The 57,671-nt window shown below is 54.0% G+C and carries 47 protein-coding genes and 1 pseudogene (1 of these 48 running past the window's edge); 19 read left to right on the forward strand and 29 right to left on the reverse strand.

Features of this window, described 5'->3' with window-relative positions; translation table 11 throughout:
- Together R3C20_12665 and R3C20_12670 are read left to right on the forward strand one after the other, a co-directional pair.
- Positions 1–531, forward strand: the 3' portion of a protein-coding gene (locus R3C20_12665; protein ID MEZ6041352.1) for a hypothetical protein. 132 nt of this gene lie to the left of the window's left edge; the window shows 531 of its 663 coding nt (coding positions 133–663); its start codon lies beyond the left edge, outside the window; it ends in the stop codon at positions 529–531.
- 20 nt (positions 532–551) lie between these two features.
- Positions 552–1,028, forward strand: a complete 477-nt coding sequence (locus R3C20_12670) for a hypothetical protein (protein ID MEZ6041353.1) — start codon at positions 552–554, stop codon at positions 1,026–1,028.
- Here R3C20_12670 and R3C20_12675 read toward each other — a convergent pair.
- Positions 1,025–1,462 (reverse strand): hypothetical protein, encoded by a 438-nt coding sequence (locus tag R3C20_12675; protein MEZ6041354.1) that lies wholly within the window; start codon positions 1,460–1,462, stop codon positions 1,025–1,027. The two genes, R3C20_12670 and R3C20_12675, sit on opposite strands and share 4 nt — an antisense overlap.
- 116 nt (positions 1,463–1,578) lie before the next feature.
- Between R3C20_12675 and R3C20_12680 the strand changes: the two genes are divergently transcribed.
- Positions 1,579–2,583, forward strand: a complete 1,005-nt coding sequence (locus tag R3C20_12680; GenBank protein MEZ6041355.1) for a hypothetical protein — start codon at positions 1,579–1,581, stop codon at positions 2,581–2,583.
- Between the two features lie 184 nt (positions 2,584–2,767).
- Here the strand turns inward: R3C20_12680 and R3C20_12685 are convergent, their stop codons facing one another.
- Positions 2,768–4,129, reverse strand: a complete 1,362-nt coding sequence (locus R3C20_12685) for an HD domain-containing protein (GenBank protein MEZ6041356.1) — start codon at positions 4,127–4,129, stop codon at positions 2,768–2,770.
- Positions 4,130–4,388: 259 nt separating this feature from the next.
- Between R3C20_12685 and R3C20_12690 the strand changes: the two genes are divergently transcribed.
- The 4 genes from R3C20_12690 (at position 4,389) to R3C20_12705 (ending at position 7,468) form a co-directional block, all read left to right on the forward strand.
- The gene (locus R3C20_12690; GenBank protein ID MEZ6041357.1) at positions 4,389–5,369 is read left to right on the forward strand and encodes a DUF1559 domain-containing protein; all 981 of its coding nucleotides are present in this window, start codon (positions 4,389–4,391) and stop codon (positions 5,367–5,369) included.
- Between the two features lie 37 nt (positions 5,370–5,406).
- Positions 5,407–5,688 carry a hypothetical protein gene (locus R3C20_12695; protein ID MEZ6041358.1) on the forward strand — a complete coding sequence of 94 codons (282 nt, stop codon included), beginning with the start codon at positions 5,407–5,409 and terminating at the stop codon, positions 5,686–5,688.
- Between the two features lie 169 nt (positions 5,689–5,857).
- A complete protein-coding gene (locus R3C20_12700; GenBank protein ID MEZ6041359.1) occupies positions 5,858–6,094 on the forward strand; it encodes a hypothetical protein in 237 nt (78 codons plus the stop codon).
- A gap of 909 nt (positions 6,095–7,003) precedes the next feature.
- Positions 7,004–7,468, forward strand: a complete 465-nt coding sequence (locus tag R3C20_12705; protein MEZ6041360.1) for an RDD family protein — start codon at positions 7,004–7,006, stop codon at positions 7,466–7,468.
- A 91-nt stretch (positions 7,469–7,559) separates the two neighbouring features.
- Here R3C20_12705 and R3C20_12710 read toward each other — a convergent pair whose 3' ends face one another.
- Complete coding sequence (locus tag R3C20_12710; GenBank protein MEZ6041361.1) at positions 7,560–7,814, reverse strand: hypothetical protein; 255 nt, start codon at positions 7,812–7,814, stop codon at positions 7,560–7,562.
- 79 nt (positions 7,815–7,893) lie between these two features.
- Between R3C20_12710 and R3C20_12715 the strand changes: the two genes are divergently transcribed.
- From R3C20_12715 to R3C20_12725, 3 genes are all read left to right on the forward strand, one after another.
- On the forward strand, positions 7,894–8,061 hold the full coding sequence (locus R3C20_12715) for a hypothetical protein (protein MEZ6041362.1): 168 nt from the start codon (positions 7,894–7,896) through the stop codon (positions 8,059–8,061).
- Positions 8,062–8,726: 665 nt separating this feature from the next.
- On the forward strand, positions 8,727–10,298 hold the full coding sequence (locus R3C20_12720; GenBank protein MEZ6041363.1) for an arylsulfatase: 1,572 nt from the start codon (positions 8,727–8,729) through the stop codon (positions 10,296–10,298).
- A gap of 169 nt (positions 10,299–10,467) precedes the next feature.
- Positions 10,468–11,196, forward strand: a complete 729-nt coding sequence (locus tag R3C20_12725) for a flavin prenyltransferase UbiX (GenBank protein MEZ6041364.1) — start codon at positions 10,468–10,470, stop codon at positions 11,194–11,196.
- Positions 11,197–11,265: 69 nt separating this feature from the next.
- Here the strand turns inward: R3C20_12725 and R3C20_12730 are convergent, their stop codons facing one another.
- The 12 genes and pseudogenes from R3C20_12730 to R3C20_12785 form a co-directional block, all read right to left on the reverse strand.
- Complete coding sequence (locus tag R3C20_12730; protein ID MEZ6041365.1) at positions 11,266–13,728, reverse strand: aminoglycoside phosphotransferase family protein; 2,463 nt, start codon at positions 13,726–13,728, stop codon at positions 11,266–11,268.
- 7 nt (positions 13,729–13,735) lie between these two features.
- On the reverse strand, positions 13,736–15,538 hold the full coding sequence (locus tag R3C20_12735) for an ABC transporter ATP-binding protein (protein MEZ6041366.1): 1,803 nt from the start codon (positions 15,536–15,538) through the stop codon (positions 13,736–13,738).
- Between the two features lie 55 nt (positions 15,539–15,593).
- Positions 15,594–16,766, reverse strand: coding sequence for a glycosyltransferase family 4 protein (locus R3C20_12740; GenBank protein MEZ6041367.1), 1,173 nt, complete (start codon positions 16,764–16,766; stop codon positions 15,594–15,596).
- 53 nt (positions 16,767–16,819) lie between these two features.
- Positions 16,820–18,079: a glycosyltransferase family 4 protein gene (locus tag R3C20_12745; GenBank protein ID MEZ6041368.1), complete on the reverse strand. Its 1,260-nt coding sequence runs from the start codon at positions 18,077–18,079 to the stop codon at positions 16,820–16,822.
- A 37-nt stretch (positions 18,080–18,116) separates the two neighbouring features.
- On the reverse strand, positions 18,117–19,373 hold the full coding sequence (locus R3C20_12750) for a hypothetical protein (GenBank protein ID MEZ6041369.1): 1,257 nt from the start codon (positions 19,371–19,373) through the stop codon (positions 18,117–18,119).
- Between the two features lie 7 nt (positions 19,374–19,380).
- Entirely contained in the window at positions 19,381–19,968 is a 588-nt protein-coding gene (locus tag R3C20_12755) for a HEAT repeat domain-containing protein (protein MEZ6041370.1), read from the reverse strand.
- A gap of 197 nt (positions 19,969–20,165) precedes the next feature.
- Positions 20,166–20,699 (reverse strand): DUF1559 domain-containing protein, encoded by a 534-nt coding sequence (locus R3C20_12760; protein MEZ6041371.1) that lies wholly within the window; start codon positions 20,697–20,699, stop codon positions 20,166–20,168.
- 125 nt (positions 20,700–20,824) lie between these two features.
- Positions 20,825–21,022: pseudogene (locus R3C20_12765) on the reverse strand (DUF1559 domain-containing protein).
- A 264-nt stretch (positions 21,023–21,286) separates the two neighbouring features.
- The gene (locus R3C20_12770) at positions 21,287–21,775 is read right to left on the reverse strand and encodes a hypothetical protein (GenBank protein ID MEZ6041372.1); all 489 of its coding nucleotides are present in this window, start codon (positions 21,773–21,775) and stop codon (positions 21,287–21,289) included.
- Positions 21,684–24,548 carry a protein kinase gene (locus R3C20_12775; protein ID MEZ6041373.1) on the reverse strand — a complete coding sequence of 955 codons (2,865 nt, stop codon included), beginning with the start codon at positions 24,546–24,548 and terminating at the stop codon, positions 21,684–21,686. Before R3C20_12775 ends, R3C20_12770 begins: the two co-directional genes overlap by 92 nt.
- Positions 24,538–25,161: a sigma-70 family RNA polymerase sigma factor gene (locus R3C20_12780; GenBank protein ID MEZ6041374.1), complete on the reverse strand. Its 624-nt coding sequence runs from the start codon at positions 25,159–25,161 to the stop codon at positions 24,538–24,540. Before R3C20_12780 ends, R3C20_12775 begins: the two co-directional genes overlap by 11 nt.
- A gap of 366 nt (positions 25,162–25,527) precedes the next feature.
- Positions 25,528–27,681 (reverse strand): matrixin family metalloprotease, encoded by a 2,154-nt coding sequence (locus R3C20_12785; GenBank protein ID MEZ6041375.1) that lies wholly within the window; start codon positions 27,679–27,681, stop codon positions 25,528–25,530.
- A gap of 712 nt (positions 27,682–28,393) precedes the next feature.
- Here R3C20_12785 and R3C20_12790 point away from each other — a divergent pair.
- Complete coding sequence (locus R3C20_12790) at positions 28,394–29,398, forward strand: sugar phosphate isomerase/epimerase family protein (GenBank protein ID MEZ6041376.1); 1,005 nt, start codon at positions 28,394–28,396, stop codon at positions 29,396–29,398.
- Between the two features lie 31 nt (positions 29,399–29,429).
- Here the strand turns inward: R3C20_12790 and R3C20_12795 are convergent, their stop codons facing one another.
- On the reverse strand, positions 29,430–30,218 hold the full coding sequence (locus R3C20_12795; protein ID MEZ6041377.1) for a phytanoyl-CoA dioxygenase family protein: 789 nt from the start codon (positions 30,216–30,218) through the stop codon (positions 29,430–29,432).
- A gap of 233 nt (positions 30,219–30,451) precedes the next feature.
- Positions 30,452–31,363, reverse strand: coding sequence for an imidazole glycerol phosphate synthase subunit HisF (hisF, locus tag R3C20_12800; protein MEZ6041378.1), 912 nt, complete (start codon positions 31,361–31,363; stop codon positions 30,452–30,454).
- Between the two features lie 42 nt (positions 31,364–31,405).
- Here hisF and R3C20_12805 point away from each other — a divergent pair, with 42 nt between their 5' ends.
- Positions 31,406–32,218, forward strand: coding sequence for a class I SAM-dependent methyltransferase (locus R3C20_12805; GenBank protein MEZ6041379.1), 813 nt, complete (start codon positions 31,406–31,408; stop codon positions 32,216–32,218).
- A 5-nt stretch (positions 32,219–32,223) separates the two neighbouring features.
- On the opposite strand, the gene R3C20_12810 is transcribed toward R3C20_12805, so the two are convergent.
- The 4 genes from R3C20_12810 to efp form a co-directional block, all read right to left on the reverse strand.
- On the reverse strand, positions 32,224–32,430 hold the full coding sequence (locus tag R3C20_12810) for an RNA polymerase subunit sigma (protein MEZ6041380.1): 207 nt from the start codon (positions 32,428–32,430) through the stop codon (positions 32,224–32,226).
- A 142-nt stretch (positions 32,431–32,572) separates the two neighbouring features.
- The gene (locus R3C20_12815; GenBank protein MEZ6041381.1) at positions 32,573–33,352 is read right to left on the reverse strand and encodes an SDR family oxidoreductase; all 780 of its coding nucleotides are present in this window, start codon (positions 33,350–33,352) and stop codon (positions 32,573–32,575) included.
- Between the two features lie 107 nt (positions 33,353–33,459).
- The gene (gene miaB, locus R3C20_12820) at positions 33,460–35,004 is read right to left on the reverse strand and encodes a tRNA (N6-isopentenyl adenosine(37)-C2)-methylthiotransferase MiaB (GenBank protein ID MEZ6041382.1); all 1,545 of its coding nucleotides are present in this window, start codon (positions 35,002–35,004) and stop codon (positions 33,460–33,462) included.
- Positions 35,001–35,570 (reverse strand): elongation factor P, encoded by a 570-nt coding sequence (efp, locus tag R3C20_12825; protein ID MEZ6041383.1) that lies wholly within the window; start codon positions 35,568–35,570, stop codon positions 35,001–35,003. The genes miaB and efp overlap by 4 nt, the downstream gene beginning before the upstream one ends.
- Before the next feature lie 135 nt (positions 35,571–35,705).
- Here efp and epmB point away from each other — a divergent pair, with 135 nt between their 5' ends.
- Both epmB and R3C20_12835 read left to right on the forward strand, forming a co-directional pair.
- The gene (epmB, locus tag R3C20_12830) at positions 35,706–36,785 is read left to right on the forward strand and encodes an EF-P beta-lysylation protein EpmB (GenBank protein ID MEZ6041384.1); all 1,080 of its coding nucleotides are present in this window, start codon (positions 35,706–35,708) and stop codon (positions 36,783–36,785) included.
- A 387-nt stretch (positions 36,786–37,172) separates the two neighbouring features.
- A complete protein-coding gene (locus R3C20_12835; GenBank protein MEZ6041385.1) occupies positions 37,173–38,186 on the forward strand; it encodes a glutamine synthetase beta-grasp domain-containing protein in 1,014 nt (337 codons plus the stop codon).
- A gap of 305 nt (positions 38,187–38,491) precedes the next feature.
- Here the strand turns inward: R3C20_12835 and R3C20_12840 are convergent, their stop codons facing one another.
- From R3C20_12840 to R3C20_12855, 4 genes are all read right to left on the reverse strand, one after another.
- Entirely contained in the window at positions 38,492–39,499 is a 1,008-nt protein-coding gene (locus R3C20_12840; GenBank protein ID MEZ6041386.1) for an NAD-dependent epimerase/dehydratase family protein, read from the reverse strand.
- 83 nt (positions 39,500–39,582) lie between these two features.
- On the reverse strand, positions 39,583–40,626 hold the full coding sequence (locus R3C20_12845) for a tRNA-dihydrouridine synthase (protein ID MEZ6041387.1): 1,044 nt from the start codon (positions 40,624–40,626) through the stop codon (positions 39,583–39,585).
- Entirely contained in the window at positions 40,623–41,147 is a 525-nt protein-coding gene (locus R3C20_12850) for an asparaginase domain-containing protein (GenBank protein ID MEZ6041388.1), read from the reverse strand. The genes R3C20_12845 and R3C20_12850 overlap by 4 nt, the downstream gene beginning before the upstream one ends.
- Entirely contained in the window at positions 41,147–42,103 is a 957-nt protein-coding gene (locus R3C20_12855) for a GNAT family N-acetyltransferase (GenBank protein ID MEZ6041389.1), read from the reverse strand. The genes R3C20_12850 and R3C20_12855 overlap by 1 nt, the downstream gene beginning before the upstream one ends.
- A gap of 188 nt (positions 42,104–42,291) precedes the next feature.
- Here R3C20_12855 and R3C20_12860 point away from each other — a divergent pair, with 188 nt between their 5' ends.
- The 4 genes from R3C20_12860 to R3C20_12875 all read left to right on the forward strand — a co-directional run bounded on the left by R3C20_12860 (position 42,292) and on the right by R3C20_12875 (position 49,390).
- On the forward strand, positions 42,292–42,717 hold the full coding sequence (locus R3C20_12860; protein ID MEZ6041390.1) for a hypothetical protein: 426 nt from the start codon (positions 42,292–42,294) through the stop codon (positions 42,715–42,717).
- 180 nt (positions 42,718–42,897) lie between these two features.
- Positions 42,898–46,551 carry a PSD1 and planctomycete cytochrome C domain-containing protein gene (locus R3C20_12865; GenBank protein MEZ6041391.1) on the forward strand — a complete coding sequence of 1,218 codons (3,654 nt, stop codon included), beginning with the start codon at positions 42,898–42,900 and terminating at the stop codon, positions 46,549–46,551.
- Between the two features lie 66 nt (positions 46,552–46,617).
- Positions 46,618–48,561 (forward strand): plastocyanin/azurin family copper-binding protein, encoded by a 1,944-nt coding sequence (locus tag R3C20_12870; protein ID MEZ6041392.1) that lies wholly within the window; start codon positions 46,618–46,620, stop codon positions 48,559–48,561.
- The gene (locus R3C20_12875; GenBank protein ID MEZ6041393.1) at positions 48,551–49,390 is read left to right on the forward strand and encodes an amidohydrolase family protein; all 840 of its coding nucleotides are present in this window, start codon (positions 48,551–48,553) and stop codon (positions 49,388–49,390) included. Before R3C20_12870 ends, R3C20_12875 begins: the two co-directional genes overlap by 11 nt.
- A 32-nt stretch (positions 49,391–49,422) precedes the next feature.
- Here the strand turns inward: R3C20_12875 and R3C20_12880 are convergent, their stop codons facing one another.
- Together R3C20_12880 and R3C20_12885 are read right to left on the reverse strand one after the other, a co-directional pair.
- Entirely contained in the window at positions 49,423–52,527 is a 3,105-nt protein-coding gene (locus R3C20_12880; GenBank protein ID MEZ6041394.1) for a hypothetical protein, read from the reverse strand.
- Positions 52,528–52,547: 20 nt separating this feature from the next.
- Positions 52,548–53,633 carry a KpsF/GutQ family sugar-phosphate isomerase gene (locus R3C20_12885; GenBank protein ID MEZ6041395.1) on the reverse strand — a complete coding sequence of 362 codons (1,086 nt, stop codon included), beginning with the start codon at positions 53,631–53,633 and terminating at the stop codon, positions 52,548–52,550.
- A gap of 205 nt (positions 53,634–53,838) precedes the next feature.
- Between R3C20_12885 and R3C20_12890 the strand changes: the two genes are divergently transcribed.
- Positions 53,839–54,354, forward strand: a complete 516-nt coding sequence (locus R3C20_12890; protein MEZ6041396.1) for a hypothetical protein — start codon at positions 53,839–53,841, stop codon at positions 54,352–54,354.
- A gap of 53 nt (positions 54,355–54,407) precedes the next feature.
- On the opposite strand, the gene R3C20_12895 is transcribed toward R3C20_12890, so the two are convergent.
- Positions 54,408–54,869 (reverse strand): phosphoribosyltransferase family protein, encoded by a 462-nt coding sequence (locus R3C20_12895; protein ID MEZ6041397.1) that lies wholly within the window; start codon positions 54,867–54,869, stop codon positions 54,408–54,410.
- 354 nt (positions 54,870–55,223) lie between these two features.
- Positions 55,224–57,104 (reverse strand): thiamine phosphate synthase, encoded by a 1,881-nt coding sequence (locus R3C20_12900; GenBank protein ID MEZ6041398.1) that lies wholly within the window; start codon positions 57,102–57,104, stop codon positions 55,224–55,226.
- Positions 57,105–57,671: the final 567 nt, after the last annotated feature.

Here is a 57,671-nt window from a genome sequence, read left to right on the forward strand (position 1 = left end):
CACAAATGGTTCGGGAAAGTTAAGTCACTTGGCCATCTACTTGGAACTGCTGCGAGGCCGTGGCGAGAATTACTTACGACGGATCCCGACCTAAACACCCTTACATTCACAAAACGGATACTCGGAACGCTTCAAGCGATTCAGCACGAATTGGAACACGATCACCTGAAGAATTTTACCCAACTTGTGAAGGCAGAGACTCTTGCAGACCTATTGGACCAAGCACAACAACTCTTGAATGCCGGTTACTATCTTGCTGCTGGAGTAATTGGAAGGGCAGTCTTAGAGGAACACCTGCGTTCGACGTGTGACTTGGTTGGATGCTTTCCTTCGAAGCAACGTCCTACCGTTCACGATTACAATCAGGCGTTGTACGGAAAGGAACATTATTCTAAGACGAAAATGAAGCTCATCGAAGGTCTAACATCCATTGGTAACGACGCGGCACACAACAAACCAGAACTTGACGCACGTGACGTAAAGAAGTTGATCCAAGACTTGCCTGGTGTGATTGAGTCGACAGGCATTTGAGTTGAACGAAAGGGTTGGTTATGACGCCTGAACAGCGAAGTCAGTGGAATCTCTACTCATGTGTCCCGCGTTGTATAATCGCACTCGCTGAACTTCGAGGTAAGCCCATCCTAGATGACGAATTTGTGAACATGTTTGAAGGAGCTCTCCCTGAGTGGAAAAACCGATTTGGTCTTACCAGTATTGGCGACGCAATTAGGATAATTGCCACGCTCGAGATAGGAAGTAAACCGGTGCACATTCACTCCGTCGGTGAGTTCCAAGACTTTATTAACGCAGGTGGCAAGGTTGCCCACGCCCTTGTCTTAACCCACAAAGCTTGGTCACAAGAACATAAGCAACTAGTTGAGGTCCATCATTGTCGACTCTTGCTTGGCTTTGAATCGGATACGCCAAATCTCATATTGATGAGTCCAGCTCAAGACGGAAAGTGCTACGAGGAAAGGATGTCGACCTCGGAATTGAGTGAAGTACAGGCAGAATTCTTCGTCGTCTAGGGCGGAAGGGTGCCGTAAACCATCAAATCGAGTTCGAGATAGCGATAGATATTTGTTTTGGGGATATCCCAGGCGTGCGACATCATGGTCGGCGTCCAGCCACGAACGGCCAGACTTTTGCAAGCGAGAGCCATCCATCGACGCCGATCGGTTCCGCAAACCTGCGCGGCCAGGCTGGCTTTGTGCGTCAGTTCGTCCAACAAATTGAAGTTGCTTTCGTGGTGCAACAACAACACCCAATGAAACGGGACCGGTGCCAGACAATGAAGCAACATTCCGACCGTCCACCCGCTCGAGCGTAGTGAACGAATCAATTGGCTTTGCCAGTCCTGAAGGTTCAGGCATTCGCGGCGAATCGACTTCACGTCGTCGCTGTCTTCGGTGTAGGTTAGCCCCCCCATGCGAATATTGCCGGGAAAAAAGGGAAGCTGCAAGGCGGTATCCGCTCGGATCAGCGCCCAGGAAAACGATCCCCCATGGGTGACTTTGCATAACACGCAATGTATGCTCTGTTCCGGAGTGGTACCATTGTTCGAAATAGGTGGATGTGATGACTGCGGAACGGCTGAAGCAGATTGAAACGACAAAGGATAAACTTAGAGCATTGGCTGCGGTTGATCCGGACAAACTCGCCCGAAGAGAATTGTCGACTGAAATCAACTTCGCGGACATTGTTGAACCAGCGAGGGTCTTATTAACGCTTTTCACCCAATTGGAGCAGAGAGATATCTCGAGGCTCACGCTTGACAGTCTGAAACAGATTGAAGCTCAAGCCGAACGTGTCACTCATATGGTGAATCAGATTCAGAGTTTTAGCCTGAAAGAGGGGACACCGGCAGCAAACAAAGATGCAATCGTGAACGAATGGATGACTCTGTACGATCCAATAATGAAGCATTTGATGTTGCCGCTTGCGTTTACGGCATCTCAGTCATCCGACTATCTAAGGCTTGAACGCGAAGCACAGGGTTTCCATCAGAGATTAAAGTCTGAACTCGACGGGGGCATGAAGACACTTGCCAAGGGGCAATCAGAAGCAGCTGCGGCAATTGCCGCTATTAAAGATCAAGCCGGAAAGATGGGTGTAACATCTCAGGCGCAGATTTATGAAGAAGCTGCCAAAGAACACCTCATTGCATCAGATTTGTGGCATACTTGGACCCTCACAATGTCAGCCATAACTTTGGTTACAGCAGTGGTTCTCTTAGTGGTTTCATATGGAATCGAGATCTCAAGCGTCGCTGCGTCGGTTCAAGTGGTCGTCTCAAAGTTGATTGTGTTATCGACGCTATCACTGTTCACAGTTTGGTGTGCAGCTAATTATCGGGCTGAAAAGCACAATGAGACCGTGAATAAACATCGTTCGAATGCGCTTCGTACGTTTCAGACTTTCATAGAGGGAGCTGCTGACCAAAGAATCAAAGACGCGATTCTTCTCCATGCTGCACAGTCTGCATTCTCACCACGGCCAACGGGGTTCGAAACCTCTGAGCAAGAGCCTCAGCATATTAATCCGGTGGTTGAAATCCTCGGAAAATCAATTCCAGCTGGTTAATTCGTGTTCGCACAGCAATCTCGAGACTAACCCGTTCTGAATTTTCAGAGCGGGTTTTTTGTTGCCCTCGGTCTTCGGAACCGAAGGCTCCAGGTTCGAGCCCTGGCGGGTGTATTAACTTAAAGCTTTGCAAGCAAAGACTCTTGTGAACAAAGCTCCTCAGCGGATAGCTGGGGAGCTTTTTTCATTCCCCCCCGGCCACGACGTGTCGCAATACGTCTTCGTCACTCTTTCCGATGTCGATCCGGTCGAGAAGATTCAGCGAAAGCATTTCGTGACGGAAGTTCGTGGGAAGCGTGTTCGCGGCGTTGAAACCGGGCACGCCTGACTTCGCCCACAACTTCGACTGCATGAAGGCAATGTTGAGCGGTTTGTACAGCAGCATCGCCTGAAACCGGGGATCAGCTTTGCCCAGATCGTGACAGCGAGCAGCGGTTTCGAGTGTTTCTTTCAGCGACTCGGAAACGCGGAGATTGTTCGTAAGTCGTGTGACTTCATGAGAGACGTCAGCCAGGTGCTGCGCCAGCGAAAAACGGACGGTCTCGTTGAGCGAACTGTCGTCACCAAATGAACCCAGCGGCAGCGGAGGAATGCTGCCCTGAATTGGTTGTTGCGGATCAGAATGCAGTTGTTTACCGCAGTCCCAGATGTGTTCGGTAGCATGATACCAGTCCAGAATACCAATGGAGTCTACGAAGTACTGGTCCTGAATGCCCCAACACCACTCGCCACCATCGGCCACGAAAATCTTTTCCTCTGCTTCGCGATAACCGCATTCGCACGCCAGTCGATACAACGATGCTGAGAAAGTCGGCAGGTCTTCCTGACCCCAGATCACCTGCTTGTGCCAATGCTCTTCTTCTTCATCCTGCCAGTACACGCAACCGACTCGCATTTGACGCCAGATCATGCGATGTCGATCGGGATCATTGGGGCATATTTCCCGCTGATTTGTGCAGTACATGATGCCGTCGCAGCTGACATAAACCTGCTTTGGCCGGACCCGGGTTGTGATTGCAGATGGACGCTCGATCGCTCGAACGGCTTCCATCTGCCGCTGAGCATCGACAGTTCCTCCGACATCATGAACCAGTTGCAGCATTTCATCGTGGCCGATGTGAACAGCGTGCTGGTCGGCCATGAGTTGTTCCAGCCGCGTGAAATGTTCGATCGTTGCAAGTTGGGAAATCTGCTTCGCCAGATGTCGTGTCACGCGGTGTCGACCACAACAGATCACGCGATCAGCAGGAGTCTGATAATGGCCACATTCGGTGCAGCAATACCGAGTCCGTTTGAAAGAGATCTCGCCGCTTTGACTCATGATGGTGACGGTCCGCTGACCTTTGTTCTGCATCGACTTCCCACAGCAACACGGGTGTCTGAGGGTTGCGGCTAACTGCAAGAAGCCTTCCGCCAGAACCACCTGTCCGACCCGATCCTTCAAAGCTTCTGTCTGCTGCTCGACCTCAATCGCCGGTCCGGCAATGCATTCTTCCACGGTTGCCACTTCCCGGCCATCAATCCTTACATTAACTTCTACTTTCATGGGGGTACCCTCCCTGGGTCTGCGAGGCTCCAAGCCTCTTGTTGCAGGAAATATTCACCCATCAGGGTACCCCTCTTTTCAATTCCTGCAACAACGACCTCCATTCAGCGGATGCACCCCGCGCGACCGAGGGACAATGATGGTCAGTCAGTTTCAATTCAGGATCTCTCGAACTGCCGACATGAATTGCCAACTTCAAAAAAACACGATACGAACCACGCGTGAGGCTACCAGGGCGGCACGAAAGGGAGTGATGGTGATGAATAGTAACCGCTACCCACGACAGTACAGCGAATATGCCCTCTCGTGCGAATTGGTAATTCTTAGGCGAGGGTTCTCAATTCAGGAATTGCTTGTTTCGATAGCAATCATTGCGATTTTACTGGCCCTGATTCTGCCCGCCGTCCAGCAGGCGAGACAAGCGGCCCACCGGGCACATTGTGCGTCAAATCTTCGGCAGCTCGGCGTCGCCCTCCACAATTACCACGATCGCTATAACTTGTTCCCGCCAGGGAACATCAATGGCATATCGATGTTCGCCAGGATTCTACCAGACATAGAACAAACAGCTATTTTTTCGAGAATTGATTTTCAGGACTACGATTCGCCGGTCAATTCCGATGTCCGAAACACTCCAATTCCTCTGCTGCACTGCCCCATGGATGGCGTGTCCGTAAATACAAATAAGACAAATTATGTTGGGAATTGTGGGACGGGAGTTCAATCCAACGGGCAATTTCTGGGCATGTTCGGCCCAATTGACGGATTCGGTGGCCAGCCAATTGCCGCCGCCGAGATCGTGGACGGACTTTCAAACACAGTCGCCTATTCTGAATCTCTTGTCAGTACAGACGCCAGCCCAGATGAGCAACGAGAGGCACCGTTTCGCGTTGTCTGGCGATTTGGTGGCGCAAAGGATGCTGACCTAGAAGATTTTCTTTCCGCCTGCGACGCCCTGCCAACCACAGCAGACTTAAGCAGCATCGATCGTGGCAGAGACTGGCTCAGCGGAAATGGGGCCTATACGCTGTATAACCACTCGCAAACGCCTAATCGAAAGTCGTGTTCGTTTCAGGACAGCATACTCTTTGGATCCTATGTCGCCAACAGCCTGCATACCGGAGGTGTGAACATTGGACTGGCAGATGGGTCTGTTCGCTTTGTCGGCAACGATATTGATAAGGATATTTGGAGAGCATCTGCCACACGAAGCGGCAGAGAGGGTACGGAGGGATTCTAAGGAAGTAACGTTCAAAATTCATGAGGGAGAAGAAGTTATGAGTCGGAAAACTCTGGACAATGCAATTCGACATGCTGTGGTGGTCGCGTGTCTGCTTCAGACACCTGTTGCCAGCGCCGCCTGGACAATCGACAATCCCGTCGCCAATGACGACTACAGCACTTCGTCAAACATCGACAGTACCGGCGTAGGTGTTGCCGATGCCGACATTCGCATTCGAATCAAGAATGGTTCGACAGTTCTTGGAGAACGGATCTCCAAAGTGGGACCAGATGATAACTGGACAGAGAATTTGGTACCCCAATCCTCGGGAAGCTAAAAGGTGTCAGGAACCGTTTGTTGGCAACTGCGAGTGAGTTGATTATCGTTTTGTGATGGGAAGACCAAAGCGAGCGGCTCCGGGTGGTTGGGTTTATCATGCGCTGAACCGTGCGAACGCGCGGATGCCGATCTTTACGTAGAATGAAGACTTCATCGCGTTCCAGACCGTGCTTCAGGAAGCGGTGGCCAGTACAGGAACACGGCTGCTTTCCTATTGCCTGATGGGAAATCACTGGTACCTGGTGGTGTGGCCACGGGAAGAGGGTGAGCTGTCTCGATTTGTTGGCTGGCTGACCCTGACTCACACGCAGCGATGGCACGCGGATCGCCATCGACCGGTTCAGGGCACGTCTATCAGGGACGATTCAAATCATCTCCAGTGCAGGAAGATCACCACTTCCTGACGGTATGTGGAACGAAATGCTTTGCGTGCGAATCTGGTGACACGGGCGGAAGAATGACGTTGGAGCAGCCTCGATCGCTGGCACTCAGGCACAGCGGCCGAGAAGGAAATTCTGTCGGCATGGCCCTTTCGCCGAAGTCCCGGATGGCTGGAACATGTCATTTCGCCTCAGTTCGAAGCGGAACTCACCGCACTCCGCCGGAGCGTCAACCGAGGTTCTCCGTTCGGTGACGAAGCCTGGTCCACCACTGCGACACAGAAACCAGGCCTGGAAATCATCACTCTGCCTCAAGGGCGGCCCAAGTCTAAATAATCGGTTTCTGACACCATTTGAGTTTGCCTGGAGGGTAACGAAGCGTACGAAGGATGCCCACGCTCCGCGCGCGCATGGCTCCCGTGCTCTTCGCCGTCATGCGAAACTACTCGTTACTCTCTACGCCATGATCAAAAATCAACAATCGTGGAAGGAGACCGCCTTCCAATCTTGAAACAAATTAAGACAGCCGATGGCCCCGACAGTGCCTCACAAGTTTGTTTCATTGTCCACTCACGCAAGCCCCGACGCTCGTGACAGCGCATCCTGCCGTCAGTAGACTGCCGTGCATCGCATTCATCGCCGTGATGAATCATGCAAGCAAACAGAATCTCCAGAGCAACGATGACTTCAGCATTTTGCAACAAGTGCGGCGTTACTTATGCCTTAACTGCCGACAACCGATGCCCCAACTGCAATACCTTAATTGATATTCCCAGTGCCCCGGCAGTACACGATGCACAATTCCCGCCTGATTCACCTGTCGCACAGAAGGCTATTTACACTTCACGCCCTGTCGTAGGCGCGCCTATATTGCGAGAGATTGCCGGGCCAGCGAATCCGTATCACCCGCCAGGCAGTTTCCACGAGCCCGAAATGGACGCATTCACTAGACCATTGGCAGGATTTGGTGCTCGTCTGCTTGCGTACCTGATCGATGTTGTACCGATCACTCTGGCCGTCGCTTCCATTTTTTACTTCTTCCTGGGCTTTGACGAAGCGGTTCGGCAGTATGTAGCTGCAAGGGACGACATCGACAATCGGATAGATTTCTTAGCGCGGCGAAATCAAATCAGGGATTTTTCCTTCGTCGTTTACATCATCTACTGTGGATTACTCGAAGGCTCTGCGATGCAGGGGACTTTGGGAAAGCGATTGGTAGGCGTTCGAGTCACGGATGAGAACGGCGACCGATTGAGCATAGCGCGATCGTTTGGACGCAATTTTACAAAGATCGTGTCTTATCTCCCCCTTGGCCTCGGATTTATCTGGGCCATATGGTCCAGAAGGAAGCAAGGGTGGCACGACATGATCGCCAGGACACTAGTAATCAAGCGATGATACCCAAGGCGAGCGGCCAATAAGTGGTCATTAACACCGACAAACATTCCGCGTGGGGCATAGTGCGTGGGAGGCTATATCCGCGACCGCTTTACGCACTGTGCGAATGGTGTAACGCCAGCCTGGCACAATGGCATTCTTCCATCGTTCGCTCGTTCTGAAACGGCGGGGCTTCGAATTCATTTTGCGTGAGTTCCGGTTTGTGTTGTTGTGAGAAGGGGGATGCGACGGGCGTGATTTTGGATTGGGGTGAGACTGTTCGAAAATCGATAGGGACCAGTGATGAACGTTCGCCGTCTTCGCCGATGTGTTCTTCGTTCAGTTTTGAACCGGGATCGTTCTGCATTTCGAACAGGAATCGGCTGCAGTTGCTCTCGCGTCGCTTGCCCCCATTTCATTCGTGATGCCGCGCCAGTCAGTGTCAGATGATCCATCGCGCGAGTGATGCCGACATGAGCGAGCCGGCGTTCTTCGGCAATGTCTTTCTCGGATGGGAAAATGTGTCAGCGACGGTCTTTGGGTTTGCCAGGAATGACGTTGAAGAAAGATCTTCGAGCGTGATTCTTGTTGAGTTGATTGCTGTTGGTTCGTGAGGGCGTGTTGGATTTTTTTAGGCATGGGTTCGGTGTTCGATGTAGGGGCCAGAAGGCTTGTTTTTGGTCGGTGTTTCATTGGAAAGAAAAAGGTGTCAGGAATCGTTTCTTTCGGAGTGCTGAAAGAACGGAAACGGCGGGGTGGCACCGTCGAATGTTTGTCGGAATCCGATTGCAGCGAACTGAAGTGTGCCGCTGGCTTAGCCAGTGTGGGTTTCAATGGAAGCGTATTCCGAATTGGTGAAACCATTCCGGATCAGGGTCGGCAGGTCCGGCAAAGGTTTCCTGATGAACGCGGCCCTGGTCGTTTCGGTTCTGCGAACGATGGGAAGACAAAAGACTTCAGGTCTGTTTGATTGCGTCTGGTTTCCTGCATCCAGGTTTTCTCCCCACCGATCAAACTACCGACCCGGCGATAAACGTAACCGTCCGGTTGTGTCCGGTTGCTGCCGGACGATAAAATGGCGTGCGGACTGGACACTCCTGTTCCTGCCTTCCCCAGTGCCACATCAATTGCCGCCCGGGCTGTGTGGCCTTTTTCGCAGAACAGACTTGAAAGTTACACGAAAGCCATAAGTTTTCGGGTCACAATCTACTCATTCCAGTATTTGCCGCACGAAGTGAGACTTTGGCCCTTCCACCACTACACGTTCGAGACAACCAGAATGTTGCTAATCCCTGCGAACTTCAGGCAGTCTGTCAGCGCCATTGCGTTCAGCCTGCTCCTCACACACCTGACCCCAGCGACATGCCTGGCCGCTCAAGCCCGCGAATCCCAGCCACATCCTAATATTGTCGTCATCATGGCCGACGACCTGGGCTATGGCGACGTATCCTGTTACGGCGCGCGGTCGGTACAGACGCCAAATATTGACAAGCTTGCGGCGGAAGGGCGCCGATTCACCAATGGATATTGTTCTGCATCGACATGCACACCGACTCGATATTCGTTCCTGACAGGCAGGTACGCGTTTCGCGGCGAACGAACCGGCATTGCTCCTCCGAATGCTCCGGCGATCATCAAGCCAGGCACTGAAACCATTGCATCCATCCTGCACGCAGCGGGATACGCGACGGCTGTTATCGGAAAGTGGCATCTGGGGCTTGGGGGCCCCGAAGGCCCGGACTGGAACGGAGAATTGAAACCCGGGCCTTTGGAAATTGGGTTTGACACCTGTTTCCTGCTGCCGACAACCAATGATCGAGTACCGCAGGTCTATGTTCATAACCATCGAGTCCCCAATCTGGACCCTGCAGACCCACTTTGGGTTGGTAATTCGCAACCATCGGCGGACCATCCCACAGGAATCACGCATCGGGGTTCGCTGAAAATGGATTGGTCGCATGGCCACAATTCCACGATTCACAATGGGATCAGTCGGATTGGGTTTTACACCGGAGGTCATTCGGCGCGATTTCGGGATGAGGATCTGGCTGATAAATGGGTCGAGCAGTCAGTGAAGTTTATGAAAGAGAACAAGAACCGCCCCTTCTTTCTCTTCTTCGCGTCACATGACATTCATGTCCCCCGCATCCCTCATGAACGATTTCAGGGTGCGACATCTCTTGGTTTTCGTGGCGACGCTATCGTGGAGTTCGACTGGTGCGTAGGTGAAATCTCGAATGCGCTGGATCAATTGGGCATCGCCGAAAACACCTTAATCGTTGTGTGTTCAGACAACGGCCCCGTGCTTGATGACGGATACAAAGACGGCGCGATAGAAAAAATTGGTACGCACAAGGCGGCAGGCCCGTTTCGAGGAGGCAAGTACAGCGTTTTCGAAGGGGGAACTCGCACACCATTTATTTCCCGATGGAAAGGCAGGATTCAGCCAGGTGTCTCCGAGGAAATCGTCTGCACGATCGATTTGGCAAGGAGCTGCGCGGCGCTGACGAATCAGCCTGTTCCGGAGAATGCTTTCAGCGACAGCCAGGATGTGATGGATTGCCTGTTGGGGAAAGATGGGGCTCGCGGCCGCGAACATCTGGTGCAACAGGATAATGGCAGCAGTGGGACATTCGGATTCCGATCAGGTCAGTGGAAACTGCATCGTTATGATCGCAAAACAGCCCGGAATGTTGTGGTCGAGAAGGAACTGACAAACACAAAGGTTCAACAGTTTCAGCTGTACGATCTGAAAGCAGACCCGGGCGAAACAACGAACATCATAGACAAGCATCCGGATCTGGCCGAGCAGTTGAAGAAGAAGCTGGCACAGCTAATCGAGGCCCCATAATCATCTGTGCGGACCGTGGAGCATTGGACCGTAGAGCCGTGAATGGTGCGAAGCGGGATATAAAGTGTGGGGCCTGAATGCCGTCTGTTAATGCGGCAAGCTGGCTGCGGTATCGCCATCGCAGCAACTCTGCTGATTTGATGGCGATAGGCAATTCCTGGAACAATTGATGTCTTTCAGGCAGATGAATCAACACAAACCGGTGTCCGATGTGATTGTGCTTGCGATCACGGGAGCAAGCGGTACCGCATACGCCATTCGGCTGGCACAGGTTCTGCTTCAGTCCGACATTCAGCTGCATCTGGTGATGAGCGGTGCTGCACGGCAGGTTGCCCATCGTGAGATTGCCTCAACGCCACCGGGGGACAACTCCAATCTCGACGAATGGCGACAGTTCTTTGCTACTGCTCTGACGACGGGCCATTGCGGTCGGTGGGGATTTCGTTCCGTCGAAGGGATTTCCTGCGGCAGCTCTCCCGGAGGTTCTCCCGGAGGTTCTCTCGTCGTTCACGAACCGAATGATTATAGCGCGGGAATTGCAAGCGGTTCTTTTCGTACCCGGGGAATGGTGATCTGTCCGTGTTCGATGGGCACGTTATCGTCCATTGCCTGTGGAGCCTCAACAAATCTGATTCAGCGTGCCGCAGACGTTCATCTGAAAGAGCGGCGGCCGCTGCTGCTGGCGCCTCGGGAAACACCGTTAAGCACAATTGCCATCGATAACATGCACCGCCTTTCTCAGGCTGGCGCGACAATTCTGCCGATGATGCCAGGGTTTTATCATCAACCCTCATCGATCGGCGATCTGATCGACTTTATTGTCGCAAGAATTTGTGATCAGCTTGGTGTCGACCACACGCTGTCTCATCGTTGGGGGCTTGACAGTCAGGATGCTTGATGTCGGCTGCGACGTTCAGCTGCCAGTTGATCGGTGATCGGAATTTCGGGTCGACGATGGTGACCTGCATTATCGGTGCATTAACGGGAATGGAACGTCGGGTTTCGAAAGAAGTTTCAGCAGTTCAGCGGTCGTGTGTCGGCGTTCGTGTATCTGAATCGAAATCCAGATATGTCGGGCGAGCGATATCATCGTCCATGCAGCGACGGACTGGCTCGTGACCGAAGATGAAGCCTGAACGAACGCTTCTTCGAAGGCAAATACGGCGTCTCGGCAGTAGTCGCGGTCCCTCGGTGATCTGACCGAATATTCCAGCAAGTGGGCGAGGTAGTTGCCTGCATCCAGCTCCGGAGTCCCCATGGCTGCAAGGTCAAGGTCCAGCAGCGTGATCTGCGTACCGTCATAAAGCACCTGATCGAAGTAGAAATCTCGATGAATCAGGCAGTCCGGAGTTTTCGGAAGGCCTGCCGCAAGTTCAGAACATCGATTCAGAACCAGACCAATATCGCGGTTCCATTCTGTATGTCGCGTGCTGACTTCACCTAATCGACGTTCAAGGATTTGCATTTCATCGTGAATGGAATGATGACGATCCACATTCACATCAATTGAATGTAGTTCCGCCAACGCTCGTCCAACGGCTGCATGAACTTCCAATGGTGTCCGGGCATCAGCCGTCACACTGTTAGCGCAGACTTTCTCCTGCAGCCACATATTCAGGGCGGGGACAGTCCCGAGGAACCGAGGCACGCGGGTCGCGGACCTTTCGTGCAACCCTGCCTGATACAATCTGCGATGCAGCTGAGGCGTCGCATGGTCGAGTCCTTTGAAGCGAATTTTTCCAATGACGCAAAGATCATCAACCGTGCCCTGATGATTCACACCGTGCGAGAGCGCTTCATCGCTGCTGAAATGGCATTCCACCAGACACCGCCGGTCCGGCTTCATTCGAACGACACTGGCGTCCCGGAACTGCAACTGCGCAATTGGAGATTCCAGGTGTGTTTGCGAATTGCCCATCGCACGACGCACAGAATCCGTGATAAGGTGCGGATTCTCTGACACACGACTGAGTCGAGCAGGTGAAATGTCTCGGTTTGGCAAGCTTTCCGTGGTATCGAATTCCGCACCACCAGCGTGAAATTGATGAACTTTGGTGTGTGCATCATGAGCGATGATCTTGTCGGCGGTTTTCAGCAGCTGTGACAAAAGTCCGGGCCAGTTCTCTGCGGCCTGCCGGAATGTATGCGGCATCGATTTCAGAAGTCCGACGGCCAGAAAGCATCGAAACGCAGGTTCATTCCAGTCACCGCGTTCTCGATAGCCGTATCTAAAGTGATGAATGGCCCATTGCAGATGTTCGCTCGTCATCTGACCACGAACGTGACTCCAGTGCAGTTTTGCGACGAAGTTTCCTGCGTCAATCCAGGGACTGCCAATGCTGACGGCATCGAAATCGATAAAGCGAATGGACGGTTCATCCACAATCACCTGCTTTGCATAGAAGTCGCCATGAATCAGTGTGTTCCGGTCGCCGTTCGGAATTGACCTGATCACCGAACGGATCACCCGTCGGACGTCTTCTGCCAGCGGGGGATAAAGAAAGGACAAGTCGTCCGCCAGACGCCGCAGTTCACCCACCTGATCCGCGGCATGGGCAATCGGAAGGTTGAGTCCGACGGGAAGGTGACAGGCATGTAGTTCGGCCAGTTTTCGGCCGACATCCTGCAGCGTCGAGGATGGGATCGCCGATACGTCAGCGCTCAGCAGACTGGCCAGATTCTGTCCTGCAACCCATGGTGTTGCAATTGCCTGATACCTTTTGCAGCATTGAACCGTCATCGGATCCGACAGGTTCAGGCGTCCGATGGCTCGAACCCGGTCGGCTACCCGTTTGAACGTTGATTGCGAGTGAAACTTGACAACATACTTGCGGATCTCATTTCCCGGCAACGTTCCGTCGCAAGCCACACTCATAACTAAGCGTCGAGCAGGTTTGTAGGCCAGTCGCTCCAGCTTTATTTCAGTACTTTGGCGCCGAGAATCGTGGATATCCGGCAGAATGCGTCGAAGAAGCCTGTTACAGGATTCTTCCCTGGACAATTTGACGATGTGGCGAAGATGTCGGTCAAATGGAAAGAGTTCCAGCTTCAATCGGCAGTCATCGATATGTCGCACATGTCCTGCAGCCAAAGCAAGTTGTGCTTTCTGCTGCCATCTGTTCCAGCTGTCTGATGTCATGGCCGTGGCTGTGACCAGTGCGCTAACGCCGTCAGTCGTTACATCCAGCAACGCAATGCAGCGGCGATGTGGTTTGTATCTCAGATAATGAAGCCGAACATCAATCGGAGCCCTCGCCCGCAAGAGACTGGCGATGGCAGCTTCCATAGATTGCGGCTGCAGCAGATTCTGCAGGCCGGGCAGCGATGAATCCTGTCGCACGATGTTTGCGTTCGCTTCGGCCGCTACTGAATTCAGGTTGCGGACGTCTGGAGGTAATGATGTCAGCATGGTTTCGGTTGAATTCAGCATTTAAAGGTCAGGCAATCAGCTCGGGCGTCTGGCAAAGGGAAGCGTAAGATTCACATCGTTGAAGGAGTTCTTCATGCGTTCCTATGTCGGCGGTGCCATCGGGGCACAGGCAAAGAATGACATCGCATTGGGCCGCGAGATCCATGTCGTGTGTGATCAGGAGTGTGGTTCTGTTGACAGACACTCTTCGCAGTGATGCGATTACTTTCGCGCGATTTTCCGGGTCAAGACTTGACGTTGGTTCATCCAGCAGCAGGAATGGTGCTTTGCGTAGTGCCGCGCGAGCAATCGCCAGTCGTTGACGCTGCCCCTGCGACAGATTCACGCCTCGTTCTCCGAGGACCGTTTCGTAGCCGTCAGGAAGTTGCCGAATGAAATCTTCAGCCATCGCAATCTGCGCCGCTTCTTCCACCTGCTCCATGGCCGCGTCTTCCGTGGCCATTGCGATATTGTCCCGCACACTGGAAGCAAATACCACGTTGTCCTGCAGCACAACGCTCATTCGTCGACGCAGCGAAGTGAGCGTCCAGTGACGGATGTCATGACCATCGAAGTAAATGGTGCCCTGTTGAGGGTCAAACAAACGCAGCATCAGACTGAACAAGGTCGATTTGCCGATTCCGGATGGTCCCACCACCGCCAGGTGCTGCCCGGGTTGCACGTCGAAATTCAGATTCCGAAAGACCATCTGATCAGGTCCGTAAGCAAATCGCACGTCAGCGAATCGTATTCTGCCCGTCAGTTCCGGTGCCGTGATGGCCTCCGGGCTCTCCGTGATTTCCGGCCTCTGTTGCAGAAGCTCGACAATCCTTTCACTCGCAGCGAGTGCTTTTGAGAGTCGCCCGGTGTACTTGGCAAAATCCTGCAGCGGTTTAAAACCTCGCTTCAGATAGGCGAGATACACCACAAGCCCACCGGGTGTGAGAGTGCCGTCCAGGACGAATACCGCTCCTCTCCAAAGCACGACCGCAGATGTAACCGCGATTAGCACATCCACCGTACGCTCGAGGCCCGCCGTCAATCGGCTCGTTCTCACACCGTCTTTCAGACTCTTCGCATTACTGGAAGTGAAAGCTTCAGAGAACGCGTTTCCCATGTCCATCGCCTGAACGGACTTCACAGCCGACAGAGCTTCTGCAGCCGTTGCGGCTAACGCTCCTTCTCGCTGTCGTTGTTTTTTTGCTGATCGATGGATCTTTCGACTGCCTCGAACAGTAACAAACCAAAACGCCGGAAAGATAAACAGCACAATCATACCCAGTCGCCAGTTCATCCACAGCATCACTGCGACCATGCCAAGAAGCAGCAGACAGCTGGAGATCAGAGGCAGCGCGGCAGAGACGGCAACGTCCTTCATCATGTTCAGATCGCCGACCAGACGAATCGTTAAATCTCCGCCTCTGGCACGTTGATGGAACCCCAGAGACAGATTCTGGACATGCTGGTAGACCTGCGACCTGAGGTCCGTGACGATGCGATTACCGACGACCGCAAAAATGATCGTGCGGTAATAGTCGGAGAGGGCCCGCAGCACTGCGATTCCGATCATGGTCACGGCGCAAACCAGCAGTAAAGTATGGACGGACGCAAACGGATTGGACGCATTGATCAGAGCCAGACTATTGGTCCTGGTGATCTTCATGATCATGTTGTCAAGCACATACTGAAGCGGCCACGGCTCCAGGATACGCAGAGCAACGCTCAGAAAAAGACACGCAACCGCGAACGCCACACGTTGCCATTGTGCTCTGAAGCCAGGCAGCAACAGCCTGATTAACTTCCGGAAATTAGGTGAATCGTTGTGTGTCATATGAGTAATCTCAGTCCCTGCCGACCAGAGTTCGGCGGAAATGACAGTTGTTCGTCTACGCGGTGGCGCAGACCACATCATTCAGAACGCGGTCAAGACAGTGCTGCCACGAATGCTGTTGCACGACCGTGGCACGCGCAGCCTGTCCCAGTTTCTCTCGTAGTTCAGTCGATTCAACAAGCCTGACAAGAGCCTTCAGAAGCTCATCAATATTGCCTGGCTTGTATAGAAGTCCGTTGGTGCCGTGGTCAATGAGGGTCGATAGCTGACCAGTGTCGCTGGCAACAACCGGCAGACCGCACGCCATGTACTCGTACACCTTCAACGGAGAAAAGTAGAAGCCTTCGTTCTTCAGATACGGGGCGACCGCGACATCCATCGACGCAAGGTGGTGTGGCATCTGATTGGGCGCGACGGCTCCAGTGAACGTAATTCGCTGTCTGGAAGTTGAAGCCGACTGTTCAACGGTTGCTTTCAGCACGTCTCGCATGGGGCCGTCGCCAATGATCTTCAGACGAGATTCTGGATAGGCCTCTGTAAATCGGGCAAAGGCAGTAATCAGCGATTCAACTCCATGCCAGGGTTTCAGCGATCCGACAAATCCAATCGTAAAGTCTTCGGAGCCATCGATCACTGCCACTTCGGGATGGAAACGGTTCACGTCCACGCCATTCGGCACAACCCGCAAGCCTGCCGGGCAGCTCCCTGATTTTCGACCGCAGAAGCGACGGATGTAATCTGCCACTTCACTGGAAACAGCCACGATGGATTGAGCATGCTGAAAGGCGTTCAATGTAATACGTTCGGTCGATTCTCTGTCCAGTAGTTCACGATGCGTCAACTGTTCGTCAATCAGCGGGGCATTGACTTCAAGGATTGAGGAAACATTATTGCGGGCTGCCAGCATCTGAGTCATGTCGCTCCACAGCGAATAGCGTTCATACACCAGGTCATACTGTTGCATTGGGATGGCCTGAGCGATCGTTCCGGCGAGTTCCTGCCGGGCGGCTTCGCGTTCTGAAACGGACGCTTGTTTGCTCGTTCTGAATTCGCGAACCCGGCAATTCGACAGGTCGGGTGGGGTATGACCACCGACTTTCGCAACAAACAGATCCACCGTGTCGCCACGTTGCAGAAACGCTCTGACGATTTCCTGCACATGGATCGAGCAACCCTTCGTACCAAATACTGGCACTCCCGCATCTGCGCACACGTATGCAACCTTCATACCCTGTTCTCTCGCTCAATATCAAATGGTTTGACTCCTGGCGGCCAGTTGTCTTACGGACTGCTCAAAGCCAATTGACTGCGGGCTTCTGAGAAGGGTTGCTGGATCCTGCCGGCGGATTCACCAAACATCGCTCGCAATTGTTCCGTGCTTCGGACGACGTCGAACTCACATTCGACCATTTGCCGAGCAGCCGTAGCCAAACGTTTTCGCATGTCCGCATCCTGCAGCAACAGCTGCAGTGCGTTCGCCAGATATTCGGGGGCATTCTGAGCGACAAGCAACCCGGTTTCGTTGTGGCGAATGACTTCCGGAATTCCGGTGACATCCGTGGACACGCAGGGAGTTCCAAGGGCCATGGCTTCGAGCAGCACGGTAGGCAACCCATCGCGATTGCCGTCTGCGCCCAGCACGCAAGGCGCGGCCATTACCGCTGAATTCTGGATCAGGTGTTTGACTTCGCGCTGCGGACAGGGACCTGCCAGGACGACGTGACTGGACAGTTGCTGACGCTGGATCTGTGCGGCAAGAGCGTGTTCCAGGTCACCACTTCCAACCAGTATGCATTCGAAACTAACATTGCGATCTCGCAGAATGGCACACGCATCAATCAGATCACCAAAGCCCTTCTTTTCTACGAACCGACCGACAGCCACGATTCGAGCGGGACGGTTTATGGGCAATTGAAACGGGAAGTCGCTCAGGTGCATCCCGTTGTAGATACGCACAACCCGATCTCTGAAATGCGGAAACAGACGTGTCAGAAAGCGAAGATTGAAATCTGACACAGTGACTGTTGCAGAAGAGTCATGGATTTTGACAGCAAGATCTTCCGTACTGACACTATCGTGAAAAATATCTTTAGCGTGAGCTGTTATGGAATACGTGATACCTGCCAGTCGAGCCGCAATTCTTGCCACGGCGGCAGCGCTGGTCGCGAAGTGAGCGTGCAGATGGTTGATTCCACGTTGTTCGACCTCGATTGCCAACTGCAGGCCGCAATAGACATCCAGTGAATCTTCACGTTGCAGGCCATCCATGGCAACGAATGTCCCCGGATGAACCGCAGCGCAGCGATTTATTGCGTCCCACAATTCGTTCGTCCTGATACGCCCGCAGCTGAGGTACGTCAGGGGGCTCCTGACCCTTGAAATCAGATCCTGAAAGTGGGTATCCACGGGAGGCCGCAGAGAAAAGATTTCAATGGGAAGCCCGGCCGCTTCGTGAGCGAGAATCTCGTTGACGACGAAGGTTTCAGAGAATCGCGGATAACGTTTGACGACGTAGCCGACTTTCAGAGTATTGAAGTTCATGAGTTGGATCTCTCTTTCGAACAAAATCGATGCCGTCTCAACGGATCGTGGGTTCACTAACGGTCGCGAACCTGGGAACAACAGACTGCAGATACCGGTTGATCGTTTGCAATCCGTTCAGATTAATTGAGGTTGTGTCGGGCGTCGGAACTGTTTCGGATTCCAGCCAGCGGCGAATTGATCCGACCTGCACCTCGTCAGGGGAAAGCACCGATGTCCATCCCAGTGACTGAAGTCGTTCAGCGCGAATCATTTGTTCACGACGTGGCTTGATTCGCGGCACAATCAGAGCTGGTTTGGCAAAAGACAGGATGGAAGTCACGGTGTTGTATCCACCCATGGCGACAACGCGGGTGGCGCGGCTGAGCCATTCGTCAGTTTCCACCAGGCGATCGATCACTTCGATTTCCGGATTCGCTGACGCCATTTGTTTCAGTTCATTTCGCTGTGGCAGCGGCATGCAGGGACCGGTAATGACAACCCCCGTCCAGCCGAACGGAACGCCGTCGCGAATGAAGGCGGCGGCCAGCTCGAAGCCATCCTGCCCACCGCCGACCACACACAGTGCCAGCGGTGTGCCTTTACCGGGATTCGCCTGCAGCGAAAAGTTGGTTCGACCGTTGAGTCGCGTTGTCTGATCCAGGAATCCCGTGAATCGCGTTTTGTCGGCAACGCTTTTCGAAAAGCCATATTCGGCAACGCCGTCATACACAGCGGAATCTCCGTACATCCAGACTTCGTCGAAGTACTGTTCGACAGCAATGTCACATGCTCCGGCCGACCATTCCTCCTGAACAATGTGCGGATCATCCAGCACATCGCGCAGACCCAGCACGCAGTGCGTATGCCCTCTTCGACGCAGTTGCTTCAGCACCGGATCCAGTTCATTGCCGATCCCTCGCGGCACTTTGTCAACGATCAGTACGTCCGGCTGAAAACAATCCAGCGCTGCGGACATAATTCGAGAACGAAAGAAGAGGATCTGTTCAAGGGACCAATCGAAATTGCGCGCGGTGTACCGCCCGCAGAGGTCCTTATGCAGCGACGGCAGTGTCACACAGTCGAGACCCGCCTGCTCAGCAAAGAAAGCCGCTTCTCTGGCACCGGAAATGATCAGTGCTTCGGCATTAACCGGCTGAGCAGTCAGAGAATCAGCAATCAGGAGATTCCTTCGCAGGTGCCCCATTCCCATCGTGTCATGAGAATACAAGGCAATACGAGGACGCCGTTGACACATGTTTGGTATCAAGGCAATCGCGTCGTCCATAACTCGCACGGGATGACTCTTCGGCATTGGCCGGTTAGTCCTGCATGTCTTCAAGAGCATCTTTCGCTGCCTTTCGAACTTCCTGACTGGGATCTTTCAGTAGTTTTTCCACTGCCCGCATCGACGGTTCATGTTCCTCGCCGATCTCGCTCAGTGCCTTCACCAGATAGCGACGAATGTCCGCATCTTCATCCGACAGTGCGGCTGCAACAGCATCTCTTGCGGGCTCTGCGGCTTCACCGATCTTGTAGAGTGCTTTCGCACAGTAGTAACGGACGTCGGCTCCGGATCCTTCAGGCCTTCCATCAGCGAAGGCACCGCCGCTGCTGCCAGTTCTCCCATTCTGGACAGCAGCTTTTGCAGATCGATATCTGACTTTGGGATCTTCATCCGACATCGTGACGGCCAGCTCATTGACGGCGGCGTGAGCGTTGGGGCCCAGCTCTTCGAGCTGCTTTGCTGCTTCGTAACGGACCTGAGGATCTGAGTTCTGCAGTTGGCGAGAAAGATCAGCTACGGAATCCGCACGCAGCGTGATGACGCTGATCGCCAACATACCACTCGCTGTAATCCCGGCAATGGCAAGGGGTCTTCTGTACTTGTGCCATAATGAATGGCTCATGAGGTTTCTCCTTACTGCTGCCCGCTGAGTGCGAACAGCAACGCTGCAAGACATATGTGAAACTCGTTTCACCTCTGGCCGACACGTCAGATGACTGCGGACGGCCGGCTCTTTGGGACACGGAGCAAATGGATCGACTGAAGCGACACGAAGCTGGCGACTGACGGAATCCTTCCCTGTGGATCAACCTTCGTCGATCAGTATTCTGAGACCACTTCTCCATCACGGATGTCACCAATGTTTCTAAAGAGGTGACCGTCGATTGAATAGCTGATGTTGCGAGTCGAGCCATCGGTGAGTACGGCGACAAATGCACCCGGATGGGACGACCCGAAGCGATCGTCGCCGTCCCCGAGTCCGCTGAAATCGGGGAGCGGAACTTTCTCCGTACTGCGTAATGTGTCGGAGTTCCATCCGGCCGTGTAGCCTTCGTTGTCGTCGTCCTGCTCCTGACCGAGGAATGCCTGGTTCAGGCGTTTCTCGCTGACAAGCAGTGTGTTTGATGTTCCGTCAGTCACGTCACGAATTCGGCGCGGCACAAATCGTTGGACAACTCCGGACCCATCGCGATTGGCAGCTGCGTAATCACATAGTGCCCGCTTGATTGTTGAACCCGTCAGAGCAGGCGTGTAGTTGTCAGTTGTTGTCACCGTTTGTGGACTGCGTCTGGACGGACAGAAGAATATGGGGTTCGTCTGACCAACGGCCGTTTCTGTTCCGGCCTGCCACACGCTGGATGCTTCGATAAACGGCAAAATCTGGAAACCCCACCCAGCGCGCGGTCGGCGCCTACATCAGGATGCCCATTCTTGTAGCTGGGCGGGGTATTCCAGTTCCAGCCGCCAGTCGGAAAGAATCCGTACTGGTCATGATGGCTGTGAAAGGCCAGACCAATCTGTTTCAGATGGTTGGAACATTGTGTTCGACGAGCTGCTTCGCGAGCCTGTTGTACAGCTGGTAACAGCAAACTGATCAGGATTGCGATAATCGCAATCACGACCAGAAGTTCAATGAGTGTAAATCCGGATCGTGATGCAGGTGCGTTGATTCGCATCAGGCCTCGCGCATCGGTAGCGTGTCGTTTCATGAACAGACTCCGTCGAATGAAGCAACAAGCAGCGAATGAAGGAAAGGGCACGTGTAAATGACAACAATGCTGCGTGCACGAACTGTGCAAATACATGGCAGATGATTAAGACGCGATTCGCCGCTCACATTTCGGTGTGATCATCTGAGTTCAGTCTGCCCTGGCAGACACGAATGCCGCCTGCATTTCGGAGTAGTGGTTTCAACCGCGTTGAACCGCCAGGAAACTTCTTCATTTCTTAAGATTTGCGCTCGAAGGTTCGTCGGCATTCATGAGCTGCATGATGCGAGCGGCTGCGATTAGTTTGCGGAATCGGTCGTTTGATTGCAGTGGTTTGAGATCTGCATCGGATAACGCCAACCCGATCAGTGAACTGTCCTTTTCGAGGGCTTGCCCCACCAGTCGCAGCGCCTGTGCGACGGATGTATCGTCCATAGGTGCCAGAGCATGCACGCACGCGGCCTGATACAACACCAGCGGTGCTTGACTGAATTTCAGTCCAGTTGCCATATCAGCATGGGCCGCTTCGGTGTGGTTCAGGCGAGCGTGCAGAACAGCTCTGCCCATCCAGCATAAAGCATCCTCGTTGGTTTCGGTGAGGGTCTCGTTCAATACGGCCACAGCTTCTTCAGTGCGGTTCAGTTTCTCTGCCAGAACATGAGCAATATTGCGATACGCTTCGTGTTCCAGTGAATTGATCCGGATGGCAGCGGAAATCATCGATTGCCCCTTCCGCATCCGGCATACCATTGATATTCGCGGACAAACGGGCGATTCCACGGGACACCCAGCTTATTGGATCGGTCGGCGTCATTTGTAATCCGAGATCGCGATCTGCTTTTGCCGCAGCTTCTTGGCCAAGCTTCTGGTGGCACTGGCTTCGCAGAAAGTAGATGCGTGTCTGAGGAAATCCAAGGTCAATCGCGGAACTGAAGTCGTCCGCTGCCTTCTTCCATTGATGTTCTCCCATCCATGCAAGGCCGCGGCAAACCAGAGCCCGCGCGTAGCCCGGCTTTTCATCCAGCAGACGCTGGAAGTCCTGTCGAGCGGTCGGGAACTGATCGTTCCTGAGTTCGGTCATGCCGCGCCAATACAGGGCCTGATGAGAATTCGGACTGATGGCCAGGCACGTGGTGAAGCATTCGCGTGCTCCCGCAAACTGCGCGACTTGATAGCGGCACATGCCCAGACGAAACCAAACCTGAAAATCGTCCGGCAACTGTCGTCCGAGTTCTTCAAAGATCTTCAGAGCCGAATGCACGCGGTTGTGCATCAGCAAGTATGTGCCTTCGGATACGCGATCGGCCGCAGAATCATGTGAAACTGCCTTGCGAGCTGACAGTGACTGCAGTTCGAGGCCATTGTGTTCATGAAGTTCACGCTGCTGATCAAACAGCGCGCTCGGGATATCGGTATCCGCGTAGCAACTTACGGCCAGGCGGTTGTAAGACAGAGCATTGGTCTCGTGGACATCACTCTTCGAGGTGACTGTTGCCGTTTCACTCGACTGTTCCACACCCTTATGACCGGATACCAGCGGAGATTCTGCGCTGGCCATCAGGAACAGCAACTCACCAAAGCGATTCCTGAGGTATGTTTGCTGACTGGGCTGCAGCAGACGGAATGCGGGCCGGTCGGTCCAGGGCCTGTCTGCAGTCAGATCGTACGTGGAGATCAGTTGCTTCGCCGATTCAAGTGCGATCTCTCGTTCGTTGGGAGCACTTGAGGGAACTGAGAGAGCAGCCATCGCTTCAGGAAATTGCTGTTGAACCTCGGTAAATGTTTGAAAGGCCTGCAGCGTCGCCAGTCGGTGTTCTCGCACATTCCATGCTGCAAGACCAAACAGAAGCAGCAGACTGCCGATGACAGAAACGGTTGTGGTTGAGGTTGCTCCGGGATGTCGGCGGAACCATTTCTGTACCCGCTCTCTGATTGAAGGATTACCGGCTGTCAGCAGCGGTCGATGTTCCAGTTGGCGCTGCAGGTCGTCGGCCAACTGTTGCGCATTCTGGTAGCGGCCGTGCAGGTCGGGTTGCAGGCACTTCTGCACAATGGCTTCTGTGGCAGGGGATACGCACGGATTGATGGTTCGCGGGGAAGGAACGGCCAAACGCACATCGATGGCTCGGGCGATGACATCAGTAAGCCTGCCGGTTGATGTCGCAAACGGGAGTTGTCCCGTAAGCAGTTCAAACAGAATGACTCCCAGCGAATAAATGTCACCCCGTTGATCAACAGCGGCGGCGGGATCGTCAGTCAGACAACGCAACTGTTCGGGACTCATGTAAGGTAGAGTCCCCCCAGCCGATTCATGCCCTGTTGCGTGATCATTCATTTGCAGCGACAGATGAAAGTCCAGCAGCATGGGCTGGCCTTCATCCGTCAGCAGAATGTTGGCTGGTTTGAGATCCCGATGCAGAATGCCGCATTGGTGGGCATGAGAAAGCCCGTCGGCGAGCTGCCTTGCCAGTTGAATAACAAGTCGGCAATAGTTGTCCTCACTTTGTTGAGCCTGTTGCAGCAATGGAAACGTGAAAACGTCTGATTCTCTGATGGCCTGACGGCCAACTGCCGTCTCACCGAGCGACTGTCGAATCACTTCCTTCAGGCTGACTGCCTGCAAACTTCGCGCATGTGCAAAGGTCTTCAGAAACCGGGATGCTGTGGCAGGTAGTGGCTGACTTCGCAAGTGTTGCACCCAGTGACTCAACATCGTGGAGCCGAGATACGGCATACAGATGGCGGATAGTTTCTCGCCGTCGTGAACGGAATACACAGGCACGATATTGCTATGCTGCAGGCTTGCCAGCCGTTGCGCTTCGATGGTTCTGTGGTGTGTAACTTTCAGCACAACGTTGCGTTCTGCCAGTGCCGGCTGTCGGGCCAGAAAGACTCGCCCGCCAATTCCCGCGCCAAGTTCCGCCAGAATCTCGAAGCTCAGAAACCGACGTCCGATAGCCACATCGACCAGCTCACTCCGGGAAGCTGCAGTTTGAAACTTCGTAGCGGTGTCTCGATGAGCCTCTGGCTGCGACGGTGTGATTCGGTCTGATGTGGGCGGCAGATTGTCGTGAATCTCGGCGGAACTCAGGGCAGGCAACGAATCCGATGTTGAGGCTTGTGCAGTGTCCGGCCAGCTGGTCACATTGGCGCCGTACCGCGCTGCGTAGAATTGCGGTGTCACGGACTGTCCCGCCTGAAGTCTCAGCCGATAGTCCTCAAACGCAAGCTGGCTGATGGCATCGGAATCATTCAGTACATCCGGGTAGTTTTCAAAGTGCTGATCCAGTCGATCGTGTTGACCTTCGTTCCAGTTGTATTCCAGGTCGACGCGCAGCAATTCGATGGCGATCGTGCGGAAGTCAGGATGCGTGCGTTCGGGAAGGAATTCGTCAGGGTTAGCCGTGCCGTTGACTGTGCAGGCGGACTCGTAGGCTTCAACACACGAATCGACATTGACGAGTCTGTCATTGAGGGAGGGATCAGGTGTCATCGTTGTCTGAGATTTCGGAGAGTTCGGTGGTGAGTCGATCGCGGAATTCCTGCAGCGTTCTTTCGACAGTTCGTTTGGAACGTTTTGTTTGATCGGCAATCTCCTGAACCTCCCATCCGGAAATGCGAAGCCGTATCATTTCTGCCTTTTGAGGTTGCAGGTGTTCCAGCAGGTCGTCAATCACCAATTGAAGCATGACCAGCGCTTCTTCATCACCGGCTCCGGCGACCGAGGCAAATCGATCAATCTCCTGAGTTTTCTGAACCGACGTTTTTCTCACATCACGGCGCTGAGCGGTATGGTAGTCAGCCTTTGTACGGATTTTGTTTAGTGTCATGACCAGCAATAAAGACCAGAGTTCATTACCTTCAGGAACGTCGTACTGTCCGGCCCGTGCGCGGCGGAAGAAGGAACGAAAAACTGATTGAACAATTTCATCTGCTTCCACGCGTCGCTGCAACATGGGAGACATCTGATGACGGATCAGCCCAAACAGCCTCCTGGCGTATCGAAAATAAAGTCCGGTTGCCGCATCTTCCTTACCTGCTTCGAACTGTCGCAGGAGTTCTTCGTCAGATGCTGATTCTGAGTCGAATGTACGATTGTGGGGCATGAGATATTCCGGTGTCACACCAGACACACATTGGATAGCGAACTGGCCGCCAGAAGCAGAGGAGCCGATTCCCGGTGTCCTGACCGCCACGGAATCTGAAGAGATTTCCACCGCTTCAAAGAGATGACGTTCAGCGAGTGCCCCTCCGAACAAGTATCAACGACAGGCAGCATAACCTCGGGACGCCACATGCCAAAGCAGAAATTGTCCATGGTATCCATGGCTGCCGGGCTCAATCCATAGCGGAGGAAATCCTGGTATCAGCTGACTTCGCGGAAGCCGACGTGATGCCGCGAACAACCTGGAACAATCAAAAACGAGTGGTCGCCCCACGCACGATCTGATCACGGAATGCGTATTCTGAGGTCAGATCCAGTACCACACCAGCAGCGAATCCGTCATTGGATCGAAGAACGGGTCGAGAAAAGGGTCGTCAGGAATTTCGGACCAGGGATCATTAATCAACGGATCTTCAATCAGAGGATCGTCAATCACGGCGGGCCAGTCGACGACGTCGATCGGGTCAAGTGTCGGATCGGGTAATGGTGGCTCGCTGGTTGGATCACCCAGAATCGGGCCTGTCGGATCCGTCATCGTTGTACCTTCGACTGACCAGTCGATCCGGGGGACAGGCTGATTGTTCCGGCCAATCGCCTGGACCCGAACGTAGTAGGTACCGACGGTCAACAGTAATGTCTGCCCTGTTCGAGTATCTCCAGCAAGCCCCACCACTCTCTGCATGAGTGCGCCCCGGGCGTTATAGATGGAAAGCTGGACAGCGACTGGTTCGGTGCCGACGATGGTACTGGTCAGTGCCAGCTGGAAGAGCTGAGTCTGATTGATGTCTAAGGCAAATCCCTGAATTCCATCGACAGCACTCAACTCACCTGTGGAGAGCTGATTCCGCACCACTTCCGGCTGATTAAAACTGACACTCAGCCGGTAATTACCCGTTGCAAATCGACCTGCCGACTGACTACTGCTGATACGCACAAAGTACGTCTTCTTCGACTGAATTCCCGAGACCTGAACCGTTAGCGTTCCCGCATTGTGAGTGATCACCCTCGCATCCACCGCGATACCACTCGCATCGTAAACCGCGACATCCGACAACAGGCCACCGATTCGAGTGGCCTGCACGCTGATCGTCATGACGCGCGAATCATTATCGCTGAAATCAGGTGCCTTCACCGAGTAGAAATCGGTGTCGGTCAGGTCAGAGATTCCTGCCGTCGTTTCGTATTCGCGGAATTCTGCGAAGTGGGGCAGAGACTTCAGGCTTGTCGCCGTTGCCAGGGTGTCATCCAGATGAAGGTCATCAAAAAACGCAGGCTCTGCACCGGTGTCGAACAGCACACGCCGTTCTTCTTCTGCAAGAAAGTCGTATCGTAACCGGAGAACTTCATTCAACGTTTCTCCGGAGACCTGATTTCGTGTTTCAAATGTTGTCACCAAAGCGAATGAGCCAACTGCGAAGACACCGGCCTGCGGATCGGCCTCCACTCTTACGATGTATTCGGAATCGTCGTCATCATGGTGAAAGGTCACCGACAGATCCCCGCCCGGCCGACCGCCGGAAGTGCGGCTTGCGATGATCTGACCGCGATCATCCAGCACAGTGATCTTTGCAGAAAGCAGGCTAAGCCCTTCTGATCGCAGCGAAAACGTCAACGGACCGTTGTAATTGCTGAGCGTGGGCAGGACGAAATAATCGACATCCTCTTGCGTTGTGATGTCACCGTAAGACAGCAAAGGTGTCTGCCCATCGTATCCACTGGATGTTGCTGAATACTTGATGCGCGTGGCGCGTTTTATGGTATCGTTGGCACGTTTGCTTTCGTTGGCGTCTGGCACGCGAGAACCATTCGCCAAACGCAGGGCGTGGATGTCAGCAGTGGTTGGCTGCAAATTCCGGTCGGTATTCGGGGAGGCGAACATCGGTGACGAAGAGTCGTCCGAATGCTCAAGTCCCAGCACGTGACCGGCTTCGTGCAGCATCACTGCGTAGAACTGATCGAGGGAAGTGAAGTCTGCTTCGGAATTGATAATAATGTCGCCAACCCACGTGCCCGACATCGCAACATCACTGGAAATCGAAAGGGCCGAGACATCACCCGCAAGTGGAACGGCAGCCAGCCGAATGTCACCAAAACGCAGATCGCCCTGGGTGGCTCCAATGGTGCCGAATGCCTGACCGCCGTCATCAACAACGCCGATGTTGACGTCCGCTTCAGTCGCCCAGGTCTGAAAAGCTCGAAACGCCGTTTTCTGCCATTCGCTTCGCGATGCCAAAGCATCCAGCTTTGCAAACAGATCGCTGGTCTGCCCGACAACGTCGGTGCCATCCGGCGCAAAACTCACCGTTAAATTCGACGGATCTGCCCACGTCGTACCACCGGAACCGGATAGCAAAGCTCGCGATTCCAGAACTTCGGGACTCGAAGCCTGACGGAAGAGCTGCCGCTTGCGGCGCGCATGCGCACGTGAAAATGGCCGGGAAAACACAGAAGTGTGGAGCATCGTGCGAGACTTTCGATGGAGACAGGACCAGCAATGGAAGAGTAGCCGAGTTGCAGGTCCTGGTCCGCCAAAGAAAAACGGAATTTTGTGAATTATGCCGGACAAGACGGAGATCGGCCCCAGAAGGAAGTAAGAATCGCACGGAACTGTGAATGTTCCAGAGGCCTGCCCCGGTCTTGCGAGAGACCCTGAGATATCCAGACAAAGTGGGCGACAACCCATTCGGGAGTGCCGCGATCCCTGATTCCAGGCGAGATCACCGCCGACCGATGAGCAGTTGCCTGGGAGAACCGGAGACGCGATATTCGGCGAACGTCACGGCCAGGATTCGGCTTCTCGGAGTCATCAGATCACTGGCCACAGTCAGCCGGTCCGGAATTTCAAGTCCTGTAACGCCTGACCTGTGCGTTGAAAAACCGGCACCGGCACCCAGGACGACTGGAGATCGTCGTGTTATAAGGTCTCCTGCTCGAGCCAGTCCCGTTTTCCAGCAGGCTGCTGACCTGTACTGTTTTCGAAACCACACGAAAACAGGAGATTCCTTAATTCCCAAAAGCATTGGAAAACGTAAGGTTCGTGATGAACGACGCTGGCGCACTCATCAAGTAGTTCGTGATGCCGGCCAGGAGATCAGTGCAGACTGCGATGAGGGGGACTGCTTTCCTCGCGACAAGTGACAGCCGTCGAAAACTGAGCCCCCGAAGGACAATCGATGCGAAACATTCATTCGAACGACAAATCTTCTGTCACAAGGCGACAGGCGTTGAATTCTTTTGCGGGTTCAGCAGTCGGGATTGCCGCCGGCCTTTTCTCGAGTAATGCAACCAGGGGCTCTGTTCCGTCAAAGACCTCTTCATCACCACTCCGCGATGAAGAATCGAGTCTGAAATTGAAGTACATCGTCGGCTCATGCATGTATGGTTACATGTACATTGGGGAGATACTTCCTGAAGTCGCGAAGTGTGGCGCGACGGCCATCGACATCTGGCCAAAGCGACATGGCAACCAGCGCGAACAACTGGCTGACATTGGCGAGGACACATTTGGGGCGATGCTGGAAAAACATCAGGTATCGCTTGGTTGTATTACCCAATACAAACTTGGGCCGTTTGGTCTGCAGGATGAAATGCGACTTGCCAGTCGCTTTGGCTGCGCCACCATGGTTACGGGAGGAGTAGGCCCGAAGGGTCTGAAGGGTTCAGAACTGAAAGCAGCAGTCTCGGCGTTTGTTGAGCAAATGAAACCCCATGTGGCTGTCGCAGAAGAGACGGGCGTCACCATTGCTATTGAGAATCATGGTAACAATCTTTTTGAAACCGCGGATTCGCTGAAGTATCTGGCGGAACTAAGTCCTTCCCGTCATCTGGCGGTGGCCCTGGCGCCGTACCATCTTGCACAGGACCCGGACGAGCTTGCGAACCTGATTCGTACCCTGGGGCCATCGCTTGCGATGTTCTATGCGTGGCAGCACGGAGATGGATGCATGACGCGACTCCCCAAGGAACAGGAATTACTGCAAATGCCGGGGCGAGGCCCACTGGATTTTCGCCCCCTTCTGAAAGCGCTGGCGGATATTGATTACACCGGATGGACGGAAATCTTCATGCATCCGGTCCCGCGGGGGATACCAATTCTTGAAACGGCCGAAGAAGTCACTGCTGAGATCAATCGATCACGAAAATACCTCAGTGACCTGATCACAGCAGGGCTGTCATAAGGTTTCTGATCCGGGTGAGCACCGGGTCCTGTCAGGATGGATTGCCAACCTGGCGTCTGATGGATTCCATCACTCTGCCGTCTTCCCATATTTCCAATGGCGAATAATTGGGATGTCGACCGCCCGTCACAAATGGATCATTGTGGCGGGTGTTGTAGCAGCAGATCAGTGACCATCGCGAATTGCTCGACGTATTCTTGTCGGAACGGTGCAGCAGATTGCCATGGAAGAAGACGGCGTCACCAGGTTCCATTTCGCAGTAGATCAGCTCAAGTCGCGCGAGCGCGGCCTCAACCCGAACAGGGTCTGCTCCCACCTGCTCTCCCACCTTCATGTGGTCGACTCGGCCAATTCTGTGAGAACCACGGATAACCTGAAGACAGCCGTTCTCTTTCGTTGCCTGATCAACGGCAATCATACAACTGCCCATGTCCGGGTAAAGACATCCGAAGTTGTACCAGTATCCATAATCCTGGTGCCATTCCCAGGCCCCGCCCACTCGAGGTTCCTTCAGCGTCATCTTATGATGGTAATGGTAGACCTCGTCACCAAGCAGTTTTGCCATTGTCCCGGCGACTCTGTTGCTGCGAACAACGGCTGTGTAGACGGATGCATCATCCAGATCGTTCCGGAGGGCTAATCGTGTTTCGCCGCCGGTAGCATCTGTCCGTACATACGATTCATTAATCAGCGCCTGGTCGCCCCGGGCATATTTCAAAAGCCCTGACATCTCGTCACTGTTAAAAAGGCCGCGAACGATCACGAACCCATCAGAAATGAACCGGGCCACTTGATCGTCGGTGACATTAAACTCACTCACGGCATTCATCCCTTTGAGAACGGCGAAGTTGTCCGACAGAAATTCGACTCTTCAGTCACGGCTGATTGTGTCAACTGCAATGGGCCAGAGAAAGCCTGAACTGTTTCACATCCAGTTCTGCGAAACCACGGTCGCTGAGATATGTCGATACCTGAAATTCAGCCCCACCGGATGTCGAGGGCCCTTCTCAGGAATGCCGCGTTGGCGCGATTCAAAAGCGATGTGAGGCAAGGCTACAGTCGCACGGGCACACCGCGTTCCGCCATGTAACGTTTGGTTTCTTCGATGGTGTATTCACCGTAGTGAAAGATGCTGGCTGCAAGTGCGGCACTGGCATTTCCAGCAGTGACGGCCTGATACAGGTGCTCCGGCGATCCGGCACCGCCGCTCGCCACAACAGGAATCCGGACAGCATCTGCGACGGCGCGGGTGATCTCGAGATCGTATCCGTCCTTCGTTCCGTCAGCATCCATGCATGTCAGAACGATTTCTCCCGCTCCAAGTTGTTCGACTTCCTGAGCCCAGGGAACGGCCTCCAGACCTGTCGGAATCCGTCCACCGTTGATGTGTACGTCCCAGACTTCTCTGCCATCTTTCTGAATGCGTTTTGGATCGATGTTGACGACGATGCACTGGCTTCCAAATCGAAGCGCGGCTTCACGTACAAAATCAGGATCCCGGACAGCCGTCGAATTGATCGAGACTTTATCACACCCGGCATTCAGCAGTCTTCTGATGTCATCCAGTGTTCTGATGCCGCCACCCACTGTCAGTGGCATGAAAATCACTTCGGAAGTCCGGGAGACAACATCAAGGATGATGTCGCGTTGTTCGTGACTCGCGGTAATGTCCAGGAAGACCAATTCGTCCGCGCCCTGCTGTTCATACTTGTGCGCGATTTCGACCGGGTCGCCTGCGTCCTTCAAGTTCAGGAAATTGACGCCCTTCACAACGCGACCGGCATGCACATCGAGACAAGGGATAATACGCTTCGCAAGCATTGTTGATTCGCTGGGTGTGGGTTCCGGGACAGATTTGGATTGATGGGACAACAGTCCGGTATGCTCCCCCACACCGGTCTCTGGAACAAGTGTGCCGCGAATTGTCTCGCACTTGGTGTCAATTGTCCCCAGTTGTGATGGCATTTCGCCTGTCCTGCACCAGACCTCAGTACGAAAGAGCTTCCTTTGGATTATCGTTCAGGCAACCAGAAGGCGTGGAATGACCTGGCTGATAGTGGCAGTCAGTTTGCCAAAGTTGCGTCGGATGCCGAATGTCGAGACCCGATGAAGGTTCTGGATGGTCGCGGATGGCTCCCTGCCAGCGTGGCCGGTCTGAACGTACTTTGCCTGGCGTCGGGGGGCGGTTGGCAGTCGATTCTGTATGCGGTGGCTGGAGCGAATGTCACGGTTGTGGACATCAGTGATTCCATGCTTCGACTGGATGAACGGGAGGCGAAGAAACGGGGCGTCCGGGTTCAGCTGGTTCAGGGATCCATGGATGACCTGAACTGTCTGGCTGACCAGTGCTTCGACATTGTGCATCAACCGGTCAGTACCTGCTATGTCCCCGACGTGAAAGCCGTGTATTCTGAGGTCGCCCGGGTTCTGAGGGACAACGGAACCTACATCAGCCAGCACAAGCAGCCAGTCAGCCTGCAGATCAGTCATCGTAATGAACGGCAGCAGTTTGTGATTGGCGTCGAATACTACCACGACGGTCCGATTCCGCGGCAACGCGACGAGAGCTATCGTGAGACCGGGGCGACTGAATATCTGCATCGACTGGAAGATCTGATTGGCGGACTCTGCCGTTCAGGGTTTGTCGTCGAGGACTTTCGCGAACCCAAACGTGCGAATTATCAGGTCGATGTTTCCCATTTCGGGTATCGTGGCCGCTTTGTTCCCCCGTATCTGCGTTTGAAGGCTCGACGTTTACCCCGTGAGATCAGTGCCACTGGAAAAGAAGACGCCCCGGCAATCTGGATCCCGGGGCGGTGATGCGACTACTTCTTCTTTCCCTTTTTCTTTCCTGAACTCTTTGGAGCGGCCGCCTTGGGTGCCGCTTTTTTGGCGGTCTTTTTCTTCGGCTTGGCGAAGGCATTCACTTCCTTCTTTTCCGCTCCTCCGTTGCCGGACTTATCACCGAAAACGTTGTCCCAGTTCTTCCAGAATTTTGGAGTCGTACCGGTGCGAACTATGGGGCCGCTCATCGTATTCAATTCCTTAGAGTCATTCAGCCAGGGAGCATTCAAACTACTTCACGCATCCCAGCAGCCTCGTTGGCTGCCGTAAGCGGATTCTGCACGCTTGAGCAGTATCGTCAAGTAACTATCGCAGATGGCGACTGCTTTCTTACCAGTGCATGACTGTTCCACCGTCGACATTGATTGTCTGGCCGGTAACCTCTGATGCCCTGTCACTGCACAGAAAAACGATCATAGCGGCAACATCTTCTGGTTTCTGCCACCGTTTTAACGGAACCACGTTGCTGACTTTTTGCCCAGCCCATTCTTCGTATGAAAGCCGCTGGTTCTCGGGTTGTTTATCGTACCACGCCTGCCAGACGGATCGGTTGAGAGGTGTCTGAATCATGCCCGGACAAACCGTGTTCACGCGGACATTGAACGCCGCCAGATCTTTGGCCATACACTGAGCAAAATTGATATTCGCTGCTTTGCTGGCGCTGTAAGGGGGATCCGTTTGTGAACCCATCTGCCCAGCAACGCTGGCGATGAAAACCATCGCGCCAGCTTTTTGAGCTGCCATGGCGGGCCCGGCGACCTGGGCGATATTTGCCATGCCAACGATGTTCACCTTCAGAACCTCGGGCCAGGCCTCCAGTGGGACATCAAAATACGGAAACCCGAATTCTCCGGAACCGATGGCAGCAGCGTGAACAACGATATCGATTCTTCCGAGCTGCGTGACGGTATCCTGCCAGGCTTTTTCGACTTCACCAGAATTCGTGATGTCGCAGGAAATTGCGGTATCGCAGTGTGACGGTCCATCTGTTTTCAGGTCCCAAATTGCTACGCGGCAACCTTCCTGCCGGAACATTTCTGCCGCGGCCTTACCGATTCCGCTTGCACCACCGGTTACAACAACGACTTTCGAAGTGAGGCCGAGGTCCATTCGTGGTTCCGAATCAGTGCTGGAAGTTTCTGGTGAATCAGCGTTTGGGAGTTATACGCCCGTCGTACACCCCGAGATTTCTTCGCGATTGCGGCTACAAACAGGAGTCAAGCCAGAATCGGCAGTATGCTGTTTGATCCGTGCTGAATTTCCATCGTTTCAATTGAGCCGATCAACGTCGTGCTTGTGCAGTCTTCGACCTGAACTCGCACTGTGGAGCTCACAAGACGCGGATTGCCTTCGAACACGACGATGCGATCACACTCGGAACGCCCCATCAACTGGATTGCCGGAGATTCTCCGATCGCAGGGGCTTCACCGCGTGCCGCCTTCTTGACTGCGGTCTTGCTGGGGCCTTCAACGAGTACGCTTACCGTCCGGCCGATGAACTCGGCGTTGTCTTCTTCGCTGATCTGATTCTGCAGATCCAGCATCTCGTTATTCCGCCGTCGTTTCACATCTTCCGGAACGTCATCTTCGAACATCTCATCCGCTTTTGTGCCACTGCGTTTGCTGTATTTGAAGATGAAGCTGTTTTTGAACCGGCACTCTCGAATCAGGTCCATGCTTTTTTGAAACGATGCTTCCGATTCGCCGCAGAATCCAACGATGAAGTCACTGCTGACCGCACAGTGGGGCATATGTGCCCGGATGCGGTGCATCATTTCGCGATACTCTTCAACGGTGTATCCGCGTTTCATCTGCTTCAGCACGTCATTACACCCTGACTGAGCCGGAACGTGCAGATACTTCATCGCTTTGGGAAGGTCCCGGACCGCCTGCAGCAGATCGTCGGACATGTCGCGGGGAAAGCTGGTGACGAATCGGATTCGCTCAATTCCTTCGACGTCGCTGATCATGTAGAGCAGGTCGGACAGCCGGTACAGTCGACCGTTTTCGGTGTGGCGATAACTGTTGACCGTTTGCCCGAGCAATGTGATTTCCCGCACGCCCTGATCGGCAAGCACTTTCACTTCCGCCATGATGTGCGATGGAGAACGGCTTTGCTCTGGTCCCCGGGTTGCTGGCACGACGCAATAGGTACAGAACTTGTCGCAACCGATCATGATCCGCACAAAAGCCTGAAACGGTGTGGGTCTCATTTCGGGATCACGAAGTGGATCGTAGCTTTGAAAGCTCTCCGATACTTCCAGTCGCGATCCATCACGTCTGCCAAGACTCAAGGCTGTGCGGTGTGCACGTTGTTCGTCGTTACGACTTTCCCTGATCAATCGCGGGATCTCGGCCAATTGTCCCGTTCCCACAACAAGATCTACATGCGGCGCCTTTTGAAAGATCAGTTCCTGATCTTTCTGAGCCATGCAGCCCATCACGCCGATGACCTGGTTGGGCCGTCGGCGTTTGCTGTACTTGAGTCGCCCCAGCGCACTGTAAATCTTGTGTTCCGCGTGTTCGCGAACGCTGCAGGTATTGAACAGGATCGTGTCCGCTTCGCGAGGCGCGCTGGTGAGTTCGTAGCCATCCTTTCGAAGCGCAGCAACCACCAGTTCGCTGTCCAGCATGTTCATCTGGCAGCCTACGGTTTCGATATAGAGTCGACCATTGTGCGGGACGGTCGCGGGTGGGACGGTCTCGATTTCGGCCTGAGCGATTTCAGGACCGGTGGATGCTGTTGGCGGCGGTTCCGTCATGATTGAACTCGTTCCAGGTAAGCTCCGCTTTCGGTGTCGATCTTGATCCGGTCACCTTCTTTAATGAACGCCGGGACCTGCACTTCAGCGCCGCACTCCAGCGTTGCTGGTTTGGTGACGTTTGTCGCCGTATTGCCACGCGCTGCGGGCTCAGTGTACGTGACGGCCATGATCACCTGTTGCGGAGGAGACATGCTGATCAGCTGCTGATTCCAGTACAGTAAGCCGACGGCGCTACCTTCCATCAGGAAACGCATGTCATCTTCGATGACTGCTGCTGGCAACGAGTATTGTTCGAAGCTGGCGTTATCCATGAAAACGTAGTTATCGCCGTCCCGATACGAATACACTCCATCGCTGCGGTGGACGTCGGCCGCTTCGAGACCGTCGCCACTTCGGTAAGTTCGCTCCAGAAGCGACCCTCGAAGCAGATTTCGCAGCTTTGTTCGGTAAAGTGCCTGACCTTTACCGGGTTTCACAAAGTGGCATTCCAGCATTTCGTAGGGTTCATTCTCAACAAGAACCTTTATTCCTTTTTTGAATTCGCCGGCGTTGATCGTGGCCATTGGAGTGGTTTCTCTGACTTTGTTATCGTTTATAAAAAGTGGACTGAACAAGCGAACGGAACAGCTGACGAACGCTCCGGAAAGATCAAATTGGCGGCCGGACGTTAGCAAAACCGAAGCCCGGAGTGAATCGATATGTCGACCGTTCCCAGTGTCTCCAATCCAAAAAGCCATTCTGAAATCCACCAGAATGGGCTGAGTGTGCTTCCGCAGGGCGAGCTGGTGGCTGATGACGGTGCTCAGGTTCGCTGGCAAAGAGAAATGGCCGGTGCCGTACGGTCCAGGGGGGAATTGCTTCGGCGACTGAAAATCCATTCGCTTGAAAGCGAAACGGCCGTGGACGCGGACAATCGTTTTCCCGTGCTGGTGCCAGTCAGTTACCTGAAGCGAATGAAACCGGGTCATCTGTCGGACCCTTTATTGCTGCAGGTGTTACCAACGATCGAAGAATCGGCCGATGTGCTTGGATTTGTCCCGGACGCCGTCGGCGACCTTGCCAGCCGTCGAACACCAGGCCTGATCCAGAAGTATTTCGGCAGAGCCCTCCTGATTACAACGGGGGCCTGCGCGGTACATTGCCGTTACTGCTTCCGCCGCGATTATCCATACGCAGCGGAACCCAAATCACTCGACGAATGGAAGCCTGCTCTGGAAGCCCTATCCACGGACGCAACGATTTCTGAGGTGATTCTGAGCGGCGGAGATCCGCTGATGCTCACCGATCAACGGCTCAACCGACTCTGTCGGCTGATTGATGCCATCCCCCATATTGAACGGATTCGAATTCACACGCGGCTTCCAATCGTTCTTCCCTCCCGAGTGACACCAGAGTTGCTGGGCATGTCTGATCAGCTTCGGAGTCAGTTGATTTTCGTCGTCCACGCCAATCACCCGGCTGAAATTGTCGAAGACTGCGCGGCCGCGCTTTCGCAGCTGAGCCGAAAGGGTTTTCCCGTGCTGAACCAGGCGGTCCTGATGAAAGGTGTGAATGATGATCCCGATGTTCTGGAATTGCTCTGCAGACGGCTGATCAATCTGGGAGTGATTCCCTACTACCTGCATCAGCTCGATCGCGTTGCCGGGGCGGCCCATTTCGAAGTTGAGCCGGAAACTGGACGAGCACTGATCGAACACCTTCGAGCCCGGCTACCCGGCTATGCCGTGCCACAGTTCGTTGTTGAAATCGCCGGACGCTCTTCAAAAACTCCGCTTTGAAAGACCACACGAGTCTGCGGCCCGCTGGCCATTCGGGTAAAGCCTGACTCAATGGTGGAGATGTTTTTTGAAGGTTTTCGAGAACGGGTCTCCTGTTGCTCGAATTGGCACAAATCATGCTGTATACGGAACAATCGTCAGAAATCGACCACGACTGACGATCCTCTGCCGAAGGATTTGGCAGAGATGCCCGTTTCAGAGGCAGGCGGGCGTCATAGGTATTGCCTCTGACACGAAATCTGGAAATCGGTGAATGGACGTCGACGTCAGACGTCAGCCGGGTTTCTCGTTCAGGGATGGGGCTCAGTTCGCGAGAGCATGACGATGAGAGGTGACTCATCGACGTCGCGAAGACTCAAAGTTAATCGGGAGGAATTAAGCAGTACCATGTCGAAATCAAAGCTCGAGTACATTTGGCTGGATGGTTCAAAGCCGACTCAGGAACTCCGTTCCAAGACTAAGATCGTCAAGGACTTCGGGGGCACACTTGAAGAGTGTCCTGTTTGGTGCTTTGACGGAAGTTCCACGAATCAGGCTCCCGGCGGATCCTCGGATTGCCTTCTGCAGCCGGTTTCCATCTTTCCAGATCCTGGACGCGTGAGCGGTTACCTGGTGATGTGCGAGGTGTTGAACTCAGACGGTTCGGTTCATGAGTCCAACGGTCGTGCGACAATCGACGACGACGACAACGATTTCTGGTTTGGTTTCGAGCAGGAATACTTCCTTTGGGACAGTGAAATCAATCGCCCTCTGGGATTTCCACCGGGCGGTTACCCTGCCCCACAGGGACCTTACTACTGTTCGGTTGGCGCGAATCGGGCATTCGGTCGCGAAGTTATCGAAGAGCACCTGGATCTGTGTCTCGAAGCTGGTCTGAACGTCGAAGGTATTAATGCCGAAGTTGCCACAGGACAGTGGGAATTTCAGGTATTTGCAAAAGGCGCCAAGCGGGCTGGTGACGAAGTCTGGGTTGCCCGTTATCTGTTGGAGCGTACTGCTGAAAAGTACGGCGTATGGATTCAGTGGCATCCAAAGCCGCTTGGCGACACCGACTGGAATGGTTCCGGTATGCACGCGAATTTCTCGAATGACACATTGCGAACATGCGGAAGTAAGGACACTTACGAAAAGATCTGCTCTGCATTTGCTCCCCGAGTCAAAGAGCATATTGCGGTTTACGGTGCGGACAACCATATGCGTCTGACCGGTAAGCACGAAACACAGTCCATTGATCAGTTTAGTTTTGGTGTGTCGGACCGTGGTGCATCCATTCGTATTCCAGTTGCGACTGTGACCAACGGATGGAAAGGCTGGCTGGAAGATCGCCGTCCTGCTTCCAATGCTGATCCTTACAAGGTCGCTGCCGAGATTATTCGAACGGTAAAGGCTGTGAAGATTTGAGATCTCTTACGGTCACACTGATTCGTGACCGCAAAAACTGGAGCCAGTCATCCCTGATTGAAATGGCTTGCCGTTCCGAATCGGACGGTGGCTGGATTTGGGAGTCACTGCTGGTTGTTGGAGCGATCTGACAACCAATCCTCCCGGGGCCGCTCAGTCTTGTACTGGGCGGCCCTTTTTGATTCTGTGCAGGATGTACCCCTGAAATGGTTCCAGCACGCACGCTGGCCCTTCAGTGTCATTCCACGGAAGCAGATCCATCCTGGAATTGGCGGGCCATTGGCCTGAGGACACGGCGAACAAATTCAGGATGCGGCCGTCATCGCTCGAACGGTGAGCGGCATTGCATCTGCAAAATCCATCGAAGGCCGGTAACCCAGCATTGTGTTGGCTTTCTCGATGCTGAAGTCCAGATTCAGCCCGAGGAATTTGATTCGAGCACTATTCAGCAGGGGCGCCTGTTTCTTACCAAGTAATCGCCAGAGCCCTTCCATTCCGGATGCGAGAACTCGGGCGATGGGCAGCGGCACGACCTTTGTCGGTCGTTTGATCCCCGCAGTATCGCAGACCGTGTCCATGAATTCTTTCTTGGTGACCGAACGCTGGTCGTGGATATTGAAGACTTCACCGACGATGTTGTCCCGCTCAATGGCCAGCCAAATCGCCTCACATAAGTTCCCCACGTACGTATTGTTCATCAGCTTGTCAGTATTGCCAAGATAGGCAAACTGGCCGCTTTGCAGGCGTTCGAGGAGTCGAGGCAGGATTGTGCGATCCCGTGGGCCATAGATGAACCCCGGGCGCAGGACGACGGCCGGCAACGCCTTATTTCGAACGTATTCGCAGACCAGCAGCTCGGATTCCACCTTTGTTAAAGTGTATCCATCGATTCCCGTTGTGCTTGGTTGAGAGGTCTCATCCGTGCCATAGTGATCGCGGCCTTCATAGACGCCCAGAGAACTGATTTGAACCCAGCGTTTGAGAGAACCGCTGTCCAGCGCGGCGTCCATCAGAGCACGGGTACCGTCGACGTTAATACGGCGATAGTCATCCGTCCTGCCCCAGTCCCCCACCATCGCTGCACAGTGGATAACAACGCTGACACCATCGCAGGCGGTCCGAAGGCTGTCAGGCTGATCGAGGTCACCTTCGATCAGTTCCACGCCCAGGTCCTTCAGCAAGTCGGTTCGTGAACCTTTTCGAACAAGGCAACGGACTCGCAGACCCTGCTTCGCGGCCTGTTCGGCAACATGACTGCCAACAAGCCCGGTAGCTCCGGTTACCAGAATGAGGTCTTCAGAGGAAAGTTGCACGTTGGTCTCACAGGAGAAGTGACAAAGAATGTGTTCGCGAATCCAGAGGTTAACGCATTCAACGGCCCAACTTCAACACAGGTTCAGTTTTCTGAGACGCTGGTATCATCGAATTGCGGCCAGACTCCCGGCATATTGACGGAGTAATGTTCGTTCATGACAGCCTGCCATTGGTCAGGATCTTTCACTCCGATAAAGGCATCACGGACTTGAATCGACTGTGGATGCCACAATGCGTATCGAATACAGAACTTTCGCAACTGTTTGGTTGCGAGCTCCGGTGAATAGATCATTTGAGCTCTCCGGAGATGGTCGTTAATCATCTCGCGTTGCTGGAAGACATCCGGAGCTGCCGGGAGGGAAGACCCATCCAGCAGTGATCTGGCCTGCTGAAAGATCCATGGATTGCCGATTGCCCCGCGCGCGGCGGTCACGCCATTTACTCCCGTCTCTTTCAGCATCCTGATGCAATCCGCGGCCGTAAAGAGGTCACCGCTGCCCATCAGGGTGTGATTCGGGAAATGCGAGCGAACCAGTTTCAGGAAATTCCAGTCACTGCCGCCGATGTATTTTTGCTGAACCGTGCGACCATGAATGGTTGCCGCTGCGATTCCACAGTCGAACGCTGCATTCAGAATGCAAAAAAAGTTGTCCTGACTTTCGGTTGAATCATCCAGACCTCGTCTCATTTTGACCGTCACCGGGATCTCACAGGGAACGACGTCCCGAACTCGGCGCAGAATCTCGATTGCACCGGTCGGCTGCCCCAGATGAAGGCCTCCCCGACACTGACCTCGAAGACGTTTCATCGGGCAACCAAAGTTGATGTCGATCACATCGAAACCCGCCCGGACAAGCCTGATTGCAGCCCCGGCGAATTCATCCGGCACCGTGCCCATCAGTTGTGCGCCAACAGGATGATCATCGTCGGTGACCAGCAAATGCCGCCGAGTTTTTTCCCGATCCTTCAGGTTATTGACGAAGGATTCGATCATGACTTCATGAACGGTGTATGGCGCGCCCATACTTCTCGCGAGCGACCGCATTGCCCAGTCGCTGTAGCCACTGAGTGCTGCCAGCACAACGGGGCCCTGGATCTGAATGTTGCCGAGTTTCAGCACCTTCATCCGGCCTCAGCAGGAACGTCTTCGAAGATACCCTTATCTCGATTCTTGCGCACATGAGCCGCATCGAAGACTCGACCGCTCATTGCAATCCAGACACCGTTGGGCCTTGACTGGACAGCGCCGATTGCGACCCCAATGTTAAATACAGCATCGCTGTTGCTGAATCCAGCGGGCTGCATGGCCCCGGTCAGGACGATGCATTTTTCTGAGGCGGCTTGCAGAAGTCGGGCCGTTTCGACCATGGTATCGGTGCCGTGTGTGATGACAATTCTGTCTTCAGGTGAATCGACCACGGCTTGCAGGACCAGCTTACGATCGGCGTCCGTCATGTCGAGGCTGTCTTTTCTGAGAACAGACTGCACAGTGTATTCGAATGTCACCGGAAGTTCTGAGAGGATCCGTTCCACCCCCGGCGCGCCCACCTGATACTCGCTCAGAGAATCAAAGTAAATTTTGTCGATCGTGCCTCCCACTGCCAGAAAGCGAACAGGTTGATTCGTGTTCATAGTATCGGCTGACATCAGACGAGCGATTTGCGATACGTAACCAGGTGCTCGGCTGGTTCGAATTTGGCTGCCCCAAACAGGTCGAGTGCCGCCTGGTTTTCTGAATCGACATGGGCTTCGATCAGCTGTACTGATTCGTCCCGCAGTCGGCGAGAGATCTCGAGGATCAGTGCGAGGCCGTAGCCGTGCCGGCGCTGGGATTCGGGAACATAGACGTCCCGGATTCCCACGGATCGAACGCCCCATTTGGGTATGAAGACATCCATGCCGATGATCTGCCCGGAGGCGACGATCCCGCCGGAAGCTTTTTCCTGCAGTTCGAATCGCAAAGAATCCAGATGTCCGAATCGAACAAACCACCACCATGATTGTCCCGATGGTCGGTCCGTAATCATCATGTTCAGGTTACGGCGATTTCGAATCAACCGGGAGTTGACCGGGTCTCGGATAGCAAACAAATCGCGATGCATCACGACCGTACGCGTCGAAAACTCAAAACCGGATTTTGCAAACACAGGTTCCCAGGGAGCTGCAGATTCAGAAAATCCGGACGGCTGAAGACCGCCGTAGATTCCTACGTAGAATCCGGTTCGATCGAGTCCACCTCCGCCTTCAACACTCTTTGAACCGGACTCTTTCAGATAATCACATGCTCGACGAATCAGCTCTGTTGCAATGCCCTGCCGCCGGAATTCCGGGTGAACCATCAATGCGCAGATGTTGCCTCGGTTCTTATCGAGTCGGCTTTCGTCCTCAGTCGCTGCAAATCCGGCATGCACCATTCCCACCACACGACCTTCGAAAACCGCCACAATGATTCCGTTGCGGTCGAAGAACGGCTGTGAGAACGAGAACAACTCCAGGATGTCACTCGAAAACCCTTCAGCCGCGGCTGGCCCCAGCGCGCAGGAATGCCACAGTTGCAGCAATCGAGGCGGGTCGGTATTGTGAAACGGGCGATACTGGATCACCGGTGTCTCTCAGGAAGCCAGTGGAAACGGTTGCTCCGCAATGTGCGAAGGGTGTCTCGGACTCTAACTCAGGACTGACACACTCACAAGCCGACGGAAGACCACTTTCAGATGCCAGAATATCCGCTGATTTTGATGTACGTCACAATCTGAACCCTGCCACTTTCTCAACGGATAAACCCTTGCCGATGACATGGACCGAACGCGAAGTCATTGCCTGGCTCGATGAACAGTTGCCAGCTGCGCGGATGGCTGAATTTGAGCAGCAGCTCCGCGTGGACGAAGCGTTACGTTCACGCGTGTCAGTTTGCATCAGGCACCGTGATCAGGGTGGACGCAGCGTCGGAGAAATCTGGCAGCGGGGGCGTCTGAGTTGTCCAACCCGTACTGAGCTGGGAGGGTACCTTCTGGGAGCACTCTCTGTTGAATCCAGCGAATACATAGACTTTCATCTCAAGACTGTTGGGTGTCGTCTTTGTGATGCCAACCTTGTTGATCTGGAGGAACAATCCACCAGTGATTCGGGGACTCCCGGTCGTCGAAAGCGTTTCTTCGAGTCGTCTGCGGGCCTGTTGAGGGAAAAGTTGGACTCAGAAGAACAGTCGGCATTCTAGAACTCCCTCTGTTTCAGACATCGATTACATGCTGGTTGAACCTGAATCCGGATCGTGTGGTTGAATTCCGTACCCAACCACTGCGACAATGACGGCTCCCGCCGATTCCGCGCAGGCAGGATGTGTTCTGTGCGGTCTGGAAAATTCCCTCCTCCCGCTAAATGACGTTCGAGTACCATCATGGATCGACCTCTGCAACGTTTTGTCATTCTGTCAGTGAATTCATTCAGGATTCGGGCTCAGTCTGTTTTTTGGCTCAACGGCCGAGGCAGGCCTGTCTGCCCGCGACTGTTATGCGTTGTTCTGCTTCTTTTGTCAGCTGCCGCGCCATCCCGATCGGATGAATCTGCGACCAAAAAAGACGCGGCGAATGCCGAAGCGATGGAATTTGTTCGGACCAGGGTCCAGCCGTTGCTGCAATCTCGCTGTGGCGAGTGTCATGGTGGCGAGGAAGTTAAGGGCGGGCTCCGTTTGTCGAACCTGCACGACATTCTGCGAGGGGGGGATAGTGGACCAGCAGTTGAGCCGGGAAAACCTGACGAGAGTTTGCTGATTTCGGCTGTCAGGTATGAAAGTTTTGAGATGCCGCCGCGAACACGGATGCCGGACGCGGAAATTGAACTGCTGGAAAACTGGATCTCAATGGGAGCACCGTGGCCGGATTCCGGCGACGATCCCCCTCATCAAGTCGCTGAGGGTGAGCGGGCTGGGTTTCCGATGCAGGAGCGAATCGAGTCTCACTGGGTCTGGCAGCCAATTGGAGCCCCTGAAATACCTTCTCTGGAAGCGTTCGATGCGTCGCTGAATGCGTCCGAGTGGGTTCGCACGGACATTGATCGGTTTATCCTGCAGGCATTGCAGGGCCGGAAACTCAAACCAGCAGGCGACGCGGATCGCCGTGCCATCCTTCGGCGTTTGTATTTTGATCTGGTAGGTTTGCCACCCACCATCGATCAGCAGCAACGCTTCTACAACGATCCAGATTCGGATGATGATGCCATCGCCAGGGTTGTTGATGAGTTGCTTTTGTCCCCGCACTTCGGCGAACGGTGGGGCAGACACTGGCTTGATCTGGTCAGGTACGCCGAAACGCTGGGGCACGAATTTGACTTTCCGCTGCCGTATGCGTGGAAATACCGTGACTACGTCATCAGGGCGATCAATGCTGATGTTCCCTTCGATCAGTTTGCGCGAGAACACATCGCGGGTGACCTGTTGCCGAATCCCCGATTCAATTCTGAACACGCATTTAATGAATCCATCATAGCCACTGGATTCTGGTACCTGGGCGAAGACAAGCACGCGCCGGTCGATGTGAAAGGGGAAGAGGCAGCGCGCGTCGACAATCAGCTGGATGTATTCTCCAAAGCGTTTCTCGGTATGACGGTTTCCTGTGCACGCTGTCACGATCACAAGTTCGATGCGATCACGACCAGGGACTACTATGCCTTGTCGGGATTCCTGCAGAGTTCACGCCGAAGAATTGAATGGCTGGATTCAGATGGAAAAATGCATGAAGCCACCGACCAGATCGCGACTTTGAAACGTGACGTCCATGACGCACTTGCTGCTCGATTGAAAGATGTCACTGAAGAACAGTCGCTCCAGAGGCTGGCGGCGGTCCTGCGGGATGCAGCAGTTTCAGAATCTGAATCGCCTGCCATCAAACAACTCTTACAGGAAGCGATGACAGCAACCGACAAACGTCCAACCGACTCAGGGGCTGATGATCTTGACTTTCTGTACGCTGCGATTGCCGACTTGCAGGTGGTGAAGCCGGACTCAGACACACCACAGATTCAGATTGACCGGTCAATTCTGGCGACAACGAAATCCTGGTCGAGACGTATCGCTGAAGAGTCTGCTCGCGTGTTGAATCCTTCCGGCACAGCCGATGCGGCGCCCGACAAGAAGGAAAGTTCACCCGTCGTGTTCGCTGACCTTCGGAATGGCCTGCCAGAGGGATGGTTCGCTTATGGTCAGGCCTTTCGCTCGCTCGCACTATCAGAGTTCAGGGCCGCGCACGATGCGGATTTGTTGCGTGTGGGAAATTCTTTGAGTCCGATCCCTTCGGCGGATGCAATTGGTCACGGAAACGTTGCAACGGGCCTGCAGAAGGATGACATGCAGCCAAAGTTGTCTCGGTGTCAGGACGTCACTTCAGCCGCCACCTCACTGAACCTTCGGGGAACACTGCAGTCTCCTACGTTCCGCTTGCAGCACCCCGAGATTCAGGTACTTGTTGCAGGACGGGGGTCACGTATCCGACTTGTGATCGACGGATACGTAATGAATGAGTTCAGTGAACTGCTGTTTCGCGGAGCTCGGCAGAACATCGAAACTGAGGGTGAACTGCGGTGGATCCGACTGAACGGGGATGTGAAGCGATACCTCGGTCATCAGTGTCATCTGGAATTTCTGGATGAAAGCGATGGATGGTTCTCCGTTCGGGAAGTTCGTTTTTCCGAACGGGAAAATGCTCCCATTTTACCAGTGGCCAGTACGAATAATCGGTCGCTTGCCGCGAAGTTGGCAGCAACGTTTGAGTCGGTGGAAGTGGCTTCACCGGATATTACGAAGCAGATACTGGGAGCGTATACCGATGAACTTCGACGTCGTTCTACGTGGCCATCGACGGCATTACGGCTTGGTTTGCTGCACACGGCTGATCAGGATGATCTTCTTGCGAAGTCTGACGCCGTAGAGCAATGGAGATCGGCGGCGGCGAGCATTCCTGCCGGTGATCCGGTCCTGGTGATGTGTGAAGGAACGGGTGAAGATGAGCATCTTTTTATCCGCGGAAGCCATAAGAATATGGGGCCGCCGGTGCCACGCCATTTTCTGACCGCACTGTCGACAATGCCGGAAACGCTGAATCGTCAAACCCCATATGCTGAATCCGGAAGCGGACGGTTGCGGCTCGCGGAGGACGTGCTTTCGGAGGACAATCCGCTGACGGCACGAGTCGCGGTCAACCGAATCTGGCTTCACTTGTTTGGGCGGGGCCTTGTGCCGTCGGCAGACAACTTTGGTGTTCTCGGAGAAGTGCCGTCGCACCCTGAATTGCTGGACCATTTAGCCACGCGATTTCGCCGCGATGGTTGGTCGATGAAGTCATTGATTCGGTACATTGTCACGTCACGAGTTTATCGGCAGAGTATTCAATCGACGGAAGAGGGGCGCGTTGTTGATCCAACGAATGCTCTGCTTCATCACGCACATGTGCGCCGGCTGGAAGCTGAGGTGATCCGCGACGCGATCCTCACGGTCTCCGGTCGGCTGGACCCAACAAGCTATGGTCCGCCCGTGCCTGTGTATCTGACAGAGTTCATGCAGGGCCGGGGCCGGCCTGGCCAGAGCGGTCCGCTTGACGGAAATGGCCGCCGAAGCATCTACCAGTCTGTGAACAGAAACTTCTTGTCACCATTTCTCCTGGTGTTCGATACGCCCGCTCCTGCGACCTCGGTTGGACGCCGCGGGACCTCGAATGTACCCGCACAGGCACTGATCATGATGAACAGTGAATTCGTGACGGAGCAGGCACGAGTGTGGTCAGCTCGTCTCATCCAGGAATGCGGAGTTGAACAAGCTCTGGACGATCCGGGAAACAAGGTCGTACCGGATCGTTCTGCCAGGTTGTTGCTGGATCGAGCCTTCCGGCAGGCACTGGCCCGCTCGCCTGAAGAAAACGAGGTTGAGCTTCTGGTATCATTCGCGAATGAATTGGCACCGACATATAATCTGAATCCGAGCGAGGTCTGGTTCCATCAGAATGCATTGGCGGATGTCTGCCACATCATACTCAACCAAAAAGAATTTCTTTTTCTCGACTAGAGGCATTCGTCAACTATGCGTCGCTATTCCGCCGCGTTGTGTTTCTGCATATCAGCGTTTTGTGTTGTGTCTGATTTCTGTGGCCGAATTCAAGCCGACGAGCACGCGCACCACGGACATTCGCAACACGGGCACGAAGATGACCAGCCGATTGAACGGCCGGTTGTCTTTCTCGACAAGAGCCCGAAGATTGTTGAATACCAGTTAAAACGACTGGATAATCGACGACTGTTGCTGGTCGAAAGAAGCGATGATCATCAGAAATACGCGCCCGTACATGCGGCCATCCTTTCTCGCGCCGGCATGGCGCGACAAGCCCGCGATCAGGCCGTCCAGGCGCTGGCCAGGATTCGGGCAACTTCGGTCGTGGAGGAACTGCTGGCTGCCATCGGTAGGCTAAAGCCTGTTGATGATGCTGATCAGGCAACGGCGGCATTGCTGTCGGCAATGATGCTTGACCTTCCTGTCGAACAATTAACCGATCAGTCTGCTGCGATCCTGAATGCCGCCAGTCAGAAGAATGCTCTTTTGCAATCTGCCGGCCTTGCGGGATTAATCGCGACTGGTCAAGGCGATCTGGCCTGGGAGAATGTCGTCAGCGACGACGCACGCATCGCATGGCTCCGTGCAATTGTCCTCCTGCCGCCCCGGCAACGAATCGACCAACGCAACCGAGTCTTGTCCATGCTCAATGGTCAATCGACTACTCAGGTGGTTAGTCAGGTGTTGCTCGTGCTGGCAGGTATCCCAACCTCAGAAGAAGATTCGTTCCAGAGGATTTCCGCCTATATCACAGGGGAAACGTTCGATACCACAACTCCGACAAGCGAACAGATTTCGGAGCCGTCGGTTTCGCAGAGCGCGGTGAAGGCGTTGCTGAGTATTTCTGACGAATTCCGTGTGGCAAAAACTTCTCAACAGGTGGCCTCTCGCCTGGTGGCGAATGCGGAACAAGTTGAAACAGCCGATCGTACTTCCGATTCTTTTATCGACAGCATGGTGCTGGCAGAGCAGTTGCTGAAGACATTGAGCGAGGTCGATGCAAAGGAACTGCGACATCGAATGCGTGCAATCTCTGTGCGTTTAGTTCGTATCAGGACCGTTCATGAAGAAATGCGATATGACCTGCCGTACTTTGCCGTTGAAGCGGGACGCCCCGTGCAGATTGTTCTTCAGAACGAAGACCTGATGCCCCACAATTTTGTGATCACCAGACCGGGTCAACTTCAGCAGGTTGCGGCGGCCGGCGCGGAATTAGGACCGTCGCCCGGATTTCAGAATCTGCCCTATGTTCCTAATACATCAGACGTGCTGTTCGCGACAAACATGGTGGAAGCCGGCAAACAGGTGAGGCTGACATTTAATGCGCCGACAGAGCCGGGAGAATACCCTTATGTCTGCACATTCCCGCGGCATTGGATGCGGATGTACGGGGTGATGGTCGTGGTACCGGATCTGGATGCGTGGCAACGTTCGCCTGTCGCCCCGACGGATCCTCTGGGTAACAACAGGTCATTTGTTCAAAACTGGAAACTCGCAGATTTTCCGGAGGCAATTCAGGCATCGCTTGAGGGACGCAAGCTTGATGCCGGAAAGGCGTTGTTCAGGGAAGCAACCTGTCTGCAGTGCCATAAGATGCACAAAGACGGAGGGGCGGTTGGTCCGGATCTCACGGACGTTGTCAGTCGATGGAAGAATGACAAACGCGGCATTCTTCGCGAAATGCTCGAACCGTCGTGGAAAATTGATCCAAAGTATGCCGTACAGGTGATCGTACTGTCCGACGGCCGAACGAAGTCCGGAATCATAAAATCGGAGGACGATAAAACTGTTTTTCTGCTGACGAATCCGGAACGGCCAGAGCCAGAGTCCATCGCCAGAGCCGACATCGAAGAAATCATACCCTCAGCCACTTCGATGATGCCCAAAGCTCTGCTGGACAAGTTCACTCAGGACGAAATCCTCGACATCCTGAACTACATCACAACGGAGCATTCCGATGATCATTGATTCGCATCAGCATTTCTGGCAGCTGGACCTCCCGTTCGAATATGACTGGCTCCGGACGCTGCAGCATCAAAAGATTTGTCGGAATTATCTTCCAGAAGACCTGGTGCCCCATCTGACAGCGGCAGGCGTTGATGCATCCGTCTTCGTACAGACGCAGCACAATCTGGATGAAAATCGATGGGCACTTTCACTTGCGCAGGCCAATCCCTTTATCGCAGGCATCGTGGGGTGGGTGGATCTGGCGTCGACGGAATGCGAGGACCAGCTGCAGGAGTTTCTGGAAGATCCGTTGTTTGTTGGTGTCAGACACATCACTCAGGATGAGCCTGATGATGACTTTATACTCCGAATGGATGTGCTGCAGAGGTTGAAAGTCCTGGAGAAGCACCAGATCCCTTTTGATTTGCTCTTTTACACCCGGCACCTCAAACACGCAGTTTCCCTGGCACAACTTTTACCGGAACTGCCAATGGTGATTGATCATCTGTCGAAACCAAACATCGAAGATGCCAGCATTGCGGACTGGTCGCGGGATCTGAAAGCCGCGGCAGCCTACCCAAATCTGTACTGCAAGCTGAGTGGGATGATTACGGAAGCGAACTGGAACAACTGGACCGTTGACGATCTGCGGCCCTATGTCTTCACAGCTCTTGAAGCGTTCGGTGCGGAACGGTGTATGTTTGGGTCCGACTGGCCCGTCTGCGAACTCGCCGGAACCTATCAGCAGGTGTTCGATGCGCTGAATCAGGCTTTGGGGGAAATCAGCGAATCCGAACGAGAACAGATTTTTGGCAAAACAGCCGCCAGCTTCTATAAGCTTCGAATTTGATCACTTTTGGGTTCACTCAGCATCACTCGCAACTATTCTGTGCGGAGTCCAGTGATGTGGTTGGCTTTCAGAGTATTCTGTTGGGGGTTGTATTCCAACTTCTGGCCGATGAATGTTCGAACGTTGCTGTTGTCAGATGCACGGTGCGAAACCGTTGCCTTATGATCTCCTTCGCCGCGAAGGATGAGCTGTTGCTTGGAGTGGTCGTACGTAATCTTGTCTGCATGCCCATCCAGATTACGGCTTTCGATTCGTGCGTTGTCCTCTGCGGCAAGCGAAAAGGTTCGCTGTTCGGAATTTGCCTGAGGCAGGGAAATGACCCAAAGCTTTTCACATCTCAGCACTCCGGCTTGTGGCGGCAGGTCAGAGCTGTTCACGATATCGATGTCAATGGTGTCACCCAGTCTTCGCACTGGTCCAAAGACTCCTTCCACGTGCTGGCTCAACTGAACCAGTTCCTTGTTCAGGTTTCCTGAGAGTGATCCGATGAATGACGCTTTGGCGTACACGAAGGGATTCTCACTTGTTTGAACAGCCTGATTCGCACGAGCAATAACACCGGGTGAAACCTTGAGCCTATTCCCTCGATCCGGCTGCGTGGATTCAATCCATCCGGGACCTGAGGCGACAAAATCTCCCGACTCACGGTTTACCGTCAGATCGGAAAAGTCAGCTTCATGAGTGGCTGTCACGACGCCTGCTTCCATTTGTTTCAGCGTAACATGCACTCGCCCAACGCACCTGACTTCACTGATATCCGGGGCGGCTTTACTGTCCCCATCACCTGCGGGTGCAACATCAAACTCATTTTTTGCAACGTCTTTCCCGGTTCTCCCGGATCGACTGAGGCGCACGTCTCGCGTGAAGTCCACCTGCATGCCAGCACAAGTCAGGTGGATGTCGTGAGATTGTCCATCTGAAAGAACACAACGGATATCGCCGACAAAGCTGGCTGTCCGGCCACTGAAGATCATCCCGTCAGCCCAGTAAATGTCTAATGGAGAAGGACGTTCCAGAGGCATTCCATCGAAACCGCGATCGAGCACAAGTCGAATTCGACCGCTCCCGTCGACAGAGACTTTTTCATCGCTTTCATCAACATCAATTCGTTGCCCCTCAATCAGTCGATTGGCACTCACCACTGTCGCAGGCGAGCCGAACAGGCTCATTCCGCGGCCCGCACTCAAGCCATTTTCGGCGGTCAGTACGTTGCCTTCCGCATGAAAAGACTGATCCGGGTCCGGGGCTGTGTAATCGACTTCGACATTGCCATTGATCCAGATGTCTGTCCAGTCTGTTGGAGCAGATGGCCTCTTTGCCTGTGTGGATTCCGGCGAAAGCAGAGTTGCCTCCATCGTGTCAGATACGAAGTGCATGAATCCTCTGGCTTTGTCCGATTCTGGACGGTTGCCGATCAATTGACCTGGATTCGACGCCTCAAAGGAGGCGGTTTGCATAGTGCCTGCCGCTGTGGGCGTACGGGCGTTCTCGCTTGAAGCAGCATCTGAAAGCTTTACCGTCAGCTGATTCCGTACGTCCCCGCTTAATTGTGGTGCTGCGATTCGAACTCTGTCACGTGCGATGAGTTCTTTCGGTTGAAGGTCCGAAAAATCAAAGGCGTTGTGAGTTGTGTCTGCTGCTGAATCGATTGACGGAGGTGGAATGTTTGGATCAGGGACGGGGTTTCGGGAGGCAAGCAGCATTTCAATCGTTTGGCCCGCCAGCCGAAACTCTTTGACCGGCTGAATAACCTGAGCATTTCCGGTGAGCGTGATTCTTGGCTCCGGAGATTGTCGAAAGATCAACGACTCTCGCCATTGTGCTTCAATGGTTCCCTGAGGGTCGCGATCCGACTTCGCAGTCGCGGAATCGCTCTTGTCAGGCTGGTGACGAATCAGGCCCGGACCGCGAAGATCAATCGAATCCAGGGAATTATCTTCGAGAGCGCGAGCAACAATGTGGGGGACCAGAACTTCTGTTCCCTTCTGAATCAGCCGAATCGGGAAAGGGTTACCATTGGCATCCTGTTTATTGCTCCAGCATTCGAGCATACGCCGGTCGACGATATAGCGGATGTCCGTCATCGTACCTGTCAGCTGCTGCTCTTCCATATAGACGACGACACGGCTTCCTTCGGCGCGGATGGAATGCAGTTCGACCTGTTTTGGCCGTTGTGGTCCATCACTTTCGGCGTTCAGGGCGACGTGTGAGTTGCCTGCATCGCTGGAAATGCGAGGTCGCAGCTGGAGTGTTAATTGAGTGCACAGCAGTTTATCCACAAAGCCGTTTGTCAGCGGTCGTTCGATCAGAATCTGTCGGTCAGGTCGCGGCTTTTCGTCTTCGTAGCCGAAAAACGTTGATGTCAGGGTCTGTACGTCGAAGTGAAATCCCCGGGCTGCGTTAATCGTCAGGTGCGTTGCTTCACGTTTTCTGTTCCTGTCGGGGATCAGTACGTTACAGGTGACTCGCCCGTTCATATGGACGGACTGGATATCGCTGATCGCCATCAGCCCCTGGTCTTCGTTGCCGGAGGTTAAAAGCTTGATTTCAACGCCGCCTTCAGCTCTTGCAGTATGTGTCTGCCAAACCAGATCCACCGGAGAGCCGCTCCAGATCTTCATTGACTTGTCGGAGATATGGAAGTTGCGTCCTTTGATTTGCAGGCCATCAGGTCCTTCAATCCGAACGTCTCCGGAGAGAAACCCTGTTGTAATTCTGCCAAATTCCGTTTCTTCCAGATCAAAGGGAGTGGAACGGTCAAGCTGAGCAGAGGCGGCTGTGACTCGAATGGGCTGCTCATCATCCTCACCGGATGACCACAGCATTGCGACCGGTTTTACCCGAACGGAATGTTTGTTATTGAATAATGCAACTTCATTGAACACCAGATACCGTCCGCCATCGCGAAACTTTTTCCCTGCATCTGATACCCAGTGATCCTGGGGAAACCACCGTGTCAAAACGGGAGCAAAGTCGGCCGTGCGAACAACAGGTGCCGATGGAGCTGACATCGACTGGCGTGTGCGTTCGATATTCAACCAGGGTGAAGTGAACCTGGCGTAGGCAACGTAAACCCCCAACAGGAAAAGTCCTGTCAAAAGTGTTCGTGGTCCACGGGAAAGTTCGCGATTCGACATGCGGTCAGGCTGCGGATTATCTAGGCCGCGACGGCGGCAGGGTTAAGTTCACTCAACAACTGCTGCTGCTGTGTTGAGTCCATGAAATGAAGCACATCTGTGATGTCAAGCATGCCAACGGGTCGTTTTTCTTCATCAATGACCGGAAGCTCACTGAGTTTCCTCTCGGACATCAGATGGATTGCGGCAGGCAGCACAGCATGTCGGCTGATGGTAACAGGGTTTGCGGTCATGACTTCACGGATACTTTGATCCAGCTGTTCGTCACGGCGATGTTCGAAGAGGCGTGCCAAATCGCTGTCCGTGAACAGTCCCGACAGCCGCCCATCCTGATTGACAAGGATCACAGCTCCGGTTCGACGCCCCGACTGACTGTGCCCAATCATCACCTCGCGAACTGTCTCTGAATCCCGAGCGACCCGAACCTGAGTTCCTGTCCTCATCACAGAATCCACAGGGGTCAGCTTTCGCCCAAGACTCCCTGCCGGATGGAATCTCGCAAAATCGGTCGAAGAAAAGCCCCTCGCCTGACTCAGCACAAGTGCAATTGCATCGCCAATCGCCAGCATCGCTGTAGTACTGCTGGAAGGTGCTAATGCCAGATGACCTGCTTCAACATGATGACCGTAGGCAATCGTTACACTGGCCGCTCGGGCAAGGCTGTTCTCCCGATCTCGGGTCACCGCAATTACCGGCACTTTCATGTGGGCGAAACATGGCAGCAGGCGTGTCAATTCGTCCGTTTCACCGCTGTTTGAAAATGCCAGCACGACATCATGGATATCAACGGTCCCCAGATCTCCATGCAGTGCTTCTGTTGGGTGAAGAAACCTTGCCCGAGTGCCGGTGCTGGCAAGCGTTGCGACAATCTTCTGTCCGATGAGGCCAGCTTTGCCGACACCGGTGGTGATGACGGTTCCGCTGCAGTCCTGCATCAGCGAAATCGCTTCGCAGAAATCAATCGAAAGCGATTCGGCCACACTCTGCAGGACCGCGGCTTCGTGCTGAATAATCCGCCGGGCTTCGCGAAGGTGGTCCGCCTGATTGAACGACAAAATGACCTGACCCGCTTTCTGAGCAGCTGAGATATTCGCGTGATCAGGCATTACGTCCTCCGTGACTTCATTGCAACGCGGCATCGAATTGTGACAATGACGCATAACGACCGGTAACCGCCCTTCCTGGGCGGTGCGGAAGTTTAGTGATCTCAGTGGTTGTTGGTCAATCGCAGATTCATGCAGGCATCTTGTCGCAACATGTCTGATATTAAGTACTTACGGTTGGTAATTCTGGCTGAGAATTGAATACAAAATGCAACTGGTCCTCGCTCGCTACGGATCTGTCCCACAGGTCGCTCGTTTCCTGTTTACAGCCCCTTTCCAGCAATTCTGCCGAGGTGAAGCGGTCATCGTCACGACAAATCGCGGCGAAGAGCTTGTGCAGGTGCTGGAGACCACTTCGACAAGTGAGGAGCTGGAGACGACGGGAGAGGTCCTTCGGATGGCTACGCAGGAGGACATCGATCGAATGGAACAGTTGCGTTCCAATGCCGAGCAACAATTCATCGAATGGAGCCAGCGCATCCGCGATTGGGGAGTTCAGCTGGAACTCATAGACACGGAATGGACTTTGAGCGACCGCTTGATTCTTTATGTCCTGAACGGACGCGATGCCGAAACCACTCGACTCGCACTGCTGGCCGCCGCAAATGGTTTCGGAATCGTTCACGTCCAGCCTGTAAACGCCGACGGGATCATTCCGCTCGAAACGAAATCCGGATGCGGAACAGGGGGCTACGGAAAGGGTGGCTGCGGCTGCAAACACTAACTTCTCCCAAACGTGCTGCGGCAAGCCTGTGTGTCAGCACCTGGTCCTGCTGATTATGCCGAGTGATCAAGGACTCGTCCGATGACAGCTACGTGACATTCTTCTGCGCCGGCATTCCTGAGAATTCTGGCTGCTTCGGAGCATGTCGCACCGGTTGTCAGGACGTCATCGACAAGGAGTATCCGTTTTCCCCGGATCATCCATTCGTCGACAAGTGCGAATGTGTCCTTCTGATTGTTACGACGGGCAGAGATGGACATTCGTTTTTGTGGCTTCGTGGTTCTGCATCTGCGCAGCAGATGTGCGTCACACTTTCCGCCAATCTTGTTTGCAATTGTTGTTGCGATCAGCCATGCCGGATTGAAGTGCCTGAAGAGACGCTTTCGCCAGTGTTGAGGGATAGGAATAATCAGGTCCGGATTCGTTGCTTCGAGTGCAGTCCGCTGTTTCCGTATCAGAGCATTGGAGAGTGCCACGATCGGGACGGAAGTAAACGACCATTTTGCCGAGAGCATGACCTTTCGAAGATGGTCCTCGTACATGCCGAGGCAGGTGACCGAATGGAAATGGAATCGATGGCTGCGACAATGGATGCACCCGGTTTCGTCCTTTGAGAACGGTCCGATCCGCGCTGAGCAGCGTTGGCAGGCATGTTCAGTTGGAGCGAGCAGTGACTCCGAGCAATCCCCGCAGAAAGACAAACTGTCCGTCCCTTCGGTCTGTGGCACGTACGACAGGTTGCAACAAACGCAAACAGGCGGAAAGATGAACCGCAACGAATCATCCAGCAACTGGTGCATTAGTTCTCGCATTCAGGTACCACCAATTTGCATAGCCCGACATCGTTACTGCCAGGCGAACGGCTTCGACTAACGCCCCTTGAGTATTCTGACGAAGGCCGCACAGACGTCGGACGGCGATTCAGAGGCAACGACGGCACCCGTCACTGCAAGACGCTCCGCGCCGGCTTCGGTTACTCTGGCCACGTTGGCTTCTGTAATTCCTCCAATTGCAAACCACGGAAAAGGCCTGCCTGCAAGCACCGACTTTGACCACTGAGCAGCGGCCGAAACAAATTCCAGTCCTGCGTGCGATTCAAAGGATTTGGTGGCCGTTGGGAAAGTGGGGCCAACGCCGGCGTAGTCAGCACCGCATGCGACAGCCTCTTCCAGCTGTGAAATGTTGTGAGTCGAGACGCCAATCAGACGGTCACGATGGGTCAATAAACGAATGTCGTCAACCGTCAATTCTTCCTGGCCGACGTGAACTCCATCGGCATCGGATGCGACGGCAATGTCAGGGCGATCATTGATGATGCTGAGTGCGGAATGCTCCCGGCAGGCGCTGACCAGCCACGTGGCCCTCTTCAGGAGTTCCCGGTCGTTGAGGTTCTTTTCCCGGAGCTGCAGGACATCGGCCCCTCCCTCCAGAGCCTGTGTAACGACCGTTTTCCAGGGAAGACGGCAGAACTTTTCTGTGATTAATACATACAACTGAGAGCGATGCAGTCGATCAATCCGAGTAGTGACCGGGGAGTCCCGATGAGACGCAGGCAGAGTTCCGTGAATCTGTATCTCTGCTGTGTACATCTGATAGCGAATCTGTTTGACGCACGCGGCAAAATTCGGCGAAACCAGCTTACCGAATTCCTCAAGGCTGCGAAGTGACTCCTGGACGCGACGACAATTCGCGATCACCACGTCGTTAACCGTCGATCGAGACGCCTCTCCATTCACTGTGATGCTGGTTCCGACATCTTCGTCAGTATTGCGAAACCGGAGCAGTTGCTCTCGCGGATGCAATTCCTGCTCGGCGGCGACCAGTTCATGACGCAGTGATTTGAGCAGGCGACTGACGGTGGCGTCGTTGCCGACAAACCGGCAATGATCCTCAAGTACACGAAATCCTTCTCGACAACGATTGAGATTCGCATCAATCAATCGCCAGACAGCGTCGTATGCAGCCTCAACTGTTGGGGGAGATGTGAGTGACGGCTGAATGAAGTTCGGATGCGCGTTCGTTGGGGCTCCGGAATCGTGATCGAACGATTTGATGCTGTTGTGGGCCGTGCCATCAAGAGAAAGAGTGACACTGACAGCCAGACGTTCTGTTGTTTCAGAATGTGAAAGGCCCAGTTCGTTGGTGATATCCGTCAGTTCAATTCCGTGATTCTGGAATGTTCTCCGAATAGTCTCGCTTACTTCGACTAACGCAAGCAGCAAGTGGCTGCTCGTAACTCCATCTTCACCAGGCCAGCGTCGAGAAATTGAAATCGCCCGATCGATGATGGAAATCAGACAGTCCGGGTCGGTGGTTTCCCGAACGGCGTCCGAAGGGGTGGCAGCGGAGTTATCATCCTGCGCCTCAAATTGTCGGATCTGTGATTCCAGTTCGGCCAGTGTCACTGGATCTGCACCATCCGCATTCCGTCCGGTGGAGGTTGCTCTGTTGTCCTGACAGTCGCCAGACGCGTAGAACTCCGGTGGAAAGGCCATACTGCCATCTGCAATACCCAGCATCGCCGCTGTGGTGGCGACGTCATCACCGAGATGCCCTGCCTGTAACCAGTTTCTGTCGATACCCAGGCGAGTTAGTCCGGCCGACGCGAGACTTTCATCCAGAAGCAATGCGAGCAGTAGGTGGCCGGACCAGATGTCAGAATCATCTGTATCCTCAACCAGCCGACGGCATCTCTGGACAACTCGACGACATGCCGGGGTTAATCGAGAATCGCTGGGAAACCTTGTCATTGCAGAATAGAGCTGTGTCTGGTGATGAAGTGGAATCAGTTTAGCTTAGCAGCCTGCTGAAAAACGGGACGGGCTCGAGCAGACGGCCTTAAAACACGATGGTATCCAGTCGTCCTGCGTGCCTGTCCCGGTTTTTCAACGGACAGTCAGATTCGGCGGACTGGAAATCGTGTCGTGTTTTGACGATGTGTGTAGGATTGGGGGTTATCAGGTCCTCTCTGGAATCAGCCGGTCCAACCTCTTTCGATGCCTAGCCTAACACGGTTCTGGCGCCACCGAAACCAACCACTGCCTGGATAATCGTTCCGACCGGAATGCACTTGTTCGTCGGCCTGGGGTGTTGTCCCTATTGGCTTCGGAATTCGCGTGGAATGCGACTTAGCGTTATGTTTCGGAGAGTCAACATGTGAATACGCGAAGCCACAGGCGTCTGAATCAGGGCTGCGGGATGGTGATGTTGTCGACATGCCGCCTGACGTCGTATTATCCCTGCCCTCAACGTTGTTTTTTGGATGGTCGACGGCCGCGGATTCCTGGAATGCCGCGTGTCTGTCAGGAGTTAACCCA

It is taken from the genome of Planctomycetaceae bacterium (genome assembly GCA_041398825.1).
GTDB lineage: Bacteria > Planctomycetota > Planctomycetia > Planctomycetales > Planctomycetaceae > F1-80-MAGs062.

Excerpts from the sequence above, each read along its gene's own strand:
- R3C20_12885 (MEZ6041395.1), bottom strand. The coding sequence starts at position 53,633 with ATGCCTGATCACGCGAATATCTCAGCTGCTCAGAAAGCGGGTCAGGTC.
- hisF (MEZ6041378.1), bottom strand. The coding sequence starts at position 31,363 with ATGCCATCACAACTGGGGACAATTGACACCAAGTGCGAGACAATTCGC.
- R3C20_12780 (MEZ6041374.1), bottom strand. The coding sequence starts at position 25,161 with ATGCCCCACAATCGTACATTCGACTCAGAATCAGCATCTGACGAAGAA.
- R3C20_12815 (MEZ6041381.1), bottom strand. The coding sequence starts at position 33,352 with ATGGACCTCGGCCTCACTTCGAAAGTCGTTGTTGTAACCGGTGGTGCA.
- R3C20_12860 (MEZ6041390.1), top strand. The coding sequence starts at position 42,292 with ATGACATGGACCGAACGCGAAGTCATTGCCTGGCTCGATGAACAGTTG.
- R3C20_12715 (MEZ6041362.1), top strand. The coding sequence starts at position 7,894 with ATGATCCATCGCGCGAGTGATGCCGACATGAGCGAGCCGGCGTTCTTC.
- R3C20_12695 (MEZ6041358.1), top strand. The coding sequence starts at position 5,407 with ATGAGTCGGAAAACTCTGGACAATGCAATTCGACATGCTGTGGTGGTC.
- miaB (MEZ6041382.1), bottom strand. The coding sequence starts at position 35,004 with ATGACGGAACCGCCGCCAACAGCATCCACCGGTCCTGAAATCGCTCAG.
- R3C20_12835 (MEZ6041385.1), top strand. The coding sequence starts at position 37,173 with ATGTCGAAATCAAAGCTCGAGTACATTTGGCTGGATGGTTCAAAGCCG.
- R3C20_12740 (MEZ6041367.1), bottom strand. The coding sequence starts at position 16,766 with ATGAAGGTTGCATACGTGTGCGCAGATGCGGGAGTGCCAGTATTTGGT.
- epmB (MEZ6041384.1), top strand. The coding sequence starts at position 35,706 with ATGTCGACCGTTCCCAGTGTCTCCAATCCAAAAAGCCATTCTGAAATC.
- R3C20_12900 (MEZ6041398.1), bottom strand. The coding sequence starts at position 57,104 with ATGACAAGGTTTCCCAGCGATTCTCGATTAACCCCGGCATGTCGTCGA.
- R3C20_12810 (MEZ6041380.1), bottom strand. The coding sequence starts at position 32,430 with ATGAGCGGCCCCATAGTTCGCACCGGTACGACTCCAAAATTCTGGAAG.
- efp (MEZ6041383.1), bottom strand. The coding sequence starts at position 35,570 with ATGGCCACGATCAACGCCGGCGAATTCAAAAAAGGAATAAAGGTTCTT.
- R3C20_12880 (MEZ6041394.1), bottom strand. The coding sequence starts at position 52,527 with ATGTCGAATCGCGAACTTTCCCGTGGACCACGAACACTTTTGACAGGA.
- R3C20_12750 (MEZ6041369.1), bottom strand. The coding sequence starts at position 19,373 with ATGCCGAAGAGTCATCCCGTGCGAGTTATGGACGACGCGATTGCCTTG.
- R3C20_12720 (MEZ6041363.1), top strand. The coding sequence starts at position 8,727 with ATGTTGCTAATCCCTGCGAACTTCAGGCAGTCTGTCAGCGCCATTGCG.
- R3C20_12785 (MEZ6041375.1), bottom strand. The coding sequence starts at position 27,681 with ATGCTCCACACTTCTGTGTTTTCCCGGCCATTTTCACGTGCGCATGCG.
- R3C20_12770 (MEZ6041372.1), bottom strand. The coding sequence starts at position 21,775 with ATGATTTCCGCTGCCATCCGGATCAATTCACTGGAACACGAAGCGTAT.
- R3C20_12890 (MEZ6041396.1), top strand. The coding sequence starts at position 53,839 with ATGCAACTGGTCCTCGCTCGCTACGGATCTGTCCCACAGGTCGCTCGT.
- R3C20_12790 (MEZ6041376.1), top strand. The coding sequence starts at position 28,394 with ATGCGAAACATTCATTCGAACGACAAATCTTCTGTCACAAGGCGACAG.
- R3C20_12745 (MEZ6041368.1), bottom strand. The coding sequence starts at position 18,079 with ATGAACTTCAATACTCTGAAAGTCGGCTACGTCGTCAAACGTTATCCG.
- R3C20_12865 (MEZ6041391.1), top strand. The coding sequence starts at position 42,898 with ATGGATCGACCTCTGCAACGTTTTGTCATTCTGTCAGTGAATTCATTC.
- R3C20_12895 (MEZ6041397.1), bottom strand. The coding sequence starts at position 54,869 with ATGCTCTCGGCAAAATGGTCGTTTACTTCCGTCCCGATCGTGGCACTC.
- R3C20_12755 (MEZ6041370.1), bottom strand. The coding sequence starts at position 19,968 with ATGAGCCATTCATTATGGCACAAGTACAGAAGACCCCTTGCCATTGCC.
- R3C20_12670 (MEZ6041353.1), top strand. The coding sequence starts at position 552 with ATGACGCCTGAACAGCGAAGTCAGTGGAATCTCTACTCATGTGTCCCG.
- R3C20_12845 (MEZ6041387.1), bottom strand. The coding sequence starts at position 40,626 with ATGAAGGTGCTGAAACTCGGCAACATTCAGATCCAGGGCCCCGTTGTG.
- R3C20_12875 (MEZ6041393.1), top strand. The coding sequence starts at position 48,551 with ATGATCATTGATTCGCATCAGCATTTCTGGCAGCTGGACCTCCCGTTC.
- R3C20_12690 (MEZ6041357.1), top strand. The coding sequence starts at position 4,389 with ATGAATAGTAACCGCTACCCACGACAGTACAGCGAATATGCCCTCTCG.
- R3C20_12685 (MEZ6041356.1), bottom strand. The coding sequence starts at position 4,129 with ATGAAAGTAGAAGTTAATGTAAGGATTGATGGCCGGGAAGTGGCAACC.
- R3C20_12735 (MEZ6041366.1), bottom strand. The coding sequence starts at position 15,538 with ATGACACACAACGATTCACCTAATTTCCGGAAGTTAATCAGGCTGTTG.
- R3C20_12775 (MEZ6041373.1), bottom strand. The coding sequence starts at position 24,548 with ATGACACCTGATCCCTCCCTCAATGACAGACTCGTCAATGTCGATTCG.
- R3C20_12730 (MEZ6041365.1), bottom strand. The coding sequence starts at position 13,728 with ATGCTGAATTCAACCGAAACCATGCTGACATCATTACCTCCAGACGTC.
- R3C20_12850 (MEZ6041388.1), bottom strand. The coding sequence starts at position 41,147 with ATGTCAGCCGATACTATGAACACGAATCAACCTGTTCGCTTTCTGGCA.
- R3C20_12705 (MEZ6041360.1), top strand. The coding sequence starts at position 7,004 with ATGGACGCATTCACTAGACCATTGGCAGGATTTGGTGCTCGTCTGCTT.
- R3C20_12725 (MEZ6041364.1), top strand. The coding sequence starts at position 10,468 with ATGTCTTTCAGGCAGATGAATCAACACAAACCGGTGTCCGATGTGATT.
- R3C20_12710 (MEZ6041361.1), bottom strand. The coding sequence starts at position 7,814 with ATGCAGAACGATCCCGGTTCAAAACTGAACGAAGAACACATCGGCGAA.
- R3C20_12680 (MEZ6041355.1), top strand. The coding sequence starts at position 1,579 with ATGACTGCGGAACGGCTGAAGCAGATTGAAACGACAAAGGATAAACTT.